Annotated in this window: 48 protein-coding genes, 1 tRNA gene and 1 riboswitch; of the genes, 20 read left to right on the plus strand and 29 right to left on the minus strand. The window is 64.3% G+C overall.

Annotation, left to right across the window (positions count from 1 at the left end):
- Nucleotides 1-78: 78 nt before the first annotated feature.
- From ACEN8I_RS21530 to ribD, 10 genes are all read right to left on the minus strand, one after another.
- Complete coding sequence (locus tag ACEN8I_RS21530; RefSeq protein WP_413330656.1) at nt 79-330, minus strand: hypothetical protein; 252 nt, start codon at nt 328-330, stop codon at nt 79-81.
- A 34-nt stretch (nt 331-364) separates the two neighbouring features.
- On the minus strand, nt 365-805 hold the full coding sequence (locus ACEN8I_RS21535; RefSeq protein WP_413330657.1) for a biopolymer transporter ExbD: 441 nt from the start codon (nt 803-805) through the stop codon (nt 365-367).
- A 17-nt stretch (nt 806-822) separates the two neighbouring features.
- Nucleotides 823-1,515, minus strand: coding sequence for a protein TolQ (gene tolQ, locus ACEN8I_RS21540; RefSeq protein ID WP_074575395.1), 693 nt, complete (start codon nt 1,513-1,515; stop codon nt 823-825).
- Nucleotides 1,512-1,961 carry a tol-pal system-associated acyl-CoA thioesterase gene (locus ACEN8I_RS21545; protein WP_413330658.1) on the minus strand — a complete coding sequence of 150 codons (450 nt, stop codon included), beginning with the start codon at nt 1,959-1,961 and terminating at the stop codon, nt 1,512-1,514. The genes tolQ and ACEN8I_RS21545 overlap by 4 nt, the downstream gene beginning before the upstream one ends.
- Nucleotides 1,958-3,154 (minus strand): pyridoxal phosphate-dependent aminotransferase, encoded by a 1,197-nt coding sequence (locus ACEN8I_RS21550; RefSeq protein ID WP_413330659.1) that lies wholly within the window; start codon nt 3,152-3,154, stop codon nt 1,958-1,960. The genes ACEN8I_RS21545 and ACEN8I_RS21550 overlap by 4 nt, the downstream gene beginning before the upstream one ends.
- Nucleotides 3,155-3,164: 10 nt before the next feature.
- On the minus strand, nt 3,165-3,692 hold the full coding sequence (gene nusB, locus ACEN8I_RS21555) for a transcription antitermination factor NusB (protein WP_413330660.1): 528 nt from the start codon (nt 3,690-3,692) through the stop codon (nt 3,165-3,167).
- 35 nt (nt 3,693-3,727) lie between these two features.
- Complete coding sequence (gene ribH / locus ACEN8I_RS21560) at nt 3,728-4,192, minus strand: 6,7-dimethyl-8-ribityllumazine synthase (protein ID WP_413330661.1); 465 nt, start codon at nt 4,190-4,192, stop codon at nt 3,728-3,730.
- A gap of 48 nt (nt 4,193-4,240) precedes the next feature.
- A complete protein-coding gene (ribBA, locus tag ACEN8I_RS21565) occupies nt 4,241-5,347 on the minus strand; it encodes a bifunctional 3,4-dihydroxy-2-butanone-4-phosphate synthase/GTP cyclohydrolase II (protein ID WP_413330662.1) in 1,107 nt (368 codons plus the stop codon).
- Between the two features lie 3 nt (nt 5,348-5,350).
- Nucleotides 5,351-5,992 (minus strand): riboflavin synthase, encoded by a 642-nt coding sequence (locus ACEN8I_RS21570; protein ID WP_413330663.1) that lies wholly within the window; start codon nt 5,990-5,992, stop codon nt 5,351-5,353.
- 98 nt (nt 5,993-6,090) lie between these two features.
- Complete coding sequence (ribD, locus tag ACEN8I_RS21575; protein ID WP_413330664.1) at nt 6,091-7,215, minus strand: bifunctional diaminohydroxyphosphoribosylaminopyrimidine deaminase/5-amino-6-(5-phosphoribosylamino)uracil reductase RibD; 1,125 nt, start codon at nt 7,213-7,215, stop codon at nt 6,091-6,093.
- A 79-nt stretch (nt 7,216-7,294) separates the two neighbouring features.
- Between ribD and ACEN8I_RS21580 the strand changes: the two genes are divergently transcribed.
- From ACEN8I_RS21580 to ACEN8I_RS21605, 6 genes are all read left to right on the plus strand, one after another.
- Nucleotides 7,295-7,918, plus strand: coding sequence for a GspH/FimT family pseudopilin (locus ACEN8I_RS21580; RefSeq protein ID WP_413330665.1), 624 nt, complete (start codon nt 7,295-7,297; stop codon nt 7,916-7,918).
- 10 nt (nt 7,919-7,928) lie between these two features.
- Nucleotides 7,929-8,459: a type IV pilus modification protein PilV gene (gene pilV, locus ACEN8I_RS21585; protein ID WP_413330666.1), complete on the plus strand. Its 531-nt coding sequence runs from the start codon at nt 7,929-7,931 to the stop codon at nt 8,457-8,459.
- Entirely contained in the window at nt 8,456-9,631 is a 1,176-nt protein-coding gene (locus ACEN8I_RS21590; RefSeq protein ID WP_413330667.1) for a PilW family protein, read from the plus strand. The genes pilV and ACEN8I_RS21590 overlap by 4 nt, the downstream gene beginning before the upstream one ends.
- 20 nt (nt 9,632-9,651) lie before the next feature.
- Entirely contained in the window at nt 9,652-10,278 is a 627-nt protein-coding gene (locus ACEN8I_RS21595; protein ID WP_413330668.1) for a PilX N-terminal domain-containing pilus assembly protein, read from the plus strand.
- Between the two features lie 24 nt (nt 10,279-10,302).
- Nucleotides 10,303-14,910, plus strand: a complete 4,608-nt coding sequence (locus tag ACEN8I_RS21600) for a pilus assembly protein (protein WP_413330669.1) — start codon at nt 10,303-10,305, stop codon at nt 14,908-14,910.
- Between the two features lie 74 nt (nt 14,911-14,984).
- Nucleotides 14,985-15,416: a type IV pilin protein gene (locus ACEN8I_RS21605; protein ID WP_413330670.1), complete on the plus strand. Its 432-nt coding sequence runs from the start codon at nt 14,985-14,987 to the stop codon at nt 15,414-15,416.
- A 6-nt stretch (nt 15,417-15,422) separates the two neighbouring features.
- On the opposite strand, the gene nrdR is transcribed toward ACEN8I_RS21605, so the two are convergent.
- From nrdR to ACEN8I_RS21620, 3 genes are all read right to left on the minus strand, one after another.
- Nucleotides 15,423-15,872, minus strand: coding sequence for a transcriptional regulator NrdR (nrdR, locus tag ACEN8I_RS21610; protein WP_007872661.1), 450 nt, complete (start codon nt 15,870-15,872; stop codon nt 15,423-15,425).
- 99 nt (nt 15,873-15,971) lie between these two features.
- The gene (gene glyA, locus ACEN8I_RS21615) at nt 15,972-17,216 is read right to left on the minus strand and encodes a serine hydroxymethyltransferase (protein WP_413330671.1); all 1,245 of its coding nucleotides are present in this window, start codon (nt 17,214-17,216) and stop codon (nt 15,972-15,974) included.
- Nucleotides 17,217-17,374: 158 nt separating this feature from the next.
- A riboswitch (ZMP/ZTP riboswitch) is annotated at nt 17,375-17,505 on the minus strand.
- A gap of 144 nt (nt 17,506-17,649) precedes the next feature.
- Nucleotides 17,650-18,531 carry a lytic transglycosylase domain-containing protein gene (locus tag ACEN8I_RS21620; RefSeq protein WP_413330672.1) on the minus strand — a complete coding sequence of 294 codons (882 nt, stop codon included), beginning with the start codon at nt 18,529-18,531 and terminating at the stop codon, nt 17,650-17,652.
- A gap of 743 nt (nt 18,532-19,274) precedes the next feature.
- On the opposite strand from ACEN8I_RS21620, the gene ACEN8I_RS21625 reads away from it, so the two are divergent.
- The 3 genes from ACEN8I_RS21625 (at nt 19,275) to trhA (ending at nt 26,825) form a co-directional block, all read left to right on the plus strand.
- Nucleotides 19,275-23,183 carry a DUF748 domain-containing protein gene (locus ACEN8I_RS21625; protein ID WP_413330673.1) on the plus strand — a complete coding sequence of 1,303 codons (3,909 nt, stop codon included), beginning with the start codon at nt 19,275-19,277 and terminating at the stop codon, nt 23,181-23,183.
- A 184-nt stretch (nt 23,184-23,367) separates the two neighbouring features.
- Nucleotides 23,368-26,151: a DUF349 domain-containing protein gene (locus ACEN8I_RS21630; RefSeq protein WP_413330674.1), complete on the plus strand. Its 2,784-nt coding sequence runs from the start codon at nt 23,368-23,370 to the stop codon at nt 26,149-26,151.
- Complete coding sequence (gene trhA, locus ACEN8I_RS21635; protein WP_413330675.1) at nt 26,148-26,825, plus strand: PAQR family membrane homeostasis protein TrhA; 678 nt, start codon at nt 26,148-26,150, stop codon at nt 26,823-26,825. The genes ACEN8I_RS21630 and trhA overlap by 4 nt, the downstream gene beginning before the upstream one ends.
- A gap of 21 nt (nt 26,826-26,846) precedes the next feature.
- On the opposite strand, the gene ACEN8I_RS21640 is transcribed toward trhA, so the two are convergent.
- The 10 genes from ACEN8I_RS21640 to ACEN8I_RS21685 form a co-directional block, all read right to left on the minus strand.
- Nucleotides 26,847-27,452 (minus strand): DUF4337 domain-containing protein, encoded by a 606-nt coding sequence (locus ACEN8I_RS21640; RefSeq protein ID WP_413330676.1) that lies wholly within the window; start codon nt 27,450-27,452, stop codon nt 26,847-26,849.
- A gap of 139 nt (nt 27,453-27,591) precedes the next feature.
- A complete protein-coding gene (locus ACEN8I_RS21645; RefSeq protein WP_413330677.1) occupies nt 27,592-28,692 on the minus strand; it encodes an ankyrin repeat domain-containing protein in 1,101 nt (366 codons plus the stop codon).
- Nucleotides 28,689-29,285 carry a sigma-70 family RNA polymerase sigma factor gene (locus ACEN8I_RS21650; RefSeq protein WP_413330678.1) on the minus strand — a complete coding sequence of 199 codons (597 nt, stop codon included), beginning with the start codon at nt 29,283-29,285 and terminating at the stop codon, nt 28,689-28,691. Before ACEN8I_RS21650 ends, ACEN8I_RS21645 begins: the two co-directional genes overlap by 4 nt.
- A gap of 60 nt (nt 29,286-29,345) precedes the next feature.
- Nucleotides 29,346-30,260 carry a hypothetical protein gene (locus tag ACEN8I_RS21655; RefSeq protein ID WP_413330679.1) on the minus strand — a complete coding sequence of 305 codons (915 nt, stop codon included), beginning with the start codon at nt 30,258-30,260 and terminating at the stop codon, nt 29,346-29,348.
- 119 nt (nt 30,261-30,379) lie between these two features.
- Nucleotides 30,380-31,150 carry a zinc-dependent peptidase gene (locus ACEN8I_RS21660; RefSeq protein ID WP_413330680.1) on the minus strand — a complete coding sequence of 257 codons (771 nt, stop codon included), beginning with the start codon at nt 31,148-31,150 and terminating at the stop codon, nt 30,380-30,382.
- A gap of 50 nt (nt 31,151-31,200) precedes the next feature.
- Nucleotides 31,201-31,965 (minus strand): UDP-2,3-diacylglucosamine diphosphatase, encoded by a 765-nt coding sequence (locus ACEN8I_RS21665; protein WP_413330681.1) that lies wholly within the window; start codon nt 31,963-31,965, stop codon nt 31,201-31,203.
- Nucleotides 31,966-32,032: 67 nt separating this feature from the next.
- Complete coding sequence (locus ACEN8I_RS21670; RefSeq protein ID WP_413330682.1) at nt 32,033-32,542, minus strand: peptidylprolyl isomerase; 510 nt, start codon at nt 32,540-32,542, stop codon at nt 32,033-32,035.
- Nucleotides 32,543-32,572: 30 nt separating this feature from the next.
- A complete protein-coding gene (locus ACEN8I_RS21675; RefSeq protein ID WP_413330697.1) occupies nt 32,573-33,283 on the minus strand; it encodes a peptidylprolyl isomerase in 711 nt (236 codons plus the stop codon).
- 23 nt (nt 33,284-33,306) lie between these two features.
- Complete coding sequence (locus ACEN8I_RS21680) at nt 33,307-34,545, minus strand: L,D-transpeptidase family protein (RefSeq protein WP_413330683.1); 1,239 nt, start codon at nt 34,543-34,545, stop codon at nt 33,307-33,309.
- A 74-nt stretch (nt 34,546-34,619) separates the two neighbouring features.
- Nucleotides 34,620-35,696 carry a tetratricopeptide repeat protein gene (locus ACEN8I_RS21685; protein ID WP_413330684.1) on the minus strand — a complete coding sequence of 359 codons (1,077 nt, stop codon included), beginning with the start codon at nt 35,694-35,696 and terminating at the stop codon, nt 34,620-34,622.
- A gap of 322 nt (nt 35,697-36,018) precedes the next feature.
- Between ACEN8I_RS21685 and cysS the strand changes: the two genes are divergently transcribed.
- The 7 genes from cysS (at nt 36,019) to ACEN8I_RS21720 (ending at nt 42,702) form a co-directional block, all read left to right on the plus strand.
- A complete protein-coding gene (cysS, locus tag ACEN8I_RS21690; RefSeq protein ID WP_413330685.1) occupies nt 36,019-37,395 on the plus strand; it encodes a cysteine--tRNA ligase in 1,377 nt (458 codons plus the stop codon).
- A gap of 61 nt (nt 37,396-37,456) precedes the next feature.
- On the plus strand, nt 37,457-38,182 hold the full coding sequence (locus ACEN8I_RS21695) for a DNA-3-methyladenine glycosylase family protein (protein ID WP_007870432.1): 726 nt from the start codon (nt 37,457-37,459) through the stop codon (nt 38,180-38,182).
- A gap of 10 nt (nt 38,183-38,192) precedes the next feature.
- The gene (locus tag ACEN8I_RS21700; protein ID WP_007870434.1) at nt 38,193-39,170 is read left to right on the plus strand and encodes an acetyl-CoA carboxylase carboxyltransferase subunit alpha; all 978 of its coding nucleotides are present in this window, start codon (nt 38,193-38,195) and stop codon (nt 39,168-39,170) included.
- A gap of 42 nt (nt 39,171-39,212) precedes the next feature.
- A complete protein-coding gene (gene tilS / locus ACEN8I_RS21705; RefSeq protein ID WP_413330686.1) occupies nt 39,213-40,172 on the plus strand; it encodes a tRNA lysidine(34) synthetase TilS in 960 nt (319 codons plus the stop codon).
- Between the two features lie 140 nt (nt 40,173-40,312).
- Nucleotides 40,313-41,581, plus strand: a complete 1,269-nt coding sequence (locus ACEN8I_RS21710; RefSeq protein WP_007870438.1) for an aspartate kinase — start codon at nt 40,313-40,315, stop codon at nt 41,579-41,581.
- 35 nt (nt 41,582-41,616) lie between these two features.
- Nucleotides 41,617-41,709 (plus strand) — tRNA-Ser (locus tag ACEN8I_RS21715).
- 330 nt (nt 41,710-42,039) lie between these two features.
- Nucleotides 42,040-42,702: a hypothetical protein gene (locus ACEN8I_RS21720; protein ID WP_413330687.1), complete on the plus strand. Its 663-nt coding sequence runs from the start codon at nt 42,040-42,042 to the stop codon at nt 42,700-42,702.
- 401 nt (nt 42,703-43,103) lie between these two features.
- On the opposite strand, the gene bla is transcribed toward ACEN8I_RS21720, so the two are convergent.
- Nucleotides 43,104-44,000 (minus strand): class A beta-lactamase, encoded by an 897-nt coding sequence (gene bla / locus ACEN8I_RS21725; protein ID WP_413330688.1) that lies wholly within the window; start codon nt 43,998-44,000, stop codon nt 43,104-43,106.
- A gap of 111 nt (nt 44,001-44,111) precedes the next feature.
- Between bla and ACEN8I_RS21730 the strand changes: the two genes are divergently transcribed.
- Complete coding sequence (locus ACEN8I_RS21730; protein WP_413330689.1) at nt 44,112-44,975, plus strand: LysR substrate-binding domain-containing protein; 864 nt, start codon at nt 44,112-44,114, stop codon at nt 44,973-44,975.
- A gap of 30 nt (nt 44,976-45,005) precedes the next feature.
- Here the strand turns inward: ACEN8I_RS21730 and ACEN8I_RS21735 are convergent, their stop codons facing one another.
- Complete coding sequence (locus ACEN8I_RS21735; protein WP_074575365.1) at nt 45,006-45,401, minus strand: response regulator; 396 nt, start codon at nt 45,399-45,401, stop codon at nt 45,006-45,008.
- A 205-nt stretch (nt 45,402-45,606) separates the two neighbouring features.
- Here ACEN8I_RS21735 and ACEN8I_RS21740 point away from each other — a divergent pair, with 205 nt between their 5' ends.
- A complete protein-coding gene (locus tag ACEN8I_RS21740) occupies nt 45,607-46,506 on the plus strand; it encodes a LysR family transcriptional regulator (RefSeq protein ID WP_413330690.1) in 900 nt (299 codons plus the stop codon).
- 123 nt (nt 46,507-46,629) lie between these two features.
- On the opposite strand, the gene ACEN8I_RS21745 is transcribed toward ACEN8I_RS21740, so the two are convergent.
- Nucleotides 46,630-47,841 carry a D-amino acid dehydrogenase gene (locus tag ACEN8I_RS21745; RefSeq protein ID WP_413330691.1) on the minus strand — a complete coding sequence of 404 codons (1,212 nt, stop codon included), beginning with the start codon at nt 47,839-47,841 and terminating at the stop codon, nt 46,630-46,632.
- Between the two features lie 267 nt (nt 47,842-48,108).
- On the opposite strand from ACEN8I_RS21745, the gene ACEN8I_RS21750 reads away from it, so the two are divergent.
- A complete protein-coding gene (locus ACEN8I_RS21750; RefSeq protein WP_413330692.1) occupies nt 48,109-49,002 on the plus strand; it encodes a transporter substrate-binding domain-containing protein in 894 nt (297 codons plus the stop codon).
- A gap of 182 nt (nt 49,003-49,184) precedes the next feature.
- Nucleotides 49,185-49,922, plus strand: a complete 738-nt coding sequence (locus tag ACEN8I_RS21755; RefSeq protein WP_413330693.1) for an aspartate/glutamate racemase family protein — start codon at nt 49,185-49,187, stop codon at nt 49,920-49,922.
- A gap of 7 nt (nt 49,923-49,929) precedes the next feature.
- On the opposite strand, the gene ACEN8I_RS21760 is transcribed toward ACEN8I_RS21755, so the two are convergent.
- Genes ACEN8I_RS21760 through ACEN8I_RS21770 form a run of 3 tightly spaced genes read right to left on the minus strand, consistent with a single transcriptional unit; the run spans nt 49,930 to nt 52,536 of the window.
- Nucleotides 49,930-50,331, minus strand: a complete 402-nt coding sequence (locus ACEN8I_RS21760) for an RNA-binding S4 domain-containing protein (RefSeq protein ID WP_413330694.1) — start codon at nt 50,329-50,331, stop codon at nt 49,930-49,932.
- Between the two features lie 52 nt (nt 50,332-50,383).
- Nucleotides 50,384-51,850 carry a sensor histidine kinase gene (locus ACEN8I_RS21765; protein WP_413330695.1) on the minus strand — a complete coding sequence of 489 codons (1,467 nt, stop codon included), beginning with the start codon at nt 51,848-51,850 and terminating at the stop codon, nt 50,384-50,386.
- Nucleotides 51,847-52,536, minus strand: coding sequence for a response regulator transcription factor (locus ACEN8I_RS21770; protein WP_413330696.1), 690 nt, complete (start codon nt 52,534-52,536; stop codon nt 51,847-51,849). The genes ACEN8I_RS21765 and ACEN8I_RS21770 overlap by 4 nt, the downstream gene beginning before the upstream one ends.
- Between the last annotated feature and the right edge of the window lie 260 nt (nt 52,537-52,796).

Below are 52,796 nucleotides of genomic sequence, written 5' to 3' on the forward strand. Positions count from 1 at the left end.
GTGCCGTAGCGCACCTGGCCGGGCCGGTTGGACAAAAAGATGTGAAGATGAGGGTGGTCGCCGTATCATTAAATAATTTCAGGGGGGGGGTGGGGGGGGGGGGGTTGGGGGGGGGGGCACTTCGACCGGCTTGGGCGCGGCTTCCTGCGGCGGCAGGTTGGACCATAGCTCAGCCTGGAAGGCGACGTCATGGTTGCTGCGTTTCCAGTTGACGCCCCAGGTGAGTGCGGCGATCAACAGGGCATGCGCCAGCAGCGCCAGCGCAAACGAACGGCCCGACCCGCCATCCCGGGGCGGGAGAAAGTCAAGGCGGTCGGCGGCGCTGGGCATGGCGGGCTAAGAGCGAGTAAGGGCGGCCTGGAGCTTACTTGCCGCCGGTCTGCACCGACAGGCCCACACGTGAGACACCGGCTTTTTGCAGGTTGTCCATGACCTGGACCACGGTTTCGTACTTGATGGATTTGTCGGCGCTGATGACCACGGGCACGGCCTGCGCGCCTTCGGCCTTCACGCCCGGCTCCAGTTTCGCGATGTCGGCTGCGACGTTGCGCACATTGCTGGGTACGCTGTCGGTCTTGATCTTGATCTGCACGGCTTCGTCCTTGCTGATCTGGATCTGCACCGGGTTCTGCGGCTGGCTGGGCGCCCGGCCGACTTTGGGCAGCGCGATCATGCTGGGCGTGATCAGCGGCGCCGTCACCATGAAGATGATGAGCAGCACCAACATCACGTCGATGAAGGGCACCATGTTGATCTCGCTGATGGTGCGCCGGCCTCGGCCGCGGCGGGAGTTGACTGCAGGCATTGCTGTCTCCTCTTGGCTCAGTGGCCGGAAGGTGATTGGGCGCCCAGGTTGCGCTGCAGGATGTTGGAGAACTCTTCGATAAAAGTCTCCAGCCGGTTGGCGACGCGGTCTATGTCGTGCGAGAAGCGGTTGTAGGCGACGACGGCCGGAATCGCCGCGAAGAGGCCAATGGCCGTGGCCACCAGCGCCTCGGCGATGCCGGGCGCTACCGTGGCCAGCGTGACCTGCTCCAGGGCCGCCAGGCCGGTAAAGGCGTGCATGATGCCCCAGACCGTGCCGAACAGGCCCACGTAAGGCGATACCGAACCGACGGTGGCCAGGAAGGACAGGTTGGACTCGATGGCGTCGAGCTCGCGCTGGTAGCTCGCGCGCATGGCGCGGCGCGCGCCGTCGAGCAGCGTGCCGGGGTCGGTGATGTGGCGCTCGCGCAGCTTCTGGTATTCACGCATGCCGCTGGCGAAAATCCGCTCCATCGCGCCCGAATGCTTGGCGTTTTGCGCTGCGCCGGCGAAGAGGTCGTTCAGGCTGGTGCCCGACCAGAACTCGCGGTCGAATTCGTCGTTGAGTTTCTGCACGCGCTTGAGCGCGACGATCTTGCGGAAGATCGCGGCCCAGCTGGCGATGGACACGCCGACCAGCAGCGCCACGACGGCCTGCACGACCCAGCTGGCATTGAGGATGAGGCTGACGATGGACAGGTCTTGGTTCATGTTGTGGCCGTATCGTGTTTTAAGCTGTCAAGAATGGAAGCCGGAATGCGCCGTGGTTGAAGGCTGGCGGCGTCTACCCAGCCTATGCGTATGCTGCCTTCACAGAGCAGTGGTGCCGGCTGCCCGGTCGCCTGCTCTGTTTTTAATAGCGCCTGCTGGCTGATTATCATGGACGCGCGGCCGGCTTCGACCAGGCTTGCCGTAACAATCAGTTCATCGTCCAGCCGGGCGGAACGATGGTAACGGATGCTGGTTTCCGCCACCACGAAGATGCCGCCCGTGCTTTCCCGCAGGCGCTGCTGTTCAATACCGAGTGATCTGAGCCATTCGGTGCGCGAACGTTCAAAAAATTTCAGGTAGTTTGCGTAAAAAACAATGCCGCCCGCGTCGGTGTCTTCCCAATAGACCCGCAGGGGCCAGCTGAAAACCCGCGCGCCTGCGCTCATGCCAGCACCGCCTTGAGCCGGGCCACCGCCTCCTGCAACTGCGCCATGGAATTGGCCGTGGAAAAGCGGATGAATTGTTCGGGGGCCGCATGGCCGAAATCGCGGCCCGGCGTGACAGCCAGGTGGGCGCGTTTCATGAGCTCGAAGGCGAAGTCCCAGCTGCCGCTTACGCCCAGGCGCGCGGCGGCCTGGGTGCAGTCGGCATAGGCGTAAAACGCGCCGTCGGGCATCACCGGCACCGTCAGGCCCAGGCGATTCAGTTCGGGAATGAAGTAGTCGCGGCGCGCTTTGAATTCGGCGCGGCGGCGTTCGTATTCCCGCAGGCTTTCGGGCTCGAAGCAGGCCAGGGCCGCATGCTGCGCCACAGTGCTGGGGCAGATGAAGAGGTTTTGCGCGATGCGCTCTATCACCGGTGCCAGCGCCTCGGGCACCACCAGCCAGCCCAGGCGCCAGCCCGTCATGTTGAAGTATTTGCTGAAGCTGTTGATGCTGATCACGCTCTGGCCCAGCTCGCCGGGCATGGCCAGGGCCGAGTGGCCGAAATGTTCTTCGTAGCTCAGGCCCAGGTAAATCTCGTCGATCAGCGTGACGCCGCCGCCGCCGTGCACGAATTCATGAATGCGCAGCAGTTCTTCGGGCGCGATGGAGGTGCCGGTGGGGTTGGAGGGCGAGGCCAGCAGCACGCCGCGTGTTTGCGGCTTCCAGGCGGCCTCGACCTTCTCGCGGGTGAGCTGGAAGCGTTCGGCCGCAGTGGTCGGCACCAGCACCGCATTGCCTTCGGCGGCGCTGACGAAATGCCGGTTGCAGGGGTAGCTGGGGTCGGGCATCAGGATTTCATCGCCGGCTTCAATCAGCGCCAGGCAGGCCAGTTGCAGCGCGGCCGACGCGCCCGCCGTGATGATGATGCGGCCGGGCGCCACGTCGGCGCCGAAGCGCGAGGCATACCAGCCGCTGATGCGCTCGCGCAGCGCGGGCAGGCCGGTGGCCTGGGTGTACTGCGTGTTGCCCTGCGAGATCGCGCGAGCGGCGGCCTCCTGCACCAGGGGCGGCGCGGTGAAGTCGGGCTCGCCGATGTTCAGGAAGATCATGGGCCGGTCGCTGTGGGCGAACTCCTGCGCCAGCGCCGAGGCCGCTTTGGCGACCTCCATGACATAAAACGGCTCTATGCGTTGAGCCCGCCGGGCAATTTTCACGGCAGGCCTTTCACCGGGCGGCTTGCTTGGCTTTGTCGGCGGCGACTTCGGCGGCGCGAAGGGCGGGCGCCATCTTGTTGAGCACGCCGTTGACGTATTTGTGGCCGTCGGTGCCGCCAAAGGCCTTGGCCAGTTCAATGCACTCGTTGATCACGACGCGCCAGGGTACGTCCAGGCAGTGGGTGAATTCGTAGGCGCCTATCCACAGCACTGCGTGCTCGATGGGCGAGATCTCGGCCATGGGCCGGTCCAGCAAGGGAACAATGCCGGCGTCCAGCGTTTTGGCGTCGGCGATGCAGCCGTGCAGCAGCGCGTCGTAGTGGGCCGAATCGGCCTTGTGAAAGCCTGCCAGGTCGCGTGTGAAGGCGTCTATCGAATCGGCTTCGTTGCGGCCCACCAGGTGCTGGTAAAGGGCCTGCAGGGCGAATTCGCGCGCGCGCGTGCGCGCCGATTTGTCGGCCGCTTTTTTGACGCCGGTGTCGGTCAGGCCGGTGCGGGTCTGCGGCGGGCGTTTGGGTTTGATGATGGGTTCAGCCATGAAAAATGCCAGTCAGGTTAAAGGGGTGGGCGCGCTCAGGCAATTTCATTGATCAGGTTGGCCATTTCGACGGCCACGCGGGCGGCGTCGCGCCCTTTTTCGTCCTGGCGGGCCTGGGCCTGCGCGAGGTTCTCGGTCGTCAGGATGGCGTTGGCGATGGGCAACTGGTAGTCAAGCGCCAGGCGCGTGACGGCGGCGCCGCTTTCGTTGGCCACCAGCTCGAAGTGGTAGGTCTCGCCGCGGATGATGCAGCCCAGGGCGATCAGCGCGTCGTACTTGTCGCTTTCGGCCAGCGCCTGCAGCGCGCAGGGCACCTCCAGCGCGCCGGGCACCTTGACGTGGCGAATGTTGTCTTCGTGCACGCCCAGGGCGGCAAGCTCGTGTTTGCAAGCCTCGGCCAGCGCGTTGGTGATACTTTCATTGAAGCGCGCCTGCACGATGCCTATGGAAAGTTTTCTGCCGTCCAGTTTGTCGGCCGTACCTTTTTCTGCTCCGAACACGGTGATTCCCTTTTGATTGATTTGTAGGTTGGTGGGCTGGCGAAAAGCTCAGTCCCGGGTGATGTAGCCGACGATTTCCAGGCCGTAGCCCGTCATGCTGGGCATGCGGCGCGGGTTGCCCATGAGGTTCATGCGGTGCACGCCGCATTCGCGCAAGATCTGCGCGCCCACGCCGTAGGTGCGCAGGTCCATGCGGCCGCGCTCGGGCGCCTGGCTGGCGCGCGCCGTGCCTTCGAACTGGGCCAGCAGCTGCGCGGCGCTTTCGCCGCAATTGAGCAGCACGGCCACACCCCGGCCTTCATCGGCGATGTGTTTGAGGCTCTGGTCCAGGCTCCAGGAGTGCATGGGGCGGCCGGTTTCCAGCACGTCCAGCACCGACAGCGGCTCGTGCACGCGCGCGGCCACGACGTCATCGGCCGACCATTCGCCCTTCACGAGCGCCAGGTGCAGGCCCTGGCTGGGCTTGTCGCGAAAGGCGTGGGCGGTGAACTCGCCGAAAGCGGTCTGCAGCGTGCGGCAGCCGATTTTTTCGACCAGGGAGTCGTTGCGGCTGCGGTGCTCGATCAGGTCGGCGATGGTGCCTATCTTGAGGCCGTGCTCGGCCGCGAAGACCAGCAGGTCGGGCAGGCGAGCCATGGTGCCGTCATCCTTCATGATCTCGCAGATCACGGCGGCCGGCGAGCAGCCAGCCATGCCGGCCAGGTCGCAGCCGGCTTCGGTGTGGCCGGCGCGCATCAGAACGCCGCCGTCCACCGCCTGCAGCGGGAAGATGTGGCCGGGCTGCACCAGGTCGCTGACCTTGGCGTTTTTGGCGACGGCGGCCTGCACGGTGCGGGCGCGGTCGGCGGCCGAGATACCGGTGGTCACGCCTTCGGCGGCTTCGATGGAGACGGTGAACGCGGTCGAGTGTTTGGTGCCGTTGCGCGTCGCCATGGGCGGCAACTGCAGCAGCTCGCAGCGCTCGCGGGTCAGGGTGAGGCAGATCAGGCCGCGGCCGAAGCGCGCCATGAAGTTGATGGCCTCTGGCGTGACGTGGTCGGCCGCGAGCACCAGGTCGCCTTCGTTCTCGCGGTCTTCCTCGTCGATCAGGATGACCATGCGGCCGGCGCGCATGTCGGCGACGATGTCTTCAACGGGGGAAATGACAGTGCTCATGGTTCAGGGCTTTTTGAGTGTGTTGTTATGGGTGTCGCCCAGCATGCGCTCGACGTAGCGCGCGATCAGGTCGATTTCGAGGTTGACCTGGGAGCCGGCGGCCAGCCGGCCCAGGGCAGTGTTCTGCACGGTATGCGGGATCAGGTTGATGCTGAGTTCCGTACCATCGTCCAGGTCGGTGACCCGGTTGACTGTCAGGCTCACGCCGTTGACGGTGATGGAGCCCTTGTAGGCCAGGTATTTGCCGAGTTCGCGCGGAGCCAGTATGCGCAGCTCCCAGCTTTCACCGACCTCAGCGAAATGCGTGACGCGGCCTATGCCGTCGACGTGGCCCGAAACGATATGGCCGCCCAGGCGGTCGTGGGCGCGCAGGGCTTTTTCGAGGTTGACGGTGCCGGTTTCGGCAAGACCTGTGGTTTTGGCCAGCGATTCGGCGGAAATGTCGATGGTGAAGCGGTTCAAGGGCAGGTCCAGCGTGGTGGCCGTCATGCAGGCGCCGTTGAGCGCGATGCTGTCGCCCAGGCCCACGTCGTCAAGGTAACCCGCAGGCGCCTCGATGGTGAGCCGCTTGCCGTGGTCTGAAGAGCTGCCCAGGCTTTGGATGGCGACGATGCGCCCCAAGCCGGTAATGATTCCGGTAAACATGCGCTATTTTCGCAGGGATTCAGGTCCGGGCGTCAGGAAAGGCCACTATTGCCCGGTAAATGCGGCCCAAGCCAGGCCCGATGTACGTGAAAACCTGTCTAGAACTGGTCCCGGCCGACGCCGCGGGCCAGCACGCGCAGGTCGGGGCCTACCCTCTCGGCGGACTGGAATTGCAGGGCCACCGCATCGGAGAGCTGCGCCAGCGGCCCGATGGAGGCCATGCCCAGGCCGGGGCCCAGCAGCGTAGGCGCAAGGTAGACCAGGAATTCGTCGACCAGCCCTTCGCGGACCAGGGAGCCGTTGAGCTTGCTGCCGGCCTCTATATGCAGGTCGTTGATTTCGCGGCGTGCCAGGTCTTTCATCATGGCGGCTAGGTCTACTTTTCCGCGCGCGTCGGGCAGGCAGGTCACTGTGGCACCTTTGGCCGTCAGGGCGGCTTCCCGCGAAGCATCCTGAATCGCCGTGTAAATCCACACCGGCCCGCCGGCCTCGAAAATCTTCGCACCCACTGGCGTTTGCAGCAGGCTGTCAACGATCACGCGAAAGGGCTGCCGGGGCGTATCCACCAGCCGGACGTCCAGCCGGGGGTTGTCCTGCAACACGGTGCCTATGCCCGTCAGCACGGCGCCGGCCCGCGCGCGCCAGGCATGGCCATCGGCGCGCGCTTCGGGCGAGGTGATCCATTGGCTCTGGCCGTTGGCCAGCGCGGTGGCGCCGTCCAGCGAGGCGGCGATTTTCATGCGCACCCAGGGGGTTTTGCGGACCATGCGGCTGAAGAAGCCTATGTTGAGTTCCCTGGCCTCTGCGGCACCGTCGCCCACTTCTACCGCGACGCCGGCTGCGCGCAGGCGCTCAAAGCCCCGGCCGGAGACCAACGGATTGGGGTCCGCCATGGCGGCGACAACTTTGCGGATGCCCGCGGCAATCAGGGCGTCGCAGCAGGGGCCGGTGCGCCCATGGTGGGAGCAGGGCTCCAGCGTGACGTAGGCGGTGGCGCCTTTCACGGAATGCCCTTGGGCGGCGGCATCCTGCAGGGCCATGATTTCGGCATGGGCCCCACCCGCGCGCTGCGTATGGCCGCGGCCGACTACGCTGTTGCCATCAATGATTACACAGCCGACACTTGGATTGGGCGGTGTGATGGCTCTGGCACCGCGGGCCAGACTGAGCGCCAGAGCCTGTCCGCTGGAGGAGGGAGTGGGAGTCGAGGTCGGAGTTGTCATGATGCCGTTTGGCGATCCAGTGCGACCGCTCATCAGTACTGTAACCGCTGCCTCGCCGTGCGTGAGTAAGATGCCTGGCATGAATGGTCTGCCTATTGCCGAGATTGCCTTTGCGCCTTGCCCTGCATACCCGCAACGGCACGTAAGTCATCGCGCACGTGAGCGGGGATTCACAATCATTGAGTTAATGGTCGTCGTGGCGATAGTCGGTATTCTTGCCGCGGTTTCGGCTCCTTCTTTTATAGACCTTATGCGGCGTAACCGTTTAACGGCCGCCTCATCCGCGTTGCAGGTGTCGCTGAGCCTGGCGAGGTCGGAGGCCGTCAAGCGCGGATCCGATGCGCGGGTCACGGTCGCCGCCAACGGTGCGGCGGGTGCATGGACCAACGGGTGGACTGTGTTTGTTGACAAGACGACCAACGCCAACGCCGGCGTTGGCCCTACCGCCGACAGCGCTACCGTGACTCGACTGGAGATAGCGAATGCTCCGACCACGCCGATCAGCACGGGGCAAACCGGGACGGTAAATTACTTTTCCTATAACGGGCAAGGCCGCATGATTGATGTTTCAGGGGCGGCTGTCGTTGATCGGGCATTCTGGTTTTTCGATGGGACCAGCCAGAAATACTGCCTGGTGGTCAATAACACGGGCAGGGTCCGGACCACGCGCGTTGATGCGGCCAGCAGTTGCCCCACTAGTTGACGGTGCAAACATGACACGTACTGAAACCCTATCCAACCATGTTCGGCGGCCTGCCCGTATGCCGCTAAGGCGCCAGGCTGGGTTCAGCCTTATCGAAGTCATGGTGACGATGATGATCCTCTCGTTCGGATTGCTGGGCATTGCCGGTCTTCTGGTCAGCGGGGTGTCGAATGCCTCGTCTTCGGAAGCCATGACCAAAGCGAGCCAGCTGGCCGCGGACATGGCCGACCGCATGCGCGCCAATCCCACTGTGGCCCTTTCCGCCACCAGTGAATACATCACCACTTATGCGGACAATCCGCCTGCCAGCCCTACCAGCATTGCGCAGAACGATAAAAAGGTGTGGCTGGAGGCTCTGGCCGCCCAGCTTCCGCAGGGCGACGGCAAGATCACGAGTTTCTCCAGCGGCGGAACTCGCAAGATGGTTATCGAGGTGCGCTGGAGCAACTGCCTGGGCACCACCAGCGATGCGGATCGAACCGCCTGTACCGACAATTCAGCGACAGCTTTTAAAACTGTCACCTTTGAGCTGCGACTATGAAAATAATCAGGCATATGGTCGGGCAAGGCGCCCAGCGCGGGCTCACGCTGGTTGAGCTGTTGATCGCGCTTGCGCTGTCGCTGGTCGTGTTGGTGGGACTGTCGTCCGTCTACGTGGCCGTCAAGCAGTCATTCCGGTTTCAGGAAACGACAGGCAGGCTGCAGGAGGATGGCGCATTCGCCCTGGACTTCATTGCCAAAGACCTGAGAATGGCCGGTTACGCGGGATGCCCCGGCATCAACAAAATCACGGTGGGCGGGGTCACAACCTACTACCCCGGCAGCATGATGACCTCGGGCAGTCCGGGCGGAATAAATGGGCCCAATCCCCTTGCGCAGATTGAAACGGGCAATGCGGAGGTGATTCTGCAGCCTCTTACCTCGCTTAACTTCATCCGCGGATTCGACAACGTGCCTTCCGGCATGTTCGCGTCGGGCGCGGCGCCGTCGTCGAGCGGTACGCACAGCCTGTTTTTTTCGGGGGGAAGCTCCAACGCCGTATCGCTGAGCGCCCTGATGGGCAGCGCTACCGCGAGCCCCACTTTGACAGGGGACCCTTTTGGCTGGGCCACCACCACGACCAATAGCGGCATCTATGATTTCATCATTTCAAACTGCTCTTCTTCCAGCGTTTTTAAGGGGAAGGTGAGCATCTCCAGCGGTGTGACCAGTGTCGGCCACGGCACCGGGCTGGGAAATGCCGCGGATACCTTCACGTCCAGTACGGCATTTGGCACCGACGCGACCGTGATGCCGGTTGTATGGAGTTTTTTCTACGTCGCGCCTGGTGTTGGTACCACTACTCCCAGTTTGTACCGGGTGTTTTACAACGGCAATACCAGGCTGGCCGCCGAGGAGTTGGTTTCCAACGTCGAAAGCATGCGGCTTCAATATGGCGAAAACACGACGTTGGACGCTTCCGGTGCGCCCACGCTTGTCGCCGATGTATGGCGTACCAGTGCGGCCGACGTGGCTGATTGGTCCAAGGTTGTGGCCGTCCGCATTGGATTGATGATGATCAGTTCTGAAGAGAACGTAAATCCCGGAGTCACACCGGTAACTCCCACGCTTCTCGGGCAGAGCTACACCTTGCCCACAGGGGCTTCGACCCAGCGGCTCCGAAAGGAGTTTTCAACCACGGTTGTCCTGCGCAACAGGGTGGCAGCGCGATGAAGCCGCATGCGAGATCGACTATGTCTGAAAAATTTTGTGCCATCGATTGCCATGTGAAGTCCGCCGGCGCGCCCAGGGCGGGCAGGAAAAGGCTGCGGGTTTCGTCGGTAAATCCCGCGCGCAGGCGGCAACGCGGCATGACCTTGTTGGTGGGCATGATTTTGCTCGTGATGCTGATGGTGATCAGCGTCGTCGGTTTTCGAAACACCACGCTGTCCGAGCGCATGACGGGTAATGTGGTGGATCGCAACATATCATTTCAGTCTGCTGAAAATTCGGGCAAAGAAGCATTGCAGGTCATCGAGTCGGGCAGCTTCAATGCGTCCACCATAGGCCATTACAGCCCGGCGCTTGCAAGCGGCGGCACCACGAATTTCTGGACGCAAGGCGATGGGGTTACCGTGGCTACGCCTGCCACGGGTTGCCCCACCACCACCCCGTTCAGCTGGACCAGTTGCGCCGTCGCCGTCACTACAAAGTACGCCAACAACGCGAATAACGCGCAATACGTGATTGAGTTGCTCACGCAGGTTTCAAGTGGCGGGAGCACTACGTCCACCTACCGGGTGACGTCAAGAAGTACCGGCGGGTCGGGCAATGCCGAAGTGGTATTGCAGGTTCTCTATACCAAAACGACCACCCCATAGTCAGTGCATTTAGGAGATTCAGTCATGATCAACCAGCTTGGTTTTTTCAGGCATGCGAATGCGGCCCCCGGAGCGCTCCGGCGTGGGAACTCTGTGGGTGCTTTGGGTGCGGCAGCAAGCCACAAAAGCATTTCAGGCTGCGTGTCGATTCTGCGGTCCGGGCTGCTGGGCCTGCTTGTACTGGCGGGTGCCGCGCCATGGACGACTGCCGTCGCCCAGACCACAGTGGATATCGCGAAGGTTCCGCTGCTGGCGCTGAAAAGTGCGCCAGGCCTGGTGATGATGACCATGAGCCGGGATCAACGGCTTTACTATTCGGCATACAACGACGCCAGCGACCTGGACGGTGATGGTGTTTTGGACGTCGGCTACGATGAGTCGATTACCTATTACGGTTATTTCATTTCCGACCGATGCTACAAGTACGACACGTCAGTTACCCCTAACCGTTTTGTGCCCGTATCGATTGCCAACGCGAGCACCGGCTGTTCTGCCAGTACCGGACGCTGGCACGGAAACTGGATGAACTGGATGGCAACATCCCGCATGGATGCCCTTCGGAAGGTGCTGTATGGGGGGAAACGCGTCACCGATACAGCTTCAACAACGGTACTTGAAGCAGCCCATATCCCGCCTGATGCGCATATCTGGGGCAAGGAATACCGGCCCGCATCGGTCACCGGAACAGACACCTACGACATTACCAAGTACACCCCCTTGTCTGCCCCCACCAGCGGCAAGATGCATCTCTTCATGATGAAGAGCGAGGGTACGGCAGGCTCGAACTCCATAGGTGTAAATCCGCCTTCGATGCGCGTGGTTCTGAACGTCGATGGATATATCGATCGTGCCTGGCTGTGGGCCTCAAGCGAACGACCTGTCGGGGGGGCGGCTGGAACCTCGTCGTATACACGACCTTCCGGCAGGTTGTCCAACCCAACATCCAGTGCGATTGGGTATGGCCTGCCCGGGTTTTCTACGGGAACAAGCTACTCCAGTCAGACTTTCCCGTACGCATACAACTACATCATCCGGGTGGAGGCCTGTGTCAACCTGAGCGGTGGGGTGGGCCGTGAGGCCGGGTGTACCGGATACCCCGCCTCTTCCCCGACCTCCTGGAAACCTACGGGCGTACTGCACGACTATTCGGTCAATGATCAGCTGAAATTCGGTCTTCTCACGGGTTCCTATACCAACAACTACTCGGGGGGGGTTGTGCGCAAGGATATCGGTAGTTTCCGGGATGAATTCAGTGCGACGACCGGCATTTTCAACAACACCGGCATCACCAAGACCATCAACAGCCTCACCAATTACGGCTTTGATATTACCGATCAGACTTACTATTGCAATGGCAACACATTCTTGTGGAACCGCCTGCGCAATCAGGGCGAGTGCAATATGTGGGGCGCCCCCGTTGCGGAGATGATGTACGAGGGCTTGCGCTATTTCACCGACAAGCAGCCGCTTGACGCGTTCTCTTCGGGGGTCGATGCCTCCACCAGTGCCGATACCCGGATAGGTTTGCCCTTGGTGACTACCTGGAGCAACCCTTTCAGGCCAGTCGCCTCGGGCGGCAGCCCGATTTGCTCGCGACCGGTCCAGATGGTGATTGCCGACCCTGTCACCAGCTTTGACTCCGACCAGTTGCCCGGCGCTAAGTTCACCCCTATCACCGGCCTCGGGACTGCCATCCCCACAACTGACCTGACCGGCTTGAATGTTGAGACGGAGGCGGATGCTATCTGGACGTCGGAATTTGGTACCGCGACGAAGAACTTTTTTATCGGTCAATCCACGGCTGCAAACGCCGACGGTAATCCGTCGGCCAAAGCAGCGACAACGTTCTCGTATTTGCGAGGCCATGCGCCGGACGAGACCAACACTCAAGGCAGCTATTACGCGGCGAGCGTTGCCCGATTTGGCCAGGTCACGGGTGTTAAGGTTCGTCCGGATGCTCTGACCCAGCCAACGACCGTCAAGGTGGATAACCTCTCGATCGCGCTTGGAACGGTCGTGCCAAAAATCGAAATGACTTATGCGGGTAAAAAGGTCTCTCTTGTTCCGCTTTCCAAGTCCGTTGCGGGATGCTCGCCAGGGCCAACGGCCAGTTTCAAACCGACCGGGTCGATCATGGGGTTTTTTGTGGACCGCATTGCCAATACCGCAGCGTCCAACACAGACGCCACCATCAATGGCGGGCGGCCTTTCATCCGCGCCATGGTGAGCTTTTCCGACATGGACGTCGGAGGTGACAACGAGGCGGACGCTAATGCGTATTACACGCTGTCGATTAACAGCTCGGGCAAACTCGTGGTGCAAATCGACAGCTATTACCAGGCTACTTGCGCTGAGCAGCATCTGGGCTATGTCATTTCCGGCACAACCGCGGATGGCGCCTACCTTGAGGTGACCGGCTTCAATACGTCGACGGCGACCTCTTTCTCCCTGGACACGATGACAACGCACAACCCGGCGCCGAAATCGGCCTCACGTACTTTCACGCTTTCCTCGGTTGCGACTGGGGCGACTTACGTACCGCACGATCCCCTGTGGTATGCCGCCAAGTACGGCGGAAGTGGTGTGTTGGACGACAACGGTGATCCGACCAACTATTTCAAGGTGACCAGCCCGGCGGACCTGCCCGCCCAAATGGGCAAGGCTTTCCGGTCGGCCGCTGCGCTGGCTGCCGTGGCCAGCACCAGCGTGGTGGGGGTGGGGCAGCGGAGTCTCGGTTCTGCAGCCATCTACCAGGCCAATTACGACTCCTTGACCTGGTCGTCGCGCATTTACGCCTTCCCGGTGGCCACCGATGGCACTTTGGCCGATACGCCGGTTTGGGAAGTTTCCACGAAGATTCCTGCCCCTGCTACGCGCAACAAGCTGTTTTTGGGACGAGGCGGCACGACGACGCCTTTTGCGTTGATTCCGACCGGCTTTACCTCATTGACTGCCGCGGAACAGGCTGACTTTGGCAGCGCCGCTATTTATTCCTATCTGCTGGGGGACAAGACTGCGGAAGAACGCAAGGGCGGGGGATTTCGCAACAGGGGCACTACCGCGGGGGCCGACTATGGCTCAGTGCTGGGCGATATCGTGAATTCCGATCCCCAGATCATTTCCAAAAAGGACTATGACTACGCGGCCAGTGACGCGACGTACACCACTTTTCTGACCAGCATCAACTTTGAAACGCTCGCTGTGGGCAGTAACGACGGGTTCTTCCACATTTTTGACGCGGAACCGGATGCAACGGGCGGGGGAGAGCTGCTGGGTTTCATGCCGCAAGCCGCCCGGAACAAAATCAAGGACCTGTCCGATCCCGCCTATCAGCATCGTAACTTTGTCGACGGCCCGATCGCCATCGGCCATGCAAAGATTGCGGTTCCCGGTGATGCGACCGTCAATTGGCGCACCGTTGTCGTTGGTACGGGCGGCGATGGCGTGCAAACCGTATTTGCCGTCAACGCGACGTCCAAGACGTTTACGGCCAACAGCATTCTTTGGGAAATCAACCAGTCTTCCACGGGTGTCGGAACAACGCTCGGCAATGTCATGGGCCGGCCGGCCATCGGAAAGCTGAATGACGGAACCTGGGTTGCGATTTTTGGAAATGGCTACAACAGCACCGCCGGTACGGCTAATTTGTATGTGGTCAGCCTGGATACCGGTGCCATTATTCGCATCATTCCCACCAATGCATCTTTTACCGGCAATGGCTTGGGTTCCATAGAGATCGTGCGCAAGACGACCGGCAACCGGGACACGATCGACTATGTCTACGGTGCCGATTTCAAGGGCAATATCTGGCGGTTCGACCCCAACGTCGCAACGGCTGCCGCCCTGATTTATTCGACTCCCACGGGCCGGCCTATCACAGCTGAAATCAAAGTAGGCCCCGCGCCAACGAGTGCTTTGACCACGGGCGGAAAAATGATCTATTTTGGGACTGGCAGCTATCTGGCCGCCACCGACCCGGCCAATACGACCGTCCAGGCTTTGTACGGAATCTTTGACAGCCTGGGCACCACCTCCAGTTCGACACCGTTCGCCACGGAGGCCAGCTTGTCGTCGATGACGATTACCGCCGCCGCGGGCGCGGATACGCGGACCACCTCCGCGGCCGACTCGCCAGCCTGGTATACCGTGGCGGGTAAAAAAGGATGGGTGGTCCCATTGACCGGCACCAATGTTGTTGCGGGCGAGCGTGTGATTGCGCCGCCGGTCCGTTATACGGTGGGCGGTCTTATAGATGCCTTCTTGTTCACTTCCATCGTGCCCAGCACCGATGAATGCCAGGCGGGCCTGGATGCATGGATCACCGGGGTTGACGCGATGACCGGGGGCTACAAAAAGGTATTCAGCACTCTGCTGCCGAATTCGGTGCGGATACGCGGCGGTTCACCGCGCGGGGTGTTCGTGTTGCAGGACGGCGGCGCACCGACGCTGTATATCAGCCAGACCATTTTTAACGGTCAAATCGAGGGCACTTCGTTTACGACCGGAACCGGCGGCACGCAAACCGTTAATATCAACGGGGTTGCAGGTACGACGCGCGTTATCTCCATAGGCCTGACTAACCCGACGGCCCCGGCCTCGGCAAGCCGGCAAGTGTGGCGCCAGTTGAAATGATCAGGGGAAGGGCGGGCCGCAGCTTCATACGCATAGGCCGGCCCGCTTCCGTCTTCAACTTTTAGCGAGAAGGAATGAAATTGAAATCCATTAAAAAAAATCGCGGCTTCACCTTGATCGAATTGATGGTCGTTGTGCTTGTCATCGGCGTGTTGTCGGCTATCGTGGTTCCTTCGTACCAGAGTTACGTTCAGCGCAGCCAACGCGCCGGCGCAAAATCGACTTTGCTCGAAGCTGCGCAATTCATGGAGCGTTATCGCTCCAGCAATTTCAAGTATGTTGATGCCAGCGGCAATGCGCCCTCGCTCCCTAGCGGGCTGCAAATCTCCCCCAACCAGGGCACCAAGCGCTACGACATCACGCTCTCGGCCGTCAATGCGACGTCCTTTACTTTGACGGCCACGCCCAGCGGCTGGGTGGACAGTCTTTGCGGCAACCTGACGCTCACCAACCTTGGCGTCAAGGGGCAGAGCGCGGGTGACAACGCGATTTGCTGGAATCGCTGAGAACGGCTAGCGCCTGACCTCATCGACCAAGGTCTTGAACTCGTCGATGTCCTCAAAGCTGCGGTAGACGCTGGCAAAACGCACGTAGGCCACTTTGTCGAGCTTCTTGAGCTCACGCATCACCAGCTCGCCCAGGCGGTTGGAGGCGACCTCGCGCACCCCCAGGCTCAGCAGCTTTTCTTCTATGCGCTCTATGGCCGAGTCGATTTGCTCGGTGCTGACAGGGCGCTTGCGCAACGCCAGGTTCATGGAGCCCAGGATCTTGCTGCGCTTGTACTCGATGCGCCGGCCGTCCTTCTTGACGATGGACGGGAAGGTGACGTCGGGCCGCTCATAGGTGGTAAAGCGTTTTTCGCAGGCGCCGCATTGGCGGCGGCGGCGTATGAAGTCGGCGTCCTCGGCCACCCGGGTTTCGACAACCTGGGTTTCAAGGTGGCCGCAAAAAGGGCATTTCATGGGTGTTGACCTGGATTTAAAGAGATCAATCTGTCCTTAGCCCATGGAGAGCGGCGCAGGATGCTATCAAAATTATAGTGCCTGCGCCGCCTATCGCGATCAGCGATAAACCGGGAAGCGGCTGGTCAAGGCGTGAACCTTGGCCCGGACCGCTTCCAGAGTGGCCGCGTCGCGCGGATTGTCGAGCACGTCGGCTATCAGGTTGGCCGTGGCGCGGGCTTCCTCGTCCTTGAAGCCGCGGGTAGTCATGGCCGGGGTGCCGATGCGCACGCCGCTGGTGACCATGGGTTTTTCCGGGTCGTTCGGGATGGCGTTTTTGTTGATCGTCATGTGGGCGCTGCCCAGCACGGCTTCGGCTTCCTTGCCGGTGATGCCCTTGGCGCGCAGGTCGACCAGCATCACGTGGCTTTCGGTGCGGCCGCTGACGATGCGCAGGCCGCGCTGCGTCAGGGTGTCGGCGACGATTTGCGCGTTCTTGACGACCTGCTGCTGGTAGGCCTTGAACTCGGGCGTCATGGCTTCTTTGAAGGCCACGGCCTTGGCCGCGATCACATGCATCAGCGGGCCGCCCTGCAGGCCGGGGAAGATGGCGCTGTTGATGGCTTTTTCGTGCTCGGCCTTCATCAGGATGATGCCGCCGCGCGGGCCGCGCAGGCTTTTGTGCGTGGTCGAGGTGACGATGTCGGCATGCGGCACCGGATTCGGGTAGACGCCTGCGGCCACCAGGCCGGCGTAGTGGGCGATGTCGACCATGAAGATGGCGCCGACGGCCTTGGCCACCTTGGCGAAGCGCTCGAAATCGATGCGCAGGCTGTAGGCCGAGGCGCCCGCGATGATCAGCTTGGGCTTGGTCTCGTGGGCCTTGCGCTCCATCGCGTCATAGTCGATCTCTTCCTTGTCGTTCAGGCCGTAGGACACGACGTTGAACCACTTGCCGCTCATGTTCAGGGCCATGCCGTGCGTCAGGTGGCCGCCTTCGGCCAGGCTCATGCCCATGATGGTGTCGCCGGGCTTGAGGAAGGCCAGGAACACCGCCTCGTTGGCCGATGCGCCGCAATGCGCCTGCACGTTGGCTGCCTCGGCGCCGAAGATGGTCTTGATGCGGTCGATGGCGAGTTGCTCGGCCACGTCCACGTGTTCGCAGCCGCCGTAGTAGCGGCGGCCGGGATAGCCTTCGGCGTATTTGTTGGTCAGCTGCGAGCCCTGCGCGGCCATGACGGCGGGCGAGGCGTAGTTTTCGCTGGCGATCAGCTCGATGTGCTGCTCTTGCCGGGCATTTTCAGCCTGGATGGCGGCGAAGATTTCGGGGTCGGTCTGTTCGACCAGGATGTTGCGGTGGTACATGATGGCAGTCCTTAAAGACGTGGTCCCTGCTATTCATGAGCCGCTCACAAAACCCTCCTGGCGTTGTTGCGCCGCCTTGCCGTGCTGGAGCACTGTCTGCGGCGTCGCGCCTAGCCAGGACCGCTTCGCTGGGTTTTGTGAGCGGCTCTAAAAGAAACAAGGGCTGCCCAGGCGAACGGCTGAACGCTTGGGCCCGACGGCTTTCAGCGGTGCGCTTCCCAGTGGTGTCCCACGTCAGCTTCGATGGTTGCGAAAAACCTCGAGCCTATCGCCAGTTGCGCACCTGGCTAGTGTAACTGAGGGCGCGTCAAACTTGCGGCGCGCCGTCCTATGGCCCCATGGCCGCCACCCTGAAAGCAAAAAGCCGGGCGCTGGCAGCGGCCCGGCTTTGCGACGCAGGCGGGACGGGCCCTCTGGCCGCGCCCCTACGGGATCAGGACTGGCTCAGCAGCGCCACTTTTTCGGGCGTCTTGCCCTCCGGGGCCGGCGTCTCGGACTTGCCGGGCAGGGAGGCCGGAACCGGGCGCGAACTGCCGCCGGGTTCGGTAAAGAAGGGCGAGGGCTTGCCGCGCTTGGACGCCGATGCCACCACGGCCAGCAGGCGGGCGTGTTCCCCCATCACCTTGCTGGCGTAGCCGCCGTCGTCTTCCATGTTGGCGGCGCCCACATAGTATTTGAGGCCACCCTCGATGGAGCCGGCGCGGGCAATGCATTCCTGCAGCACCTTGACGCCGACGCGCAGGTTGGTCACCGGATCGAAGGCCGCCAGCTTGCCGCCGAAGTTGTCGTACTTGTCGTGGTGCACCTTGGTCATGACTTGCATCAGGCCCTGGGCGCCCACCGGGCTTTGCGCGAACGGGTTGAAGCCGGACTCGATGGCCATGATGGCCAGGATCAGGGTGGGGTCGAGCTTGGCCTTCTGGCCGATGTCGAAGGCTTCTGCCACCAGCACGCTCAAGGGTTCCGGCGCCACGCCGTATTTCTTGCTGAGCCAGTAAGCCACCGCCGCCTGCTGGGCCGGCAGGTCCTTGGGATTGGAGGCCGTGGCGCGCTCGATGGCGGCTGGCTCGGTAAAGCCGATGGCCGCTTCCTGGCGCTGCTGCAGCCAAGTCATGAGCTTGAATTCACCGGCCTGACGCAAGTCGGGCCGGGCAGTCAGAGTGATCACCGCGAACACGACCGCCAGACCCAGAAGGGCGAAGCTGTTGTGGGTGATCTCGAAAAAGCCCTGGGCGATGTCATCAGCAATGGTTAAAACACTGCTGCGTACACTTTTCAAGTGCGCCTCAAGGCCGAATTGTCCTAGCGCTGTCATAGCACTCCTTTCTACGCTTGCAGGCCCTTTGGGGGCCAAGCAGGCTTTGATTGGGTCGCCATCAAACCAAGGCATGCCTTGTGGGTGTTGACCCCTGTTTGACGTTGCCGGCTTCTTTGGTGAAGGGGGCAGCGGAGATTCGGGTTGTCCCTAGGTTTCTGTGGGACTGGCGGGATTCTATGGGGTCGTTAAATAACCTGTCAATAATAACAAATCGTTTCTTTATGCCAAATAGACAAATAAAAACCTTGATTCCGGGCAGAACCCGCGTGAATCAAGGTAGTTACGGCCCTTTTTTGAGACCAAGCTCTAAGTTAAATTCGGCGTGAAAAATACCGGATCAGCGGATCGCGGGTCCGGCCGTAGGCGATTTCCGACGTCCCATGTGGGACGGTTGGGGCGATTTTGTGATCCCGGCCAGAGTCCGAAGGCTGCGGCAATCACTCCGGTCCCAGTGATTGAAAAGATGGTCTTGCCTGCGCGGTGGGAGAGGTTTAACCTGCAGTTGCCTGATTCATTTGGGCATCCAACCGGGTAACCAACCCCGGAAAAACTGGAAGCAATCACTTGCTTTCATCGCACTGGAGACGATTCATCTCTCCTTTGCGAAACCCGACGGCATGAGCATAAACGCCCGCCGTCAACCCCGGTCGGCCCAGCTGCCCGGGGTTTTTCTTTTGGGTGACCGTCTTTTTCAAATAAATCATTGACCGATTGGCGCCAGCGTTAAAAACTCGGCGCCTATGGCAATGAATGATCTGAAGAATAAATGGCGCAACATCGAATGGCGAAATACCGCAAAAACCCTGCCGGCACGCGCGGCCGGCGTGGCTCGTTCGCCCTTGTGGAGGCGCCGCGCCGCCTGGGCGCTGGGCGCGCTGCTGCTGGTCTGGGCACTGGCCTATGCGGCCATGCCGTCCATCCTCAAATCGCAACTCGAGAAGATTGCCTCTGAAAAGCTGGGCCGGCAGGTCACGGTGGGCGCGGTCGACTTCAAGCCCTGGTCGCTGGAACTCACGCTGAGCGACCTGACCATCGCCAAAGCCGGGGCCGCCGGCGCTCCCCAGGCTTCCCCCCAGGAAGTGCCCCAGCTGGCCGTCAAGCGCATATATATAGATGCGGAACTGGAATCCCTGCTGCGGCTCGCTCCAGTGGCCGACGCCGTGCAGATCGACGAACCCGTGGCCTTTCTGGTCCACAAAGGCGAAGGCCGCTACGACATCGACGACATCCTGGAGCGCCTGAAGACGCCCGCGGATCAGCCGGCCGGTGATCCGCCGCGCTTTGCGGTTTACAACATCGTGGTGAGCGGCGGGCGCATGGACTTTAGCGACCAGGCCGCCGGCAAGACCCATGAGCTGAGGGAGCTGAACCTCTCCGTGCCTTTCCTGAGCAACCTCAAGTCCCAGCGGGAGATCAAGACCTCGCCGCACCTGGCTTTTAAGCTCAACGGCAGCAGCTTTGACACCGCCGCCGAAGGCACACCCTTCGCCCAGACCCACAAAACCGACGCCACCTTCACGCTGCGCGGCTTTGACCTGAAACCCTACCTGGCCTACTGGCCGGCGAGCCTGCCTTACAAATTGCAAAGTGCCGTGCTGCATGCCGATGCCAAAGTAGCGTTTGAGCAGACGCCGGCCACGCAGGTGCGAATCTCCGGCACGGTGACGGCGGAAAAAGTGCGCGTACAGACGGCGGGCCAGGCGCCCGCGGCCCGTCCCGACATGCTCGCGTTTGAGCGGCTGCATGTGTACATGGCCGACGTGCGCCCCCTGGAGCAGTTCGTCAAGCTCGCGGCGGTCGAGTTGATCGCGCCCGCGCTGTCCGTGGTCCGCGACCGGTCGGGGCGGTTCAACCTGTTGCCCCCGGCCGCCACGCCCGCTACAAAAAATGAAGCAAATGCGCCGGATACCGCAAAGTCCGCCGCTGCGGCCAAGGCGCAGGCGACTACACCCTGGAAGGTGCAGGTGGCCCGTGTGGTGGTACGCGCGGGCAGCGTGAACTGGCTGGACGAAACCCTGGCTTCGCCCGCCGACATCCGCTTGGCCGGCCTGCAGCTCAATGCCACGGCCATCGCCATGCCTTTTTCGGCCGGCGCGCCGCTGCAGTTCGACGGTTCGGTAGGCCTTGAGCCGCCGGCCGCCCCTGTGCCCCCGCCCGTCAAGGCCGGCGCAAAGGCAGGCACCAAACTCGCCGCGCCGCAGGCCCCGGCCGCTCCGGCACTGCTCACTTTCCAAGGCAGCGCCACCGACCAAGCCGCCCAGCTCACGGCCAAGCTGGCCGCCTGGCCGCTGGGCATGGCCGCCAAATACGTGGGCCAGTTCCTGCTGCCGGCGCTGGGCGGCCAGCTCGATGCAGAGCTGGGCGTGAACTGGCAGGCGGCCAGCGGCGACAAGCCGCAAGTGCTGCAGCTCAGCGCGCCGCAACTCGCGCTGAGCGAGGTTCAGCTGGCCCAGGGCAAGGTCTCGCTGGTGTCGGTCAAGCGCGTGGATCTGGCGCAGGTGGACATCGACCTGACCGGCCAGAACTTCAAGGCCGCGAAACTGCTGCTGACCCAGCCCAAGGCCCTGGTAGAGCGGGGCAGCGACAAGCGCTGGATGTACGAGCGCTGGATGGTGAACTCCGGCGCGGCAAGGGCTGCGCCCCCGCCCACCGATGCCGCCACGCGGGCCAGCGCGCCCACCTGGGCCGTGGCCATCAACGACGTGCAGCTTGAAGGCGGCGCCATGTCGTTTTCCGACAAGGCCGGCGCCAAGCCGGTGGCTTTTGAGGTGACTGCGGCCAAGGCCCAGCTGGGCGGGCTGCTGCTCGACGACAGGCCCGCGTTCCGGGCCCAGGCCGCCAAGCCCATGCCGCTGACCGCCTCCCTGCGCCTGGCCTCCGGCCGTTTTGAGCCCGGCAAGGTGGATTTCGATGGCAGCCTGGGCCTGGCGCCGCTCCAGGCCCAGGGCCGGCTGCTGGTCGACCGGCTGCCGGTGCAGGCCTTTGAGCCTTACGTTGCCGACATCCTCAATATCGAACTGCTGCGAGCCGATGCCAGCTTCAAGGGTCGGGTGGCCTATCGCCAGACGCCGGGCGGGCCCCAGGCCCAGGTGACGGGCGACGTGTCGCTGGAAGAGCTGCGCGCCAACACGCTGGCCCCCAGCGAAGACCTGCTGGCCTGGAAAGCGCTGAATCTGCGCGGTCTTCACGTAGCGCTGGAGCCGGCCAAGGCAACACGCGTGGAGGTCAAGGAGACCGTGCTGACCGACTTTTTCGCGCGTGTGATCGTCATGCCCGACGGCCGCATCAATCTGCAGGACCTCGTCAAATCCGGGGAACCCGCGGGAGGCGCAGAGACCACCGCCGCGGCCGCCGCGCCGGCATCCGCGCCCGCGGCCCCACCAAAAACGACGATTGCCGATGCGAAAGGCCCGCAGGCCGCGGCGGCCCCGGCCCCCATCGTGAACTTCGGCCCCATCAGCCTGATCAACGGCAAGGTGCTGTTTTCCGATCGCTTCGTCAAGCCGAATTACTCGGCCGACCTCAGCGACCTGACCGGCAAGCTCAGCGCCTTCTCGTCGGTGGCGCCCGCGCCTGCGGGTGGTGCGGTGGCGGCCCCCAATATGGCGGACCTGGAACTGCGCGGGCGGGCCGAGGGCACGGCCTCGCTTGAAATCCTGGGCAAACTCAACCCCCTGGCCAAGCCGCTGGCGCTGGATATCAAGGGCAAGGTGCGCGACCTGGAGCTGCCGCCGCTGTCGCCATACTCGGTCAAATACTCGGGCTACGGCATCAACCGCGGCAAGCTCAGCGTCGACGTGAGCTACCTGGTGCAGCCCGACGGCAGGCTCACCGCCACCAACAAGGTGATCCTGAACCAGCTCAGTTTTGGCGAGAAGGTGCCTGGCTCCACCGCCAGCCTGCCGGTCAAGCTCGCCGTCGCGCTGCTGGCGGACCGCAATGGCGTGATCGACATTGACCTGCCCATCAGCGGCTCGCTCAACGACCCGCAGTTCAGCCTGGGCCCCATCATCGTCAAAGTCATCGTCAATGTGATCGTCAAGGCCATCACCGCGCCTTTCAGCTTGCTGGCCAACGCCTTCGGCGGCGGCGGCGAGGAGCTCAGCATCGTGGGCTTCGCGCCCGGCAGCGCCGAACTGCGCCCCGAAGCCAAGGCCGGCCTGGACAAGGTTGCCAAGGCCCTGGCCGACCGGCCATCGCTGCAGCTCACCGTGGTGGGCACCAGCAGCGTGGAGGCCGAGCGCGAGGGCTTCAAGCGCGAGCGGCTCGATTCGCTGGTGCGCGCCGAAAAACGCCGCATCACGGTGAAGGAGGGCGGCACCACCTCGGCCGCCGTCAGCATCAGCCCGGCCGAATACCCGGAGCTGCTCAAGGAAGTCTATAAACGCGCCGACATGCCCAAGCCGCGCAACCTGATAGGCTTGGCCAAGGATCTGCCCGTGCCCGAGATGGAAAAACTGCTGCTGGCCGACATCAAGGTCAATGATGACGCCATGCGCGAGCTTGCCGTGCAACGCGGCGTGGCGGTGAAAGACTATCTGGCCTCGCGCGAATTGCCGCCCGAAAGGCTGTTCCTGGGCGCGGCCAAAGCCGTGCCGCCGGAAGCGAAATGGACACCCCGCGCGGAGCTGAATTTGGCGATGCCTTAAAAAAGGCGAAAATAGCACCAGCGCTTTATTGATAAAGCTTTTATGGGGTCAGGGCCAATGCGCGCAACACGGGTTGCGCGGCGCGGTCTCCCATCCATTCCAATACCTGCTGCCGCTGCGCAAATCTCCCCTCACGAGGAGGTCTTGCGGGCGGCGGCAACTATTTTTTTGACCTTGCGTTCCCATGTTTAAATCTTCAAAACCCGACACTCCCGCCGTGAAAACGCCATCCACCAAGCAGGCCGAAGCCCATCCGCTGGACGGCCTGACCGGCGGCGCGTTTTCCGCGCCCACCTCGGGCGAGCGCGCCTCGCGCATCCGCAGCTGGCTGGCCACCGAGCCCACGGCCGAGCAGATGGCCGAGGTCTACAAGGACCTGTCCAACCGCGACAAGGGCGCGGCCAAGCCGCTGAAGGAAAAGCTCGACGAGATCAAACGCAGCAAGGGCCAGGAAGCCGTGGCTGCCGAGTGGGCCGAAAAGGCCCAGGCGCTGCTGGCCGTGCCCAAGCTCAACCTGGCCGATGCCCTGGCCTGGCAGCGCGACGCCGCCAAGGCCGGCGCCCCCCTGTCCAAGGAACCGCTGGCCGGCCTGAAGGCGCAGCTGGCCGAGCGCGTCAAGACCATTGAAGACCTGCAGCACCGCACCCAGGTGCAGCGCGAGGCCGCCGTGCTGATCGCGCAGCGCATCGAGGTGCTGTCCATCAAGCCCTGGCGCGAAGCCGAAGGCGCGCTGGACACCCTGAAGGCTGACGTGGCGCACTGGCAGGGCCAGGCCGACGAACTCACGCACGATGCCAACTGGGCCAGCGTGGACGCCAAGTTCCCGCCGCTGCTCGACGCCTCGCGCGGCCAGTTGCTGGCCGTGTGGGAGGCCTTCCAGGGCGCGCTGGCCCAGGCCGTCAAGGCCGCCGAAGACACTGCCGCGCCTTTGCCCGCCGTGCCCGTGTGGGCCGACGAACTGCGCGCCGCCCGCGGCCAGGCTCCCGCAGAAGGCGAGCAGTCCGCGCGCGCGCCCAAAGCCAGGATCGATCCGGCCGTGCTCAAGGAGATGCGCGAAAAATCGTCGGCCGTCGTGCAGGCCGCACTCGCCAAGCTCGAGCATGAGGTCACCGAAGGCCATGGCAAGTCCACACCCAAGGTCGCGGCCGAGCTGCGCCAGGCGCTCAAGGAACACATCCGCAACATTGACAGCAAGCTCGAAGCTGCCGCGCATGCCGCGCTCACCGCGGCCGGCGAACTCGAAGGCTGGCAGCGCTGGCGCGCCGACCAGATTCGCGAAGAGCTGGTCGTCAAAGCCGAAGCGCTGGTGGCCAAGCCACTGGGCGGGCGCAAGCAGCAGGAAGCCCTGCGCGCCATGCGCGAGCAATGGAAGACCAGTGACCAGGGCGGCACGCCCAACCACGCGCTGTGGAAGCGCTTTGACGACGCCTGCAATGAAGCCCACAAGGTCGTCGAGGCCTGGCTCGAGAAAGTGAAGGAGCAAAGCGAAGCCGTCAAGGCCGAGCGCAAGCTGCTGATCGACGAGGTGCTGGCCTGGGCGGAAGCCAACAAGAGCAACACCGACTGGAAGCACCACATCCGCAGCCTCAATGGCTTTGTCGAGAAATGGCGCGAAGCCGGCCACCTGGGCGAAAAGGCTTTTGCCGAAATCCAGCCCGTGTGGAAGGCCGCCATGGACACGGCCGACGCGGCGCTGACCGCCGCGCGCAGCGAAAGCATCGCGCGCCGCAAGGCCATGATTGAAGAAGCCGCCGTGCTGGGCGCCGAGACGCAGCTGCGCATAGACGCCGTCAAGTCGCTGCAGCAGCGCTGGCAGCATGAGGCGCAGGCCGTGCCCATTGAGCGCAAGCAAGAGCAAAAAATGTGGGACGCTTTCCGCAAGCCCATAGACGACGCCTTCCAGCGCAAGACCGCCGAGCGTGAAAAAGCCGCCGCGGCCCTGGGTGAATACGACCGCATGGTGCTGGAAGCCTCCAAGGCCGTGGAAGCCGCCACCGCCAGCGGCGACGCGCAGAAGATCCATGCCGCCGCCAAGGCGCTGGAAGCCATTGTGCGCGGCCAGGTGCCCGTGTCCGCAGCGGCCCCCGCGCCCGCAGCCGCAACGCCTTCCGTGGAAGCCACGCTGGCGGCCGCGGGCAGTGAGCCAGCCGCTCAGGCCGCCGAGCCTGTCGCCGATGCTGAAACCGCCGCGGCCGCTGAATTTGCCGAAGCCGGCGAGCCGGCCAGCGCGCCCGCTGAACCACCCCCCGCACCCAAACCTGCGCCCAAGCCCATCGTGGCAAGGCGCGGTGACGACCGCCCCGGCATGAAAAAAGCCGACCCCGTGGCTGCGGGGCGCGGCGGCAAGTTCGGCGATCGCAAGGACGCGCGTGCCGGTGGCAAGCCGGGCGGCCCGCGCCAGAGCACCGACAACAAGTTCGAGCCCTACCGTCCCGACCGCGATGCCCGCCCGGGCCGTGACGAGCGCGGCCCGCGCGGCAGCGAGCGCCCGGCTTTTGAAGAGCGCGGCCCGCGCCTGAGCGACGCCGCCTTCCGCGCCCAGCGCGAAGCCTTTGAAGCGGCCAACCAGGCCCTGAAAAAGCTCGCCGTGCAGGCGCACGGTGAGGTGCTGACGCACCTGCTCAGCGCCTGGGAAAAACGCGACCCGGCGCAGTTGCCCAGTGCGCAGGAGCTCGGCAAGGCCGTGCCGCCCGCGGTGCGCAACCGCTGGGTGCAGGCCGTCAGCACGCCTTCGGGCAAGGACGCCTCTGAAGCGTTGCTGCGCCTGGAAATCGCCGCCGACCTGCCCACCCCCGCCGAGCACATCAGCGCGCGCCGCATGCTGCAACTGCAACTGCTTACCAAGCGCAACGCGCCCGCGCCGGCCGAAACCTGGGGCGAAGACACGGCCCAGGTGCTGGCGGCCGACTTTGACACCGGCAACGCCCGGCGCGTGCAGAACGTGCTCAAGGCCCTGCTCAAACGATGATCGCTACGGTCGCTGCTGAGGTTTTGCCACAGGAGCGGCAGCAGAGCTTAGGCGAGGAAATCGCCAACAGCATCAGCCACGGCGTCGCGCTGCTCGCCGCGATGGCGGCGGTGCCTTTCCTGGTCATGGGCAGCGTGCGGCAGGGCGATGCCATCGACATCGCGGGCGCCTCGGTGTTCGCCGCCAGCATGGTGTTGCTGTATTTCACCTCCATGCTGTACCACGCGCTGCCGGCGGTGCGCGCCGCGCGCGCCAAGAGCGTGTTCCAGGTTCTGGACCACGGCGCGATCTACCTGCTGATTGCCGGCACCTATACGCCATTCACCCTGGGCGTGCTGCGCGGGCCCTGGGGCTGGACGCTGTTCGGCCTGGTCTGGGCCATGGCGCTGGCCGGTGTGGCGGTCAAAGCCGTCGCGGGCATACGCTACCCCCGCGTATCCACGGTGCTCTACCTCGCGATGGGATGGATTGCGGTGATCGCAGTCAAGCCCATGCTGGAACTCATTCCAGGCTGGGGCTTGTTCTGGCTCGTGGCCGGCGGGCTCTTCTACACCTTGGGCGTTGGTTTTTTCGCCACCGATTCCAGGCTGCGTTACGGGCACTTCATCTGGCACCTGTTCGTGGCGGCGGGCACCGCCTGCCACTGCGTGGCCGTGCTGTACTACGCGACCTAAGCGCCGGGGCCGCGCCGGCCGCTAGGAAAGCAGCCGGATCAGCATATCCGGATGAATGCCCCAGCCCGCCAGGCCGGCCAGGCCCATCATCACGCCAAAACCCGTGGGCACCAGCGCCAGGAAGTAAAGCCACCAGAAATGGGTCAGCGCCGTCACAGCCAGCAGTGAAATGGCAATGGCCAGCAGGGCGTCGGCCAGGTCGAACTGGTCGTCGCGAAAATTGGCGGCGTCATAGTCTTTCTGGTCCTGCTCGGCTTGTGTTTTCAGCTCGTCTTTCTTTCTGGCCTGCTCGGCCGCGAGCTGCTCGTACTGCGCAATGGCCTTCTGGTAGCTGGCTTGCTCCGACGCGGGCTGTGACGGGGCGGCCAGCCGCAGTTGCAGCAGCGTGCCTTTGGCGACTTCCTCGCGGATGTTGCGCGCCTGGTAGAAGTTCCAGTGGTCCAGCTTGTTGGCCTGCGCCTGCTGCATCGCCTGGACGATGTTGTCGTCCTTGACCTTGCAGATGCCCATGAAGGTGGCCAGCAGGGCAATCGTGATGGCCACGAACTGGTTGAGCTTGCGGAACTGCGCAAAAGATGCATCGTCGGCGTCGTCGCCCTTGGCAACTTCAAGGGGATCTATATCCATGGGAAGGACCTGTTCATGAAAAGGGTTCAAGGGCAAGCGGGTTGCAATGGTACCTCGCGCCGTCAGTCTGGTTGGGCCCATGCCGATGGGCGTGCCGTCGATGGGGTCCGCCAGCCGTGCGCCCGGCACCGCCGCAAGCTCAGCGGGCCGCTTCGATCAGGTGGGCAATTCCGTCATAGCCCAGTCGGCGCGCGTGCTGCAGCGCGTTCAAGCCGTCATTGTCGATCAGAGCCGTGTTTGCGCCCGCCGCCAGCAGGCGCTGGACCACGGCCGTATGGCCTCGCATGACAGCCAGAATCAAGGGTGTGCGCCCGGCCGGGTCGGCCGCATTAAGCGGCGCGCCCTGCTGCAGCAGGCGTTCCAGCTGCTGCAGGTTTCCTGTGTAGGCCGCTTGCAACAATGGTTTGGCCAGGTAAGGTAGCACGGCGGCCGGTGCCCCCAGTGAGCGAGAGTGCAGCCCCGGGCTCTCCCGTTTTTGTTCTGCCGTCGCGGTGGATGCTTCAGCGGGCATGGGGCTCGAGGGGGCTATTGCGCGCGAGCTTGTTGCCGTATCGGCCTGGCGTGCGGCGGCTGCGGACCTGGCAATGTCTTGTGTCAAGGCCGGAGCGGGAGGGGGCGGGGGGGGCGCAGCAGCTGGCGCCGGCACCGTGGCTGAGGGCGTCGCCCCCCCCGGAACTTGCGCGGTGTGCGCTTCGGCCTTGGCGGCTACCTGCCCGGTTGCGGCGGGCTGGGGTGCGGATTTTTCGGCGGCAGGCTTTGCGGGCGCCTTCAAGCCGGGAGGCTGCAGGCTTTCGGTAGCCGCACCTGTGGTACCGGTTTTCGGTTGCGGTACCTGTGGTGCGGGGGGTGCCGGGACGGCTGCGGGAGCGGGTGCAGGCGTTGGGGTAGAAGACGCGGCAGGCGGTGCGCTGGCGCTGGGTTGCCCAAACACCAGGTCTTTTTCCTCATCGGTTCCCCGCTCGAATTGCAACACCAGCAAACTCGTCAAGCCCGCCAGCGCCAGGCCGGCAAGGGCGGATATCTTCCAGCGCGATTGATTGGCAGCGTGTGCCTGCGTTTGCATGGCGCCAACGGCAGGAATGCCTGCAGCCGGCGTCTTGCCCGCCGCGATCACCATCTGCGCATGCGCACGCACGGCGTCCCGCACATGCGCGCCGGGGCGGCGCGTGTCCTGAGCGCTGGCCTCGCGGTAGCGCTGTGTCAGCTCGTCGCCGGGCGGGCTGCGGTCTGGCTCTGTCATGCAAACTCCTGTAGCTGCTGGCGCAAACTGTTTCGTGCATAGCGCAGGCGGCTTTTGGCGGTTTCAAAGTTCACGCCGGTGGCCTCGGCAATGCCCTCTACGCTGAGGCCTGCTTCAGCCTGCAGCAAGAAGGCTTCCCGCTGTTCGCGCGGCAGCCGTTCCACCGCGTCGATCAGCGCCGCGGCCTGTTCGCTGGACTCCAGCCGGCGTACCGGGCCGAAGCCGGAGTCGGCCGCCAGCGTATCGCCCAAGCCCAGGCCCTCGTCATCTTCGCCGTGCGCATCGATACTCACGTGCCGCTTGGCCGTGCGGAAGTGATCGACCATACGGTTGTGTGCCATGGTGAACAGCCAGGTCTTGAAGCGTGCCGAAACGGTATAGGTGGGGGCGCTGCGCGCCACCGCAAACCATACATCCTGCAGCAGATCGTCGGCTATGTCCTGCACGCGCACGCTGCGAAAAACATAGCGCCACACGCTGAGCTCGTGGCGCGCATAGAGCGCATCGAATGCCGCTATGTCACCGGCCGCATAGCGCAGCATCAGCGATTCGTCGCTGTCTTCGGCTGCATTGTTGGTCCTGGCGCTGGGCATGCGCCACATTATCGCTGCGCAGAACACCACACGCAGTGAGTGAACAAGCAAGCTCAACAGTCAATAGGGATCCGGAACATAAGAGAAACTGCGGGATTCCGGAAACGGATTGGGACCGGGAGCGGCAGGTGCCGGCTCGCGGATTACGCCGCTGGCAATCAGGTTCTCGCGGCTGTCGTAGCGGATGCGGATGACTTCGTCGGGCAGTGCCTGCATGCGCGAGAAACTGGTGTGCGACGCCACCGAGCTTTCGCGGGCGCCATGGCCTGTGCCCAGCCGGGACTGCGGCAAGGCGTCGGCCGCCGGCCTTTTTGCCAGGCTTTCGGCGGAAGCTGGCGCCTGCCCGCCGCCGGCGCGGTCCGCCAGGGCGGATTCGTCCTCGGCCTGCGGTTGTCTGGACGAAGCCTCCGATGGCGCCGCCGGTAGCGGCATGCTTCGCAGGTTTCCGGGCCACTCCGGCTGGCGCTCATTGCGGCTGGAATAAGGGGATGGAGGCGGTGGCGGCGCCTGCACCACGGGCTCGGGCGGACGCTCGCGGAAGAGCGCCACACCGATCACGCCCACGTTGGCCGGCCTGCCGGTGCGGCCGGCGTAAGAGTCTCCCAACGCGGAAAACTCAAACGCGGCGACTTCGCGGCTGCTTTTGCGCCAGCCGGTCATCTGGTAGTGCTGCCACGGTGAAAACACGTAGCCGGTCTGGTTCCAGGCGGCGGTTTCGCCGCTCAGCACATTGACGCCGTCGACGGCGGTGACGGCCAACACCCGTTCGCCGAGCTTGTTGCTGACGGCAATCGCGTATTTGGCGCCGTACTGGCCGGCCACCCAGTATTCGCCCCGGTGGTAGTACAGCGGCAGTGTGGCGCCGGTGCTGCGGTCTATCACGGTGACATCGGCCAGGCGGCCTACGGCATGCGCCGGCAGCGCCCAGGCAGTCAGGGCCAGGAGGATGGAGGCGGGGAGAAGTGTCGGTTTCATGGGGGCTCCAGGAGATGGTGGAGCTCCATGAAACGAGGCCAGCGGGAAAATGGGGTTAAGAAGGGTAAAAGAAGCCCCCAAAACCCTGGCTTGCGGGTTTGACGCCGCCGTTTCCCCGCTTATTTGGCGGGAATGAAGAATTTGTCGAACAGCACCGTCAGAGCCGGAAAATCCCGGGTAAACCGTTCGCGGTTGACGAAGTAGGCCTCGCAGGCCACGGCGAAAAACTCGGCCGGCGAACTCGCGCCGTAGTCGTCCAGCCACGGCGGCTCGGCGCCGAAGCGCTTGGCCATGGCGACTTTCTCGCAAAACTCGTCATAGGCCGGCTGCATCACCGAGTGCCATCCGCTCAGGGCGCTGCGGGTGGGCAGGGGCGGGCAGCCGTCGGCCGCGCCGTCGCGCATGTCCATCTTGTGGATGAATTCGTGGATCACGATGTTGTGCCCATGCTCGGCTGCGCTACCCGCGGCGGCCACGTCCTGCCAGCTCAGGGTGACGGGGCCGCCGTCCATGGCTTCGCCCAGCAGCTCTTCGCTGTAGCGGTGCACCACGCCGGCCTGGTCGGTGACTTCGCGGCGCGCCAGCATCGCACCGGGATGCACCACGATGCCCTTGAAGTCGTCATACCAGCGCAGGCCCAGGTGCAGCACGGGCAGGCAGGCCTGCGCGGCGATCGCGACGGCCATCTCGTCGGTGACCTTCAGGCCGTGCGCGCCGGTGAACTCCTTTTGCTTGAGGAATTTTCCGGCCATCTCGTGCAACTGCTGCAGTTCAGCCACCGGACGGCGGGCCAGGAAGGGGAACTGCAGCAGGGTGTCCATCCACAGGGTATCGGGAATGGTCTTGGTGGGGGCGCTCTGGCGCCCCAGCGTTCTTAACCAGTTCAGCATGGGGTGGGTGTCTTGGTCGTAAGCAAGGCTTTAGGAAAGGGAAAAGAGGATTAGCACAGGGCGATGCGCTGCAGACCGCCGGCGGACAGGCGCAGCACGTCGGCACGCGGAACCGGGGCGGCCAGGTCCCAGTCGCTGAGCACCACCCGCGCAAAGCCCTCGCCCAGGTCGTGCTGCGCCGGCTTGTGGGTGTGGCCGTGAATCAGGGTGGTAGCCTTCGCCGCTCGCAGCCATTGGCGCGCGGCCCCGGCATCGACGTCGGCATAGGATGCGCCCGATTGCTTGCGCGCCTCGCTTTGCCGGCGCAGCGCGCGCGCGATCTCCTGGCGCTCCGCCAAGGGCTTGGCCAGGAAGGCGTGCTGCCAGTCGGCGCCGCGCACCTGCCGGCGGAATTCCATGTAGTCGGTGTCGTCCAGGCACAGGGCGTCGCCGTGCGACAGCAGCCAGCGCCGGCCAGAGCCCGCGGGAAACTCCAGCACGGTCGGGTCATGCAGCAAGGTGGTGTTGCACAGGTCCATCAGGGATTGGCCCACCAGGAAGTCGCGGTTGCCGTGCATGAAAAAGAGCGCCAGCCGGCCGGCTGCTTCGCCCATGGCGCGCGCGCAGCGCGCGTCAAAGCCGGCCGAGGGCGCATTCAGGTCCTGGCCGACCGCATCGTCACCGACCCAGACTTCAAACAGGTCGCCCAGGATGAAGACCGCGTCGGCGGGCGTGCCTTCAAGGTAATGGTGCCAGGCCTCGAAGGTGGCCGGCTCGCCGGCCTGCAGGTGCAGGTCGGAAATGAAGTCGACCGTGCGCCAGGACGGCGGCGCCAAAAGCTCCGCTATCTCTGGAACGGTCGTGGGGGTGTTCACCGGCTGGGTGAGCGGGCTGCGGTCGGGCTCAGTCCAGAGAGATGGCTCTCTGGATGATCACGTCTTCCATGGGCACGTCATCGTGAAAGCCCTTGCGGCCGGTCTTGACGGCCTTGATCCTGTCGACCACGTCGGTGCCGGCGATCACCTTGCCGAATACGGCATAGCCCCAGCCAGAAGCGCTGGGAGCGGTGTGGTTCAGGAAGCCGTTGTCGGCCACGTTGATGAAGAACTGCGAACTGGCCGAGTGCGGCGCGTTGGTGCGCGCCATGGCGACCGTGTAGTTGTCGTTCTTCAGGCCGTTGTTGGCCTCGTTCTCGATTTCAGCGTCGGTGGGCTTTTGCTTCATGCCGGGCTCGAAACCACCGCCCTGCACCATGAAGCCGGGGATCACGCGGTGAAACACGGTGTTGTTGTAGTGGCCCTTGTTCACGTAATTCAGGAAATTGGCGACGGTCTTGGGCGCCTTGGCGGCATCCAGTTCCAGTGTGATGACGCCATGTTCGGCGATGTGGAGTTCGACTTTGGGCTTGCTCATGATGGTGTCCTGTAGGGGAAGGCGGTGAGGTTAATTGACGAGGGTTGCTGATTTGATGAGGACGGGCGTTTTGGGAACGTCGGTCGGGAAGGGGCCGCCCGCGCCGGTCGGCACCGACTTGATCCTGTTGACCACGTCCATGCCGCTGACGACCTTGCCGAAGACGGTGTAGCCGTACAGCTGGGGCGCGTTGACGAGCTGGGCGCGCGGGGTGTTTTCGTAGACGCGGCCCTGGTATTCGAATTTGGGCACCGGGTCGCCGGGCGGGATGACGGTGGGGTCCAGGAAGTCGTTGTCCTTCACGTTGATGAAGAACTGCGCCGACGCGGAATTGGGGTCGTTGGTGCGCGCCATGGCCAGGGTGCCGACCACGTTCCTCGGGCCGCCTTTGGCGAGCGCCTCACGGCCTTCGTGCGGCACGGGCGGGCGGGTTTTTTTCTCGGCGTAGGTGGCGTCGTAGCCACCGCCCTGCACCATGAAGTTGCTGATCACGCGGTGAAAAATCGTGCCGTCGTAGTGCTTGTCCCTGACGTATTGCAGGAAATTCTCGACGGTCTTGGGGGCCTTGTCGGGATAGACCTCAACCACGAAGTCGCCCTCGCTGGTGGCGAACTTGACTTTGGGCGCGTTTTGCGCGAGCGCCGGGCCGGCCAGCAGGGCCAGGCTCGCGGCGGCGACCAGCGCGAAAGCCGCGCGGCGCAAGGGGGAATGGAGGGAATGGAGAAAAGAGGCCGCGGACATCGCCGGCCTTGGGTGAACTGCCATCAAATGGCTCCTTCGAAAAATATTTTCCACTGACTGCCCTGGCGGACCCAGTACTGGCGCTTGGTGCGGCCGGTTCTGGCGCCCTTGACCAGCTCGCCAAAGGTTACCACCATCGTGTCGGCGCTGTCGGTCCAGCGCAGGTAAGACACGTCCTTGAGCTGGATACCGCGCCCACCCAGCTGCTTGAGCTCGCTCTGCAGGGCCGGCGTCCACTCAGCCAGGGTCTTGCCGTAGCTCGTGAAGTCGGGGGTGTACCAGGCGGTGAGCTTGGCGATGTCGCCGCTGGACTTGGCGCTGTGCCAGTCCTGCAGCACGTTTTCAAACGATTTGATGTCGGACGCCAGCGATTGCGGCGCCACCCATTTGAGGCTGTGCGCGATGACGACGGGCGTGCTGCGCACTTCGACGGTGCGGATGATGCGTTCCAGGTCGGGATTGGCCAGCACGACACAGCCGTCGGTGGACAGCGGCGCCCGCGAAAACTGCGCCGGCGGCGTGCCATGCAGCCAGATGCCGCCGCCGGTCTTGCCGCGCTTGACGTCAAGCTGGTTGGGATAGTTGATGGGCAGCGCGCCCGAGCCGTAAAAGTCGCGCAGCGATTTGGGGTCCAGGTTGCTGGTGATGAAATACACCCCTAGCGGCGTGCGCAGGTCGCCCTCGACGGATTTTTCAATGCCGGACTTGCCGACCGAGATGTAGTAGTCGGCCACCAGCTTGATGCCGGTGGGTGTGTTTTCAAACAGGTAGAGGCGCGACCTGGAGGCGTCGACGGCGATCGCATGCTTGTTGCGCGGCGACAGCGCCAGGAACTGCGAGGGCACGGTGCCCGGCGCCGGGCGCTCGCGCAGCGCGCGCAGCCGAAGCAGCGATTCCTGGCGCAGCTCGGCCAGCAGCGGGGCTGCGGCCTTGTTGGCGGTGATTTCGGGCACGTCGCCGGGCGCGCGCAGCGGGCGCGTGAAGCCGGCCAGCAGGTCGCCGTAGACCAGTTGCGCGAGCTGGAAGTTGGGGTGGTCCTTGACCAGGCTCTCGGCCTTGCGCAGCGCCTCGCGGGGGGCGGCCTGGCCGATCAGCTTGTAGATTTCAATCAGGCGGGCTTCCGCCTCGCCGTCGCGTGCTACGCGTTGCGGCGCGGCGGCGGGGCGCGCGACGGCCTTGGTTGCGGCTTCCGCGCGCGCCGGGGCGAACACCGGCAGCAGGCAAGGGGCCACGAAAAAAAGGGCTGTGAGCGCCTTTTTCATGCAGGTTTCCACGACAGTTTGCCGGCCGGCGAAGAAGGTGGGCAATGCACTTGGGTCAGGTCGGCCGCCGGCGATTAACCGCCCGTGGATTCCTTGACGATCACCCAGCGGTCACCCACCTTGGCGAGGTCCAGGGTCTTGCGGCTGGAAATGTTCAGCGAATCGGCGCTGTAGTCCTGCTTGAAGCGGGCCGTGGCCTTGTTGCCCTGCACCGAAATCGACAGGTTGGAAAGCTTCACGCTGATTTTGGACTTGCCGACGATGCGCGTGCGGCGGTCTTCTTCCCAGGCCTTGCGGGCCTGCTTGCCGGGTGGCTCGAAGTTCTGGCCGTAGCTGCCGAGATAGCCGCTCATGTCCTTGTCGGACCAGGCCTGGGCCCAGCCGCGCACGGCGGCTTCGACTTCCTTCTCGGCGCCAGTGGTGGCGGCGGGTGCGGGTGCAGGTGCCGGGGTGGCGGCAGCGGGCGCCGACGCCGCGGCGGGTGCTGCCGTAGCGGGAGCGGCCGCAGGCGCGGGCTTGGCGGCCGGTGCGGGGGCTGCCGGCGCGGCGGCCGTGACCTGGCCGGATGCCTGGGCGCCGGCGGCGGGCTTGGCGGCTGCTTGCGGCTGGGCCTTGGCGTCGGCCGAGAACAGGTTGCGGATCAGGGCCAGCTTGGGCGGAACGGCCGCGTTGCCGCCGTCCAGCTGCAGTGCCTTGCTATAGGCCTGGCTGGCCAGGCGGGCGTAAACGTCGCCCAGGTTTTCGTGCGCGGTGGCGTAGCTGGGGTTGGTGCGTATGGCCATTTCCAGCGCGGCGCGGGCCTTGTCGAACTGGCTCTGGCCGGCGTACAGCACAGCCATGTTGTTGTAGGGTTCGGGGAGCTCGGGGTAGTCTTCGGTGATCTTGGTGAAGGTGGCGATGGCCTCGTTGGCCTTGCCGGTTTCGGTCTGGATCACGCCCTTGAAGAAACGCATTTGCGGGTCGCGCGGCTTGCTGGCGAGGTATTGGTCCACTTTGGCCATGGCTTCGGCAAACTGGCCGGCGCGCATCAGGCGGCTGACATCGGCATAGTCGTCGGCATGGGCCGCGGACATCGACAGGGCGGCGGCAGCCACCAGCAGGCGCAGGACGGCTGACAGGGGTTTGCGTTTAAAAAAGTTTTGCGTGGGCATAAGAACTTCTCGCTATTGTTTTGGGTCCCCTGGGGCTGTTTGAGGGCCGTGGGTCGAAAATTGCCATAAACGGCCCGGCTTTTCAGGTGGCCAGAGGGGCCGCTGAATGTTGTCCATCGGGCTGGATATACTGGCCGATTGTAGCTGAGGGGGTATAGTCCATGGCCGCCCGGATTCCGTACTTTTCCGTTTTGTCGCAGGTTTTTGCGCGTATGCCAACCGGCCCTTGTCCGCTCTTGGCGTCCATGAGATAAACCTTCCTGTTCCCCCTGTCCAATTGATAGTCGGTTTTCGACCGATGTCTTCCGCCGCCCCAATCTTCATGAGCCTTCGCATTTACAACACGCTGTCGCGTGCCGTGGAAGAATTTTCCCCCCTGGAGCCCGGCCATGTGCGCATGTATGTGTGCGGCATGACGATTTATGACCTGTGCCACATCGGCCACGCGCGCATGATGATGGCCTTTGACGTGGTGCAGCGCTGGTTCAAGGCCAGCGGCCTGCGCGTGACCTATGTGCGCAACATCACGGACATCGACGACAAGATCATCAAGCGGGCGGTCGAGCGCGGCATCAGCATCCGGGCGCTGACCGACGAGATGATCCAGGCCATGCACCAGGACATAGGCGCGCTGGGCATGGAGCCGCCCTCGCTGGAGCCGCGCGCCACCGAGTACGTGCCGCAGATGCTGGGCCTGATCGCCGCCCTCGAGGGCAAGGGCCTGGCCTACCGCGCGCCCGGCGGCGACGTGAACTACGCGGTGCGCAAGTTCAAGGGCTACGGCAAGCTCTCAGGCAAGTCCCTGGACGAACTGCGCGCCGGCGAGCGCGTGGCGGTGCTGGACGGCAAGGACGACCCACTGGACTTCGTGCTCTGGAAAAGCGCCAAGCCCGCCGAGCCCGACGACGCCAAGTGGGACAGCGACTACGGCCCCGGCCGCCCCGGCTGGCACATCGAGTGCTCAGCCATGAGCTGCCAGACCCTGGGCGAGACCTTCGACCTGCACGGCGGCGGCGCCGACCTGCAGTTCCCGCATCATGAAAACGAGATCGCCCAGAGCGAAGGCGCGAGCGGCAAGCCGCTGGCCCGCTTCTGGGTGCACAACGGTTTTGTGCGGGTGGACAACGAAAAAATGTCCAAGTCGCTGGGCAATTTCTTCACCATCCGCGACGTGCTCACCCGGTACGACGCCGAGACCATCCGCTTCTTCCTGGTGCGCACGCATTACCGCAGCGCCCTGAACTACAGCGACGCCCACCTGGACGATGCCCGGAGCGCGCTCAAGCGCCTGTACACCGCGCTGGCCGGGGTCGCGGCGGACACCGTCGCTATCGACTGGGCGCAGCCCTTCGCCGCCCGCTTCAAGGCCGCCATGGACGAGGACTTCGGCACGCCCGAGGCGGTGGCCGTGCTGTTCGACCTGGCCGGGGAAGTCAACAAGACGCGCTCGCCCGCGCTGGCGGGTCTGCTCAAAAGCCTGGGCGGCTGCCTGGGCCTGCTGCAGGGCGATCCCGGCGCCTACCTGCAGGCCGGCGCCGGCCTGGACGAGGCCAGCATCCAGGGCCTGATCGCCCAGCGCGCCGCCGCCAAGGCCGCAAAGAATTTCGCCGAGGCCGACCGCATCCGCCAGGATTTGCTGGCCCAGGGCATTGTGCTCAAGGACTCCGCCGCAGGCACCACCTGGGAGGCCCAGTCGTGACCCTTGCCCGACAGGTCGGCCCCCAGCCGCCGCTGAACCCGCAGACCCTGCGCAAGGCCCCATGAAACAGGTCGTCAAAAGCGGCCCCGCCAGTGCCGAACTGGCCGACGTGCCGGGCCCGGTCGCCGCAGCCCCCGCCTACTGGGCCGAGGCCTGCAAGCACCTGGTCAAGAAGGACCGCGTGATGAAGCGCCTGATCCCGCAGTTCGGCGACGCCCACCTGCAGGCCCGGGGCGACGCCTTCAGCACGCTGGCGCGCAGCATCGTGGGCCAGCAGATCTCGGTCAAGGCCGCGCAAACGGTGTGGCACCGCTTCGAGGCCCTGCCCAAAAAGATGACGCCGGCCAATGTGCTCAGGCTCAAGGTCGACGACATGCGGGCCGCCGGCCTGAGCGCGCGCAAGGTCGAATACCTGGTGGACCTGGCCATCAACTTCGACGCCGGCACGGTGCACGTGAAGGACTGGCAGTCCATGGACGACGAGGCCATCATCGCCGAGTTGGTCGCCATTCGCGGCATAGGCCGCTGGACGGCCGAGATGTTTTTGATCTTTTACCTGATGCGCCCCAATGTCCTGCCGTTGGACGACATCGGCCTGATCAGCGGCATCAGCCAGAACTATTTTTCCGGCGAATCGGTCAGCCGCAGCGACGCGCGCGAGGTGGCTGCAGCCTGGGCGCCGTACTGCAGCGTCGCAACTTGGTATATTTGGCGCTCTTTGGATCCTTTGCCGGTCCTGGGTGCCCCTGGCGGCACCGAGCAAGATCTAAGTTTGAAGAAGCCCTGAGGAGCAACACATGGCGAAGAAAACCTTCCTTGATTTCGAGCAGCCGATTGCGGAACTCGAAGGAAAAATTGAAGAACTGCGCTACGTCCAGACCGAGTCGGCCGTCGATATCTCCGAGGAGATCGACCAGCTGGCCAAAAAAAGCCAGCAACTCACCAAAGACATCTACAGCGACCTGACGCCCTGGCAGATCACCAAGATCGCCCGCCACGCCGAGCGTCCCTACACGCTGGACTACATCAACGAAATCTTCACCGATTTCGTCGAGCTGCACGGAGACCGGCACTTCGCCGACGACCTCTCCATCGTCGGCGGCCTGGCCCGCTTCAACGGCACCGCCTGCATGGTGCTGGGTCACCAGAAGGGCCGGGACACCAAGGAACGCGGCTTGCGCAACTTTGGCATGAGCAAGCCCGAGGGCTACCGCAAGGCGCTGCGCCTGATGAAGACTGCCGAGAAGTTCAAGCTGCCGGTGTTTACCTTCGTCGACACGCCCGGCGCCTATCCCGGCATTGACGCCGAGGAGCGCGGCCAGTCCGAGGCCATTGGCCGCAACATCTTCGAGATGGCGCAGCTTGAAGTGCCCATCATCACCACCATCATCGGCGAGGGCGGCTCTGGCGGCGCGCTGGCGATTTCGGTGGCCGACCAGGTCGTGATGCTGCAGTACTCGATTTATTCCGTCATCAGCCCCGAAGGCTGCGCCTCCATCCTCTGGAAGACCTCCGACAAGGCGCAGGAAGCGGCCGAAGCCCTGGGCATCACCGCGCACCGCCTCAAGGCCCTGGGCGTGATCGACAAGATCGTCAACGAGCCCGTGGGCGGCGCCCACCGCGACCACAAGCAGATGGCGGCCTTTCTCAAGCGCGCCCTCAACGACGCCTTCCGCCAGGTCAGCGACCTGAAGGTCAAGGAGTTGCTGGACCGCCGCTATGAACGCCTGCAAAGCTATGGCCGCTTCACAGACACCAAGGCCGACGCCAAATAAGAGCCGCGCTAAACCGCCGGTTGCCCGCGCGCCGGGCACGGCGTGAGCACTCCGAACCCGGCGCTCGCTGCGCTGGAATCCCTTGATCCCGTTTTGCCTGTGGGCGTGGCCTACAGCGGCGGCGCCGATTCCACGGCGCTGCTGCTGGCGGCTGCCCAGCGCTGGCCGGGGCAGGTGACGGCGCTGCACATCCACCACGGCCTGCAGGCCGCCGCCGACGACTTCGCGCGGGTGTGCGAGGACAGCTGCGCGCGCCTGAAGGTGCCGCTTCAGGTGCTGCGCGTTCAGGCCGGCAACGCGGCGGGCCAGAGCCCCGAGGATGCGGCACGGCTCGCGCGTTACGCCGCGCTGGCGCAGGCTGCCTCGGAAAAAAAACTGGCCGCGGTGCTGCTGGGCCAGCATGCCGACGACCAGGTCGAGACCCTGCTGCTGGCGCTGAGCCGCGGCGCGGGCCTGCCGGGCCTGGCCTCCATGGCCGCGCGCTTTGAGCGCGGCGGCGTGCTGTTCCTGCGGCCGCTGCTGCAAGTTCCCGCTGCGGCCCTGCGCGCCTGGCTGCTGGAGCAGCACATCCCCTTTGTCGACGACCCGACCAACAGCGACGAGCGCTACACCCGCAACCGCATACGCGTCCGCCTGCTGCCGGCCCTGGCTGAATCTTTTCCGCAGTTCCGCGAAACCTTCGCGCGCAGCGCCCAGCATGCAGCCCAGGCGCAGGCCCTGCTGGCCGAGGTGGCCCGTGAAGACCTGGCGCGCGTCGGCACGCCGCCCGCCATCGCGGCCCTGCAGGCGCTGTCCGCGCCGCGCCAGGCCAATGTGCTGCGCCACTGGCTGCTCGAGTCGCATGGCGCCACGCCCAGCGCCGCACAGCTCGATCAGCTGCTGTCGCAGGTCGCCGCCTGCACCACCCGCGGCCATCGTATCCACCTCAAGGTGGCTACCGGCCATGTCACGCGGGACGGCGCGGCCCTGCGCTACGAGGCTGCGGCGGATAAGCCGGCTTAACCCGGAAGTAGTCCTCGGTATAATTGAGGGCTTTGCTGGCGCCGCAGCACCGCTGAGCCTCTCAATGAGCGCTTTTTGCCGGTAAAAACCGGCCCAAAGCCCGCAAAAAATTCGCAACAACTTCTGATTGACATCCTGCAATGGCATTGATCGTTCATAAATATGGCGGCACGTCGATGGGCTCGACCGAGCGCATCCGCAACGTGGCCAAACGAGTGGCCAAGTGGGCGCGGGCCGGCCACCAGATGGTCGTCGTCCCCAGCGCCATGAGCGGCGAAACCAACCGCCTGCTGGGCCTGGCCAAGGAACTGGCGCCCGCCAAGGCCGGCGAGGCCTACAGCCGCGAACTCGACGCCCTGGCCGCCACCGGCGAGCAGGCCTCTAGCGCGCTGCTGGCCATTGCGCTGCAGGCCGAAGGCATGCAGGCCGTGAGCTATGCCGGCTGGCAGGTCACCATCAAGACCAACAACGCCTACACCAAGGCCCGCATCGAATCCATTGACGACGAGCGCGTGCGCGCCGACCTGGACGCCGGCAAGGTCGTCATCATCACCGGCTTTCAGGGCGTGGACGAAGGCGGCAACGTCACCACGCTGGGCCGCGGCGGCTCCGACACCTCGGCGGTCGCCATCGCCGCGGCGCTCAAGGCGCATGAATGCCTGATCTATACCGACGTCGACGGCGTCTACACCACCGACCCGCGCGTGGTGCCCGAGGCACGCCGCCTGCACACCGTGAGCTTCGAAGAGATGCTGGAGATGGCCTCCATGGGCTCCAAGGTGCTGCAAATCCGCTCGGTGGAATTCGCCGGCAAGTACAAGGTGCCGCTGCGCGTGCTGTCCAGCTTCACCGAATGGGACATCGACATCAACGAAGAAGCCAAGTCAGGCACTTTGATCAGCTTTGAGGAAGACGAAAACATGGAACAAGCCATCGTATCGGGCATCGCTTTCAACCGCGATGAAGCCAAAATCTCCGTGCTCGGCGTGCCCGACACCCCCGGCATCGCCTACCAGATCCTGGGCGCCGTGGCCGATGCCAACATCGAAGTCGACGTCATCATCCAGAACGTCAGCAAGGACGGCAAGACCGACTTCAGTTTCACCGTCCACCGCAACGACTACTCCAAGGCCGTCGACCTGCTCAAGACCCAGGTCGTCCCCAAGCTGGGCGCCCAGGAAGTCACCGGCGACGCCAAGATCTGCAAGGTCAGCATCGTCGGCATCGGCATGCGCAGCCACGTGGGCATCGCCAGCAAGATGTTCCGCGTGCTGAGCGAGGAGGGCATCAACATCCAGATGATCTCCACCAGCGAAATCAAGACCTCCGTGGTCATCGATGAGAAGTACATGGAACTCGCCGTGCGCGCCCTGCACAAGGCTTTTGACCTGGACCAACCGTCCACCTGAAAATGGCCCGCAAGTCGTGAGATAATCGATTTATTGGAAACGTGACCGAGTGGCCGAAGGTGCTCCCCTGCTAAGGGAGTATGGGGTGTAGAGCCTCATCAAGGGTTCGAATCCCTTCGTTTCCGCCAAAACTGCCGACTCTCTCCGCAAGGAGGAGTCGGTTTTTTTATGCCCTGCGCCATCAACCGCCGTGCCTGACTCCAGCCAAAGGCTTGGGGGCAAAGTTCGCCAGCAGCTTTAATTTCCCCGGCCTCGCAACCTCTGTGCTTATCGTCTGGCCTGCCGTCCGTTCTACCGTGGGTAGATCCGGGGGTAAAGAATAGGCCAGCGAGAACAAGGCATGATGGAGCCTCACCATTCCATCGAGCTGACTTCCAACGGGCCGTGCCCGCCAGTCGCCGCTCCTGACAAACATTAGGCTGCACATGGACCCAGGGGATATTCTGCAAAGAGGGCGTATGAACGCATCTGAAGGGCGGCACGAACAGGCGCTGGCGGACTATTTATGGTTCCACAAGAACGCGTTGAAACACAAGCGGGCGTACTACGGCGTCAGACTTTCTTTTGCGCTGGGGTACTGGAAAGAACTCTCAGACGTCTATCCACCCGCTGCTGCGGCCATGAAGACCGTCAGGGACGAAACAGCCGCTGCATTGCTAAAGGCCGACGGCAATACCCGTACTCTTTTTCACGATGTGGCGGCGATAGACCACGAGTTGGGGCGCAGCCCGGAGACCTACGGGCTCTTCCTTTCCTTGATGAAGAAGAATCCTGATCAAGCGAAAAAATGCGCGGACCTGGCACTTCCGAGCATCATCGAAGCCGGGGACTACCAACTCGCCAAGAAATTTTTGCCCCATCCGGAAGACTATCTGCTGTACAAAAGTGAGCGCCTGAACGAGAACTTGGAGCGCAAGGACCTGCCGCGCAGAAGAGCACTGGCAGAACTTGATGCATTCGTGCATATCTACTGCGAGGACGTCAAACTGCTTCTGCGAGTGTTGGGAGGCGTTGGCGAGAAGGCGTGGCGTTGCGCTGCGTTGGAGTGGGCCATAGCACTGGTCGGGCCGCGAAAGGCTCGTTCCATGGTTGCCCTTCAGTTAACACTTGACGACGCCTAAAAGGAAGAGATTGCGGCGCTGCAGCCTAATCTGGCAACTGATGAAGAAAGCCTCAACCCAATGAATTCGAGACTTGTCGCTGCAGTGCTTGGAATGCTTCTCTTCGGCGTTGCCCTGCTAAGCTTTATCAAGCCAACTCTATGCGCGTCTGGTTGTGGCAATCTACTTGAACCGGTCTTTCAATTCACCCACTACCTGCTCGGCCCTTGGGGCGTACGTGGGCTCCTGCTTGCACTCGCCAGTTTAATGTTCTGGATAGCAATTCGAGGCCGAGAATAGCTGTGGGCGTTGTAACCGGTATTTGCCGGTAGCGATAGCATCTGAGGTGGCTCGGAAACGTCCGTTTCCGCCAGTGTAAAAAGCCGCTTTCGGGCGGCTTTTTTGCGTCTGCCAAAAACCTATCACTGCACCAACGACGCCGCAAGCTGCCCCACCTGCGCCAGCGCGGCATCTCGCTGCGCAGCCGGCTGTTGTGTGCCGGTAAGGTAAGCCGCCACCAGCAAAGGCGCGCGCCCAGGCGGCCAGATCAGGCCCACGTCGTTGGTCGAGCCGCGGGCTCCGCTTCCTGTCTTGTCGCCGACACGCCAGCCCGGCGGCAGCAGGGCGCGCAGGCGGCGGTCGCCGGTGGTGTTGGCTTGCAGCCACTGGACCAGTAACTGGCGCGATGCGTCTGACAGCGCCGAGCCCAGCGTGAGCTTGTGCACCGTGGCCAGCATGGCATCCGGCGTCGTGGTGTCGCGAACGTCACCGGGCGTTGATTCATTGAGTTCGGGCTCCGTGCGGTCCAGCCGTGTTGCCTTGTCGCCCAGGCTGCGCAGGTAGGCGGTGAGTCCGGCCGGGCCGCCAAAGCTGGCCAGCATCAGGTTGGCGGCCGCGTTGTCACTGACGATGATGGACGCCTCGCACAGTGCGGCCATGGGCAGGCCTTGCGGGCCTATGTGTTGCTGTGTCGTGGGCGAGTGGGGCAGGATGTCGCCGGCCGCGATGGGGATTCTTCGGTCCAGTTGTTCCTGGCCGGTATCGACGCGGTGCAGTACCAGGGCGGCCGCCAGCAGCTTGAAGGTGCTGCACATGGGAAAGCGTTCGCCGGCGCGGTAGCCGTACTTCGCGCCGCTGCCGGTGTCGAGGAGGGAAACGCCCAGCCGGCCGCCGCTGGCTTTCTCGATGGCGGCCAGACGTCGGGTGACGGATGCCGGGTCCAGCGTGCCGCCGGCACCCAATGATTTCTGGGTGTAACTGAAAAGCCCACCCGCGACCACCAGTCCGCCCAGTGCGCCTGAAAATTGCCGTCTCTGCATGATTTTTCCTCTGAAATTGTTGAACGAGGCCGTGACGATAGCAATGGCCTGAGGAATCAACAAACGGCAATAATCAAGGCTATCCATAAGTAAATCTGGGGCTTAGCCGCTATGCACCTTCCTCTCAATGCCTTGCGCGCCTTTGAGGTCTCGGCCCGGCACCTGAGCTTCACGCGGGCGGCCGACGAGCTCAACGTGACGCAAACCGCCATCAGCCAGCATGTGAAGAACCTGGAGGAGCGCATGGGTGTGCCGCTGTTTCGCCGCCTGCCGCGCGGCCTCGCGCTGACCGACGAGGGTCTGGCGCTGCTGCCGGTGCTGGCCGAGTCTTTCGGCCGCATGGGCTCGGTGCTGGAGCAGTTCAAGGACGGGCAATTCCGCGAAGTGCTGACGGTGGGCGCGGTCGGCACCTTCGCCGTCGGCTGGCTGATTCCGCGCCTGCGGGATTTCCAGCGGGCCCACCCTTTTATCGACTTTCGCCTCTTCACCAACAACAACCGCGTCGACCTGGCCGGCGAGGGCCTGGACTACGCGATCCGCTTCGGCGACGGTGCGTGGCACGGCACCGAGGCCGAGCCCTTGCTGGTGTCGCCGCTGTCGGCCATGTGTTCGCCCGCGCTGGCCCGGGGTCTGTGCGAGCCTGCCGACCTGGCCAGGGAACTGCTGCTGCGCTCCTACCGGGCTGATGAATGGGCGCGCTGGTTTGCCGCGGCCGGTGTGGCCTGCCCAGTGGTCAGGGGCGTGGTGTTTGATTCTTCGCTGACCATGGCCGAGGCGGCCGCGCAGGGCGCCGGTGTGGCGCTGCTGCCGGTGAACATGTTCGCGCGCGAACTGCAGGGCGGGCGCCTGGTGCGGCCGTTCGCGGTGGAAATCGAAACCGGCGGCTACTGGCTGACCCGGCTCAAATCACGGCGGGCGACGGCGGGCATGCGCATCTTCAGGGACTGGCTGCTGGCCGCGGCGGCCGCCGTGTGATTCAGGTGTGCCGGCGGCCTGCCGGCTATTTCACCACTGCGTGGAGCCCGCGGCCCGCTCGACTTCCTCGAGCGCGTAGCGGGTGAACTCGTCGATCTCATTGGACTTGTCGAACACCGCGTCTGCTCCTATGGCCAGGCAGCGTTCGCGCACGGCGGGCGTGGCGTAGTTCGTCAGGACGATGACCTTTTGCCGCAAGTCCCTCTCGCGGCAATTCATCACCACGCCCAGGCCGCTGCCTTCGAGCAAAAACAGGTCGACGATGGCGAGGTCCCAGGAGGCTTTGTTCTCGTTCAGCCACTGGACCGCTTCGCTTTCCTTGCTGGCCCAGCCCACGATGCGCGCGCGAGCCAGTTCCTCCAGTGATTCCGCGAGGCTGTCGCGGATGACGGGGCTGTCTTCAACCAGGTAGATTCTGAGGCGCATGCAGCTTGGGGTAACAGGGATTCGGGTCCGGCGGAATATGCCGCAGTTTACTGAGCGAAGGCGTATTTCTGACTTGGGAAAAACGTGGACTGACGATTATGAAACAAAGCGTGAAAAAATCCCCGGGCCGCGCGACCTTCGCGCCTTGGGGCCGGTTCGCCATAATTCGCGGTGTTCCACGCCGAAACAGACTACGGACCCCATCATGCGCCTGCGCCACATCGAAGTCTTCAACGCCGTCATGTTGACCGGCAGCGTGAGCGGGGCCGCTCGCCTGATCAACGTCACGCAGCCGGCCGTGAGCCGCATCCTGCAGCATGCGGAACTGCAGTTGGGCTTCGCGCTGTTTCAGCGCAGCAAAGGCCGGCTGACGCCGACCTCCGAAGCGCTGACGCTGTACCCGCACATCGAGCGCCTGTTCGCGCAGCTCGACGAAGTGCAGCGCCTGGCCGCCAACCTCAAGACCGGGGGCAGCGCGGGGGAGTTGCGCATCCTCACGGTGTTGGCGCTCAGCTATGAAATCCTGCCGCATGCCCTCAAGCTGTTTCGCGTCAAGCACCCCGACGTGGCCATCACGCTGCAGGCCCTGCATTCGCCGCAAATCGTTTCGGCCCTGGCCTTGCAGGAGGCCGATGTCGGCTTTCTGTTCAGCCCGGTCGCGCATTCGGCGCTGGCGCAGGAGCACCTGGCCGACGGCCGCATGGTGTGCGTGGCGCCCAAGGGCATGCTGGCCTCGCGCCTGGTCAAGCGCGGCAGCGTCACGCTGGCCGACCTGAGCAAGTCACCGGTGGTCGGGCTGGACGCGTTGGACCCGGTGGGCCGCAGCCTTAACCAGGCCTGCCGCGAAGCCGGTGTGGGCCTGGAGTTCCCCATCACGGTGCAGACCTACCACTCGGCGCTCGCGTTGGCCCACCACGGGCTGGGCATTGCCGTGATCGATACCTGCACCGCGGCCTCGGCCGATCCGGCGCGCGTGGACGTGCTGGAGCTGGAACCGCTGATCCCGGTGCCCGTCAAGGCCTTGTTCCCGGCGGGCAAGCCCGGCTCGGTGGTGGTCAGGGCGTTTGTGCGCTGCTTCCAGCAGGCCTTGACGCAGCGGGCCTGAAACCCCAGGTGCGGCTTGCTGCTCTCTTCGCAAGTAACAGCGCGGAACCGGCTTTGCCGGGCCGCTGCTGTTGCCCCTGCGGGGGGATCCGGCTACACGAAGTGAGCCGAGAAGGGGGCTAACTCACCTCGCGACCATGCGGCTGATGCGCTGCGCCGAACCGAAGGCCAGGGTAAAGCCCAGCGCGCCGTGGCCGGTGTTGAAAAACAGGTTGTCCGGCCCTTTGGCGTGGCGGCCTATCACCGGCAGGCCGGTGGGTGTGGCCGGGCGCATGCCGGCCCAGGGGTGCAGGTTCTCAAAGCGGCTGCAGCCCGGGAACACCGTCTCGGTCGAGGCCTGCAGCGAGGCGATCTGCGCCGGGTCCACGGCCGTGTCGTAGCCCGAGAGTTCGGCCATGCCGGCCACCCGCAGGCGCGAGCCTATGCGGGCGAACACCACCTTGCGCGCGCTGTCGGTCACGCTGACCGAGGGCGCCGCATGCTCTCCCGGTGCGACATCCACCGTGATGCTGTAGCCCTTGAGCGGATAAACCGGCAAATGCAGGCCCAGGCCTTGCGCCATCAGGGCCGAGTCCGCGCCCAGCGCCATGACAAAACGCTCGGCCTCGATGTGGCCTTGCGGTGTGGCCACGGCGACGATGGATTTGCCGCGCTGCACCAGCTGCTCGATGGGCGTGCCCAGCAAAAAGCGCACGCCCAGCCGGCGCAGCACCACCCCCAGCGCGTCGCAGGTTTTCTGGCAGTCGGCGGCGCATTCGCCGGGCGTATAGATGGCGCCGGCGATCTGCCCATGGCGGCTTTTGAGCGCGGGTTCAATCTCCACGCAGCGGTCGGCGTTGACGGCTTCCTGGCTGCTGCCCAGTTCGCGCTGCAGCAGCATCTGCCGCTGCGCGGCCGCGAAAGCGGCCTCGTCGGAATACAGCACCAGCTTGCCGGTGGCGGAGAAATCGTTGTCGAGTTTTTCCTCGGCCATCATGGCGTCGAAGGACTGGCGGCTCAGCGCCGCCAGCGACAGCAGCTGGCCCGTGGTATCGCGCGAAGTCTTGCTGTTGCACGCGGCCAGGAAGCGCAGGCCCCACAGCCACTGCCGCGTGTCCAGGCGCGGGCGCAGCTTGAGCGGCGAGGAGGGCGACAGCAGCAGCTTGGGCAACTGCCGCCAGATGGCCGGGTCGGCCAGCGGCTGGACATAGGAGTAGCTCAGTTGGGCGCCGTTGCCGCCGCTGGCGCCGCTGCCGGGACTGGCGCGGTCCACCACCGTGACCTCATGGCCGGCGCGGCGCAAACTGTAGGCGGTCGCGAGGCCCACGATTCCCGCACCGAGCACGCACACATGCATAAAAACCCTTGGTTGTTTCTCGAATGAGCGCGACTGTACGCAAGGCGTGTGCGTTTGAACAATGCCGAATTCACAAAGGCCATGACCTGCGGTTATGCCTTTGGTGCGCGCTCGGGCCATGGTGGTGCGCTTGGGTAAACCATGAGTTTTTGTCATGGGTTTGACGCGAAAATGAATGACACGCCGGGCGCCGCAGTTCCTACACTAGCGATGCCAGTTTCACCCGGTTACCGAAACTACCAACCCATTGCCCCCGAAAGGACTCGCATGAAATTCACTACCCTCATGAGCGCCGTGCTGCTGACAGCCGGCCTGGCCGCCACCGCGAGCGCGCAAACCGTGCCGACGCTGAAAAAGGTCGCCGACAGCAACAAGATCACGGTGTCCTACCGGGAAGCATCGGTGCCATTCAGCTACCTGATCGGCTCCAAGACCTCCGTGGGTTTTTCCGCGGAACTGACTGAGGCCATCGTTGACGACGTGCGCAAGAAGCTCAAGAAGCCCAACCTCGAAGTCGCCTACATGCCCGTGACCTCGCAGAACCGCATCCCGCTGCTGGTTAATGGTACCTACGACCTGGAGTGCGGCTCGACCACCAATAACACCGCGCGCGGCAAGGACGTGGCATTTGCCATCAACCATTTCTACACCGGCACGCGCCTGCTGGTGAAAAAATCGTCCGGCATCAAGAACTACGCCGACCTGGCCAAAAAGACGGTGGCCAGCACCACCGGTACCACCAATGCGCAGGTGATCCGCAAGTACAGCGCCGACAAGAAGCTGGACATGCAGCTGATCCTGGGCAAGGACCATGACGATTCGCTGCTGCTCGTCGAAAGCGATCGCGCGCTGGCCTTCGCCATGGACGACATCCTGCTGTTCGGCCTGATGGCCAACTCCAAGAACCCGGCATCGCTGGAAGTCGTCGGTGATTCCCTGCAGGTCGAGCCCTATGCCTGCATGCTGCGCAAGGACGACCCCGAGTTCAAGAAGCTGGTCGACGGCACCATCACCCGCCTGATCAAGTCCGGCGAGTTCACCAAGATGTACGCCAAGTGGTTCACCTCGCCGATCCCTCCCAAGGGCGTGAACCTGAACCTGCCCATGAGCGAAGAACTCAAGGCCAACCTCAAGGCGCTGAGCGACAAGCCGGCGATGTAAGCCTCGCGGGGAGCGCCGGCGCGCCGCTTCCCGCTGATGGCATCACGCCATCCCGCGCCGGCCTTTGTGGGCCGGCGGTTTTTCCCTCCAACAACAAAGTCCGGCCGGGAGCCTTGAGGCACCCGGCGGCGGGCGTTCGCCTGGATTCTGTTCCGGATACGCTCACTATTGAAAGGCATGACATGAACAGAACCCGGGTGGTCGGCATCCTGGGCGGCATGGGGCCCGCGGCGGGCGCGGATTTCGCGCGCCTGTTTGTCCAGGCCTGCGCGGACCACATGCGCGAGTTGGGTATTCCGGTCTCGGATCAGGGCTTTCCCGAGCACTGGCTGGCCCAGGTGCCGGTGCCCGACCGCAGCGCGGCACTGGAGTTGCCCGGGCCGGGCGGCCACCAGCCGCTGGACCCCATGTTGCAGGCCATGGGCAAGCTGGCGGCGCTGGGCGCCACGACGGTCGCGGTGGCCTGCAATACCGCCCACGCCTGGCATGGCCAGCTGCAGGAACGTTTTCCGCAGCTCGAAGTGTTGCACGTGGCCCGCGAGGTGGCGCAGACGCTGGCCGCGCGCGGCGTGCGCGAAGTGGGCCTGCTGGCCACCGAAGGCACTTACCGCGCGGGGCTTTACGACCAGGCACTGCGCCAGGCCGGCCTGCAGTGCCATACACCCGCGGCCGATGACCGCGAACGCCTGATGCGCGGCATTTATGAGGGCGTGAAAATGGGCAATATGGCCTTGGCGCGCGAATGCTTCACGGGCGTGGCCGAGGCGCTGGCCGCGCGGCATGGACTGTCCACGCTGATACTGGGCTGCACCGAGATACCGCTGGCGCTTAGCGTGGTGCCCGGCATGGAGGCACTGGACCTGGTGGACCCGGCCGCATTGCTGGCGCAGGCTTTGGCGCAGCGGGCCTACGCGGCTTGAGCGGCTCTTAGTCCGCGGACGCGCTCCAGCGGTTATTCCAGGCCTTGTCCAGCGTGCGGCGGTCGCGCTTGGTGGGGCGGCCGTGTTCCTGGGCGCCGGCGGGGTCGCTGTTCAGGCGGCGCTGCTCGGCGGCCTCGGCTTTCAGGCGCAAGCTTTCCTCGGTTTCTTCATAGAGTTGCTGGGCCACCGGGGCTGAGCCGCGCTGGCTGCTGATGCCGCGGACCACCACGGTGCGGTGGACTTGCCCCTGGCGCAGCGACACGGTATCGCCGGACTTGACCTCGCGCGCGGGCTTGGCTTCGGCGCCGTTGACCTTGACCCGGCCCTTGTCGATTTCCTCGACCGCGAGCGCGCGGGTTTTGTAGAAGCGGGCCGCCCACAGCCATTTGTCGATGCGCAATTTATCCATTGGCGGCTATTTTGAACCAATACCCAACGCCCCTGCCGGGCGCGTGGGCGCTTCAGGCCGTGGGCAGGCGGACCACCGCGTCCAGCCCGGTCACCTGGCCGTGCACGACGCGGTTTTCCAGCGTGATGCTGCCGTGCATGGTTTCAACAATCTCGCGGCAGATGGCCAGCCCCAGGCCGGAGCCATGGCGCACGTCGCCCGCCGAAAACGGCTCGTAAAGCCGTGCCGACAGCTCGGCCGACACGCCGGGCCCGCTGTCGCTCAAGGTCATCGCGACAAAGCTTGCGTCGCGCACGATGCGCACGGCCAGCGGGCCGCCAGCCGGCGTGTGCTTGATGGCGTTGTGCAGCAGGTTGCGCGTGAGTTCGCCCAGCATCCACTCATGCGACCTGACCCGGGCGGGCACGGTTTCAATCTCGAAGTCGATGTCTTTTTCGGCGATCAGCGGCGAGAGGTCCAGCGCCACCGAGCGCACCACCTGCGCCAGGTCTATGGCCTGCAGGTCGGCCTGCTGGCGCAGCTGCTCCACCTTGGCCAGGGCCAGCATCTGGTTGGCCAGCACGGTGGCGCGGTCCACGGTCTGGTTGATCTCACCGAGCGCGTCGCGCGCCTCCATGTCGCCGCGCAGCGCCGACTGCACCTGCACCTTGAGCACCGCCAGCGGCGTGCGAAGCTGGTGGGCCGCGTCCCGCACAAAACGCTTCTGGTTGTCCAGCAGGTGCTGCAGCCGGCCCATGACCTGGTTGGTCGCCTCGATCAGCGGCAGCAGCTCGCGCGGTGCGTCGGGGGCGGTGATGGCCGTCAGGTCGCCCTCGGGGCGGGCCTTGAGCTCGGCGCTGAGCCGGCGCACCGGCCGCGTGGCGCGCTGCACTACCACCACCGCGACCAGGGCGATCACCGCCAGCAGGATGGCCTGGCGCCACAAGGTGTCAAAGAGGATCTTGCGCGCCAGCGTCTTGCGCAGCTCCAGGGTCTCGGCCACCTGTACCACGGCCATGGCCCGGCCCTTGCCGCTGGCCACGGGTTGCAGCAGCACGGCCACGCGAACCGGGTCCTCGAGGAACACGTCGTCGTAAAAATCGACCAGCGCCGAATACGGCGGGCGTATGGGGATCTCTCCGCGCCAGAAGGGCAGTTGCGCAAAGCCCGAGACCAGGTCCCCCTTGAGGTTGGAGACGCGGTAAAACAAACGGCTCTGGTTGTCGGCCTCGAAGGCCTCCAGCGCGGCATAAGGCACAGTCACGCGCAGTTCGGACTGTTCGTCGTAGCCGGTCACGTCCAGCTGCTCGCCTATGGATTTGGCCGAGGCCAGCAGGGTGCGGTCATAGGCGGTGTTCACCGCGGCCAGCGCCTGGCGGTAAAGGCTGGCGGTGTTCACGATGATCAGCAGGCCGACGGGAAGCAGGATGCCGGTCAGCAGGTAACGTCTAAGGGAGATGGCCCGTTGGACGGTTGCTTCCTGCGCTGCCGGGCTTGCTGGCGCTGCCTGCACCAGCGGCACAGGCTCCCGGCCGCTCATGCATCCACTTTCAGCAAGTAGCCCAGGCCGCGCAGCGTAACCAGGGTGACGCCGGTCTGGGCCAGCTTTTTGCGCAGGCGGTAGACCACCACTTCGACGGCCTCGTACTGCACGTCGGTTTCGCCGGGAAACACCAGCTCGAAGAGGCGCTCCTTGGACACGGCGTGGCCCAGCTTGCCGATCAGTGTCTGTAACAGGGCCAGCTCGCGCGGCGTGAGTTCCAGTACCTGGTCGCGGTGGTAGATGGCGCCGCTTTCCCGGTCATAGCGCAAGTGGCCCACGACTTGGGGCGCGGCGCCGGGCTCCGCGCCGGCCGTGGGGCGGCGGCGGCTCAGGGCGCGCAGCCGCGCCTCGAGTTCGTCCAGGTCAAAGGGCTTGGGCAGGTAGTCGTCGGCGCCAGTGTTCAGGCCGACGATGCGGTCGCCCACGGTGCCGCGGGCCGTCAGGATCAGCACCGGGGTCGTCAGGCCCTGGCCGCGCGCCTGCGCCAGCACCTGCAGGCCGTCCAGGCCGGGAAGGGTTAGGTCCAGCACCACCACGTCGGGCTGCGTGGCCTTCCACTGCGCCAGGGCCTGCCGGCCGTCGGTGCATCCGAAAACCTCCATGCCGCGGCGCCCCAGGGCGCGCTGCAGCGCCGCCTGCATGGAGGCATCGTCCTCCACCAGCAGCAGTTTGACTGTGGACATCACCGTGGGCATCATGGGTTAGGGCTTGAAAACACAGCGTTAACAGGTTGGGGCCTGTTAACACTATGTTTGCAAATGCGAATGGGGTAAAAACAGCGCCAATCAAGGCGCGCGACGACGCCCAGACTTTCGTCTGGGCTAGGAGCGCAACGCCGAGTGGCGCTGTTTTTACCCCATTCCCTCCGGGTTGCGATCAAAAAGGCCTTGCGCGGCGTTGCAAAGCCTTGACGGGGTTCACCCCGCCTGCGTTTTGCGCCTTG

This window comes from Polaromonas sp. CT11-55 (genome assembly GCF_047303325.1).
Taxonomy (GTDB): domain Bacteria; phylum Pseudomonadota; class Gammaproteobacteria; order Burkholderiales; family Burkholderiaceae_C; genus Polaromonas.

Coding starts and splice junctions, on each gene's coding strand:
- ACEN8I_RS21650 (WP_413330678.1), bottom strand. CDS start 29,285: ATGCCCAGCGCCAGGACCAACAATGCAGCCGAAGACAGCGACGAATCG.
- ACEN8I_RS21755 (WP_413330693.1), top strand. CDS start 49,185: ATGAACAGAACCCGGGTGGTCGGCATCCTGGGCGGCATGGGGCCCGCG.
- ACEN8I_RS21680 (WP_413330683.1), bottom strand. CDS start 34,545: ATGAAAAAGGCGCTCACAGCCCTTTTTTTCGTGGCCCCTTGCCTGCTG.
- nrdR (WP_007872661.1), bottom strand. CDS start 15,872: ATGAAATGCCCTTTTTGCGGCCACCTTGAAACCCAGGTTGTCGAAACC.
- ACEN8I_RS21535 (WP_413330657.1), bottom strand. CDS start 805: ATGCCTGCAGTCAACTCCCGCCGCGGCCGAGGCCGGCGCACCATCAGC.
- ACEN8I_RS21630 (WP_413330674.1), top strand. CDS start 23,368: ATGTTTAAATCTTCAAAACCCGACACTCCCGCCGTGAAAACGCCATCC.
- ACEN8I_RS21545 (WP_413330658.1), bottom strand. CDS start 1,961: ATGAGCGCAGGCGCGCGGGTTTTCAGCTGGCCCCTGCGGGTCTATTGG.
- ACEN8I_RS21600 (WP_413330669.1), top strand. CDS start 10,303: ATGATCAACCAGCTTGGTTTTTTCAGGCATGCGAATGCGGCCCCCGGA.
- ACEN8I_RS21580 (WP_413330665.1), top strand. CDS start 7,295: ATGAATGGTCTGCCTATTGCCGAGATTGCCTTTGCGCCTTGCCCTGCA.
- ACEN8I_RS21675 (WP_413330697.1), bottom strand. CDS start 33,283: ATGTCCGCGGCCTCTTTTCTCCATTCCCTCCATTCCCCCTTGCGCCGC.
- ACEN8I_RS21625 (WP_413330673.1), top strand. CDS start 19,275: ATGGCAATGAATGATCTGAAGAATAAATGGCGCAACATCGAATGGCGA.
- tolQ (WP_074575395.1), bottom strand. CDS start 1,515: ATGAACCAAGACCTGTCCATCGTCAGCCTCATCCTCAATGCCAGCTGG.
- ACEN8I_RS21570 (WP_413330663.1), bottom strand. CDS start 5,992: ATGTTTACCGGAATCATTACCGGCTTGGGGCGCATCGTCGCCATCCAA.
- ACEN8I_RS21670 (WP_413330682.1), bottom strand. CDS start 32,542: ATGAGCAAGCCCAAAGTCGAACTCCACATCGCCGAACATGGCGTCATC.
- ACEN8I_RS21645 (WP_413330677.1), bottom strand. CDS start 28,692: ATGACAGAGCCAGACCGCAGCCCGCCCGGCGACGAGCTGACACAGCGC.
- ACEN8I_RS21620 (WP_413330672.1), bottom strand. CDS start 18,531: ATGACAGCGCTAGGACAATTCGGCCTTGAGGCGCACTTGAAAAGTGTA.
- cysS (WP_413330685.1), top strand. CDS start 36,019: ATGAGCCTTCGCATTTACAACACGCTGTCGCGTGCCGTGGAAGAATTT.
- ACEN8I_RS21695 (WP_007870432.1), top strand. CDS start 37,457: ATGAAACAGGTCGTCAAAAGCGGCCCCGCCAGTGCCGAACTGGCCGAC.
- ACEN8I_RS21640 (WP_413330676.1), bottom strand. CDS start 27,452: ATGGATATAGATCCCCTTGAAGTTGCCAAGGGCGACGACGCCGACGAT.
- ACEN8I_RS21765 (WP_413330695.1), bottom strand. CDS start 51,850: ATGAGCGGCCGGGAGCCTGTGCCGCTGGTGCAGGCAGCGCCAGCAAGC.
- ACEN8I_RS21700 (WP_007870434.1), top strand. CDS start 38,193: ATGGCGAAGAAAACCTTCCTTGATTTCGAGCAGCCGATTGCGGAACTC.
- ACEN8I_RS21530 (WP_413330656.1), bottom strand. CDS start 330: ATGCCCAGCGCCGCCGACCGCCTTGACTTTCTCCCGCCCCGGGATGGC.
- ACEN8I_RS21605 (WP_413330670.1), top strand. CDS start 14,985: ATGAAATTGAAATCCATTAAAAAAAATCGCGGCTTCACCTTGATCGAA.
- ACEN8I_RS21720 (WP_413330687.1), top strand. CDS start 42,040: ATGAACGCATCTGAAGGGCGGCACGAACAGGCGCTGGCGGACTATTTA.
- ACEN8I_RS21750 (WP_413330692.1), top strand. CDS start 48,109: ATGAAATTCACTACCCTCATGAGCGCCGTGCTGCTGACAGCCGGCCTG.
- trhA (WP_413330675.1), top strand. CDS start 26,148: ATGATCGCTACGGTCGCTGCTGAGGTTTTGCCACAGGAGCGGCAGCAG.
- ACEN8I_RS21590 (WP_413330667.1), top strand. CDS start 8,456: ATGAAAATAATCAGGCATATGGTCGGGCAAGGCGCCCAGCGCGGGCTC.
- ACEN8I_RS21685 (WP_413330684.1), bottom strand. CDS start 35,696: ATGCCCACGCAAAACTTTTTTAAACGCAAACCCCTGTCAGCCGTCCTG.
- ribD (WP_413330664.1), bottom strand. CDS start 7,215: ATGACAACTCCGACCTCGACTCCCACTCCCTCCTCCAGCGGACAGGCT.
- ACEN8I_RS21740 (WP_413330690.1), top strand. CDS start 45,607: ATGCGCCTGCGCCACATCGAAGTCTTCAACGCCGTCATGTTGACCGGC.
- ACEN8I_RS21770 (WP_413330696.1), bottom strand. CDS start 52,536: ATGTCCACAGTCAAACTGCTGCTGGTGGAGGACGATGCCTCCATGCAG.
- bla (WP_413330688.1), bottom strand. CDS start 44,000: ATGCAGAGACGGCAATTTTCAGGCGCACTGGGCGGACTGGTGGTCGCG.
- ACEN8I_RS21655 (WP_413330679.1), bottom strand. CDS start 30,260: ATGAAACCGACACTTCTCCCCGCCTCCATCCTCCTGGCCCTGACTGCC.
- pilV (WP_413330666.1), top strand. CDS start 7,929: ATGACACGTACTGAAACCCTATCCAACCATGTTCGGCGGCCTGCCCGT.
- ACEN8I_RS21660 (WP_413330680.1), bottom strand. CDS start 31,150: ATGCTGAACTGGTTAAGAACGCTGGGGCGCCAGAGCGCCCCCACCAAG.
- ACEN8I_RS21710 (WP_007870438.1), top strand. CDS start 40,313: ATGGCATTGATCGTTCATAAATATGGCGGCACGTCGATGGGCTCGACC.
- nusB (WP_413330660.1), bottom strand. CDS start 3,692: ATGGCTGAACCCATCATCAAACCCAAACGCCCGCCGCAGACCCGCACC.
- glyA (WP_413330671.1), bottom strand. CDS start 17,216: ATGTACCACCGCAACATCCTGGTCGAACAGACCGACCCCGAAATCTTC.
- ACEN8I_RS21760 (WP_413330694.1), bottom strand. CDS start 50,331: ATGGATAAATTGCGCATCGACAAATGGCTGTGGGCGGCCCGCTTCTAC.
- ACEN8I_RS21730 (WP_413330689.1), top strand. CDS start 44,112: ATGCACCTTCCTCTCAATGCCTTGCGCGCCTTTGAGGTCTCGGCCCGG.
- ACEN8I_RS21745 (WP_413330691.1), bottom strand. CDS start 47,841: ATGCATGTGTGCGTGCTCGGTGCGGGAATCGTGGGCCTCGCGACCGCC.
- ACEN8I_RS21735 (WP_074575365.1), bottom strand. CDS start 45,401: ATGCGCCTCAGAATCTACCTGGTTGAAGACAGCCCCGTCATCCGCGAC.
- ACEN8I_RS21595 (WP_413330668.1), top strand. CDS start 9,652: ATGTCTGAAAAATTTTGTGCCATCGATTGCCATGTGAAGTCCGCCGGC.
- ribBA (WP_413330662.1), bottom strand. CDS start 5,347: ATGAGCACTGTCATTTCCCCCGTTGAAGACATCGTCGCCGACATGCGC.